This window comes from Aeromonas sp. SrichE-2G (assembly GCF_017939565.1).
GTDB lineage: Bacteria > Pseudomonadota > Gammaproteobacteria > Enterobacterales > Aeromonadaceae > Aeromonas > Aeromonas taiwanensis.
The window spans coordinates 564,466-621,218 of sequence record NZ_JAGKRG010000004.1; the positions used below are offsets into that span (position 1 = coordinate 564,466).

51 protein-coding genes and 2 tRNA genes (2 of these 53 only partly in view) are annotated in these 56,753 nt (G+C 63.1%); 24 read left to right on the forward strand and 29 right to left on the reverse strand.

What is annotated here, in order from left to right; genetic code table 11:
* The 3 genes in view from J9885_RS04650 to nagB are tightly spaced (at most 9 nt apart) and all read right to left on the reverse strand, a layout consistent with a single transcriptional unit that may run on beyond the window.
* Positions 1–900 carry the 5' portion of an ROK family protein gene (locus J9885_RS04650; RefSeq protein ID WP_043761844.1) on the reverse strand. Its footprint begins 315 nt before the window's first position, so only the first 900 of its 1,215 coding nucleotides appear in the window; it begins with the start codon at positions 898–900; its stop codon lies beyond the left edge, outside the window.
* Positions 901–904: 4 nt separating this feature from the next.
* Positions 905–2,050 carry an N-acetylglucosamine-6-phosphate deacetylase gene (nagA, locus tag J9885_RS04655; protein ID WP_210548240.1) on the reverse strand — a complete coding sequence of 382 codons (1,146 nt, stop codon included), beginning with the start codon at positions 2,048–2,050 and terminating at the stop codon, positions 905–907.
* Positions 2,051–2,059: 9 nt separating this feature from the next.
* A complete protein-coding gene (nagB, locus tag J9885_RS04660) occupies positions 2,060–2,860 on the reverse strand; it encodes a glucosamine-6-phosphate deaminase (RefSeq protein WP_042077325.1) in 801 nt (266 codons plus the stop codon).
* A gap of 271 nt (positions 2,861–3,131) precedes the next feature.
* Between nagB and nagE the strand changes: the two genes are divergently transcribed.
* From nagE to glnS, 3 genes are all read left to right on the forward strand, one after another.
* The gene (gene nagE, locus J9885_RS04665; protein ID WP_043761842.1) at positions 3,132–4,586 is read left to right on the forward strand and encodes an N-acetylglucosamine-specific PTS transporter subunit IIBC; all 1,455 of its coding nucleotides are present in this window, start codon (positions 3,132–3,134) and stop codon (positions 4,584–4,586) included.
* Positions 4,587–4,707: 121 nt separating this feature from the next.
* Positions 4,708–7,371: a beta-N-acetylhexosaminidase gene (locus J9885_RS04670; RefSeq protein ID WP_210548241.1), complete on the forward strand. Its 2,664-nt coding sequence runs from the start codon at positions 4,708–4,710 to the stop codon at positions 7,369–7,371.
* 340 nt (positions 7,372–7,711) lie between these two features.
* Entirely contained in the window at positions 7,712–9,373 is a 1,662-nt protein-coding gene (gene glnS / locus J9885_RS04675) for a glutamine--tRNA ligase (protein WP_043761839.1), read from the forward strand.
* 102 nt (positions 9,374–9,475) lie between these two features.
* Here glnS and fur read toward each other — a convergent pair whose 3' ends face one another.
* On the reverse strand, positions 9,476–9,904 hold the full coding sequence (gene fur, locus J9885_RS04680; RefSeq protein WP_042077333.1) for a ferric iron uptake transcriptional regulator: 429 nt from the start codon (positions 9,902–9,904) through the stop codon (positions 9,476–9,478).
* Between the two features lie 232 nt (positions 9,905–10,136).
* Here fur and J9885_RS04685 point away from each other — a divergent pair, with 232 nt between their 5' ends.
* Positions 10,137–10,616 carry a DUF4442 domain-containing protein gene (locus J9885_RS04685; protein WP_167576649.1) on the forward strand — a complete coding sequence of 160 codons (480 nt, stop codon included), beginning with the start codon at positions 10,137–10,139 and terminating at the stop codon, positions 10,614–10,616.
* 67 nt (positions 10,617–10,683) lie between these two features.
* On the opposite strand, the gene fldA is transcribed toward J9885_RS04685, so the two are convergent.
* The 4 genes from fldA to J9885_RS04705 are packed head-to-tail and all read right to left on the reverse strand — an operon-like array spanning position 10,684 to position 12,607.
* Entirely contained in the window at positions 10,684–11,208 is a 525-nt protein-coding gene (fldA, locus tag J9885_RS04690; protein WP_134695517.1) for a flavodoxin FldA, read from the reverse strand.
* A gap of 40 nt (positions 11,209–11,248) precedes the next feature.
* Positions 11,249–11,545 (reverse strand): LexA regulated protein, encoded by a 297-nt coding sequence (gene ybfE, locus J9885_RS04695; protein ID WP_005325670.1) that lies wholly within the window; start codon positions 11,543–11,545, stop codon positions 11,249–11,251.
* A gap of 20 nt (positions 11,546–11,565) precedes the next feature.
* On the reverse strand, positions 11,566–11,787 hold the full coding sequence (locus J9885_RS04700; protein ID WP_043761836.1) for a DUF2788 domain-containing protein: 222 nt from the start codon (positions 11,785–11,787) through the stop codon (positions 11,566–11,568).
* Between the two features lie 55 nt (positions 11,788–11,842).
* Positions 11,843–12,607: an alpha/beta fold hydrolase gene (locus J9885_RS04705; RefSeq protein ID WP_210548901.1), complete on the reverse strand. Its 765-nt coding sequence runs from the start codon at positions 12,605–12,607 to the stop codon at positions 11,843–11,845.
* Positions 12,608–12,897: 290 nt separating this feature from the next.
* Between J9885_RS04705 and seqA the strand changes: the two genes are divergently transcribed.
* Both seqA and pgm read left to right on the forward strand, forming a co-directional pair.
* A complete protein-coding gene (seqA, locus tag J9885_RS04710; RefSeq protein ID WP_043761834.1) occupies positions 12,898–13,407 on the forward strand; it encodes a replication initiation negative regulator SeqA in 510 nt (169 codons plus the stop codon).
* Positions 13,408–13,460: 53 nt separating this feature from the next.
* Positions 13,461–15,110, forward strand: a complete 1,650-nt coding sequence (pgm, locus tag J9885_RS04715; RefSeq protein WP_210548242.1) for a phosphoglucomutase (alpha-D-glucose-1,6-bisphosphate-dependent) — start codon at positions 13,461–13,463, stop codon at positions 15,108–15,110.
* A 73-nt stretch (positions 15,111–15,183) separates the two neighbouring features.
* Here pgm and J9885_RS04720 read toward each other — a convergent pair whose 3' ends face one another.
* Positions 15,184–16,065 (reverse strand): EamA family transporter, encoded by an 882-nt coding sequence (locus J9885_RS04720; RefSeq protein ID WP_210548243.1) that lies wholly within the window; start codon positions 16,063–16,065, stop codon positions 15,184–15,186.
* A 94-nt stretch (positions 16,066–16,159) separates the two neighbouring features.
* Here J9885_RS04720 and J9885_RS04725 point away from each other — a divergent pair, with 94 nt between their 5' ends.
* Positions 16,160–16,642, forward strand: coding sequence for a MarR family transcriptional regulator (locus J9885_RS04725; protein WP_043761831.1), 483 nt, complete (start codon positions 16,160–16,162; stop codon positions 16,640–16,642).
* A 46-nt stretch (positions 16,643–16,688) separates the two neighbouring features.
* Here J9885_RS04725 and mltB read toward each other — a convergent pair whose 3' ends face one another.
* From mltB to J9885_RS04775, 10 genes are all read right to left on the reverse strand, one after another.
* Positions 16,689–17,786, reverse strand: a complete 1,098-nt coding sequence (gene mltB / locus J9885_RS04730) for a lytic murein transglycosylase B (RefSeq protein WP_043761830.1) — start codon at positions 17,784–17,786, stop codon at positions 16,689–16,691.
* 108 nt (positions 17,787–17,894) lie between these two features.
* On the reverse strand, positions 17,895–18,497 hold the full coding sequence (locus J9885_RS04735) for a CDP-alcohol phosphatidyltransferase family protein (protein WP_210548244.1): 603 nt from the start codon (positions 18,495–18,497) through the stop codon (positions 17,895–17,897).
* Between the two features lie 2 nt (positions 18,498–18,499).
* Positions 18,500–19,153, reverse strand: coding sequence for an ATP-binding cassette domain-containing protein (locus J9885_RS04740; protein WP_210548245.1), 654 nt, complete (start codon positions 19,151–19,153; stop codon positions 18,500–18,502).
* Between the two features lie 16 nt (positions 19,154–19,169).
* Entirely contained in the window at positions 19,170–20,843 is a 1,674-nt protein-coding gene (locus J9885_RS04745; RefSeq protein WP_210548246.1) for an ABC transporter permease, read from the reverse strand.
* Entirely contained in the window at positions 20,843–22,027 is a 1,185-nt protein-coding gene (locus J9885_RS04750) for an ABC transporter substrate-binding protein (protein WP_210548247.1), read from the reverse strand. The genes J9885_RS04745 and J9885_RS04750 overlap by 1 nt, the downstream gene beginning before the upstream one ends.
* Positions 22,028–22,044: 17 nt before the next feature.
* Positions 22,045–24,195 carry a bifunctional TVP38/TMEM64 family protein/FAD-dependent oxidoreductase gene (locus J9885_RS04755; protein ID WP_210548248.1) on the reverse strand — a complete coding sequence of 717 codons (2,151 nt, stop codon included), beginning with the start codon at positions 24,193–24,195 and terminating at the stop codon, positions 22,045–22,047.
* Complete coding sequence (locus J9885_RS04760; protein WP_210548249.1) at positions 24,192–24,779, reverse strand: carboxymuconolactone decarboxylase family protein; 588 nt, start codon at positions 24,777–24,779, stop codon at positions 24,192–24,194. Before J9885_RS04760 ends, J9885_RS04755 begins: the two co-directional genes overlap by 4 nt.
* Complete coding sequence (locus J9885_RS04765) at positions 24,769–25,479, reverse strand: DUF1499 domain-containing protein (RefSeq protein WP_210548250.1); 711 nt, start codon at positions 25,477–25,479, stop codon at positions 24,769–24,771. Before J9885_RS04765 ends, J9885_RS04760 begins: the two co-directional genes overlap by 11 nt.
* A 172-nt stretch (positions 25,480–25,651) precedes the next feature.
* Positions 25,652–25,930, reverse strand: coding sequence for a peptidylprolyl isomerase (locus tag J9885_RS04770; RefSeq protein WP_043761819.1), 279 nt, complete (start codon positions 25,928–25,930; stop codon positions 25,652–25,654).
* 78 nt (positions 25,931–26,008) lie between these two features.
* Positions 26,009–26,383, reverse strand: coding sequence for a hypothetical protein (locus J9885_RS04775; RefSeq protein ID WP_043761818.1), 375 nt, complete (start codon positions 26,381–26,383; stop codon positions 26,009–26,011).
* A gap of 611 nt (positions 26,384–26,994) precedes the next feature.
* Here J9885_RS04775 and J9885_RS04780 point away from each other — a divergent pair.
* Together J9885_RS04780 and J9885_RS04785 are read left to right on the forward strand one after the other, a co-directional pair.
* Positions 26,995–28,695, forward strand: a complete 1,701-nt coding sequence (locus J9885_RS04780; protein WP_282598279.1) for an autotransporter assembly complex family protein — start codon at positions 26,995–26,997, stop codon at positions 28,693–28,695.
* Between the two features lie 76 nt (positions 28,696–28,771).
* A complete protein-coding gene (locus J9885_RS04785; protein ID WP_210548251.1) occupies positions 28,772–32,635 on the forward strand; it encodes a translocation/assembly module TamB domain-containing protein in 3,864 nt (1,287 codons plus the stop codon).
* A 132-nt stretch (positions 32,636–32,767) separates the two neighbouring features.
* Here the strand turns inward: J9885_RS04785 and J9885_RS04790 are convergent.
* Positions 32,768–32,852, reverse strand: a tRNA-Tyr gene (locus J9885_RS04790).
* A gap of 31 nt (positions 32,853–32,883) precedes the next feature.
* Positions 32,884–32,968 (reverse strand) — tRNA-Tyr (locus J9885_RS04795).
* Positions 32,969–33,094: 126 nt separating this feature from the next.
* Here J9885_RS04795 and J9885_RS04800 point away from each other — a divergent pair.
* A complete protein-coding gene (locus J9885_RS04800) occupies positions 33,095–33,619 on the forward strand; it encodes a VC2046/SO_2500 family protein (RefSeq protein ID WP_210548252.1) in 525 nt (174 codons plus the stop codon).
* Positions 33,620–33,695: 76 nt separating this feature from the next.
* Here J9885_RS04800 and raiA read toward each other — a convergent pair whose 3' ends face one another.
* The gene (gene raiA / locus J9885_RS04805) at positions 33,696–34,034 is read right to left on the reverse strand and encodes a ribosome-associated translation inhibitor RaiA (RefSeq protein WP_043761814.1); all 339 of its coding nucleotides are present in this window, start codon (positions 34,032–34,034) and stop codon (positions 33,696–33,698) included.
* A gap of 388 nt (positions 34,035–34,422) precedes the next feature.
* Here raiA and J9885_RS04810 point away from each other — a divergent pair, with 388 nt between their 5' ends.
* The 5 genes from J9885_RS04810 to yciA all read left to right on the forward strand — a co-directional run bounded on the left by J9885_RS04810 (position 34,423) and on the right by yciA (position 41,712).
* The gene (locus J9885_RS04810; protein ID WP_210548253.1) at positions 34,423–36,933 is read left to right on the forward strand and encodes a GGDEF and EAL domain-containing protein; all 2,511 of its coding nucleotides are present in this window, start codon (positions 34,423–34,425) and stop codon (positions 36,931–36,933) included.
* Between the two features lie 84 nt (positions 36,934–37,017).
* The gene (locus J9885_RS04815) at positions 37,018–38,934 is read left to right on the forward strand and encodes a transglycosylase SLT domain-containing protein (RefSeq protein ID WP_210548904.1); all 1,917 of its coding nucleotides are present in this window, start codon (positions 37,018–37,020) and stop codon (positions 38,932–38,934) included.
* Positions 38,935–39,112: 178 nt separating this feature from the next.
* A complete protein-coding gene (locus J9885_RS04820) occupies positions 39,113–40,111 on the forward strand; it encodes a LacI family DNA-binding transcriptional regulator (protein ID WP_134695501.1) in 999 nt (332 codons plus the stop codon).
* A 246-nt stretch (positions 40,112–40,357) separates the two neighbouring features.
* Positions 40,358–41,170, forward strand: a complete 813-nt coding sequence (locus J9885_RS04825) for an NAD-dependent epimerase/dehydratase family protein (protein ID WP_210548254.1) — start codon at positions 40,358–40,360, stop codon at positions 41,168–41,170.
* A 143-nt stretch (positions 41,171–41,313) separates the two neighbouring features.
* Complete coding sequence (gene yciA / locus J9885_RS04830) at positions 41,314–41,712, forward strand: acyl-CoA thioester hydrolase YciA (RefSeq protein WP_029314261.1); 399 nt, start codon at positions 41,314–41,316, stop codon at positions 41,710–41,712.
* 6 nt (positions 41,713–41,718) lie between these two features.
* On the opposite strand, the gene J9885_RS04835 is transcribed toward yciA, so the two are convergent.
* Positions 41,719–41,943: a hypothetical protein gene (locus J9885_RS04835; protein WP_210548255.1), complete on the reverse strand. Its 225-nt coding sequence runs from the start codon at positions 41,941–41,943 to the stop codon at positions 41,719–41,721.
* 111 nt (positions 41,944–42,054) lie between these two features.
* Here J9885_RS04835 and J9885_RS04840 point away from each other — a divergent pair, with 111 nt between their 5' ends.
* The gene (locus J9885_RS04840) at positions 42,055–42,900 is read left to right on the forward strand and encodes an endonuclease/exonuclease/phosphatase family protein (RefSeq protein ID WP_210548256.1); all 846 of its coding nucleotides are present in this window, start codon (positions 42,055–42,057) and stop codon (positions 42,898–42,900) included.
* A 69-nt stretch (positions 42,901–42,969) separates the two neighbouring features.
* Here J9885_RS04840 and J9885_RS04845 read toward each other — a convergent pair whose 3' ends face one another.
* On the reverse strand, positions 42,970–44,226 hold the full coding sequence (locus J9885_RS04845; RefSeq protein WP_245155476.1) for a LysM peptidoglycan-binding domain-containing protein: 1,257 nt from the start codon (positions 44,224–44,226) through the stop codon (positions 42,970–42,972).
* On the opposite strand from J9885_RS04845, the gene J9885_RS19930 reads away from it, so the two are divergent.
* Positions 44,227–44,499: a hypothetical protein gene (locus J9885_RS19930; RefSeq protein ID WP_231557823.1), complete on the forward strand. Its 273-nt coding sequence runs from the start codon at positions 44,227–44,229 to the stop codon at positions 44,497–44,499.
* An 87-nt stretch (positions 44,500–44,586) separates the two neighbouring features.
* Here J9885_RS19930 and gloB read toward each other — a convergent pair whose 3' ends face one another.
* Entirely contained in the window at positions 44,587–45,351 is a 765-nt protein-coding gene (gloB, locus tag J9885_RS04850; RefSeq protein ID WP_210548257.1) for a hydroxyacylglutathione hydrolase, read from the reverse strand.
* Between the two features lie 81 nt (positions 45,352–45,432).
* On the opposite strand from gloB, the gene J9885_RS04855 reads away from it, so the two are divergent.
* Entirely contained in the window at positions 45,433–46,155 is a 723-nt protein-coding gene (locus J9885_RS04855; RefSeq protein ID WP_043761805.1) for a methyltransferase domain-containing protein, read from the forward strand.
* A 6-nt stretch (positions 46,156–46,161) separates the two neighbouring features.
* Here the strand turns inward: J9885_RS04855 and rnhA are convergent, their stop codons facing one another.
* Entirely contained in the window at positions 46,162–46,626 is a 465-nt protein-coding gene (rnhA, locus tag J9885_RS04860) for a ribonuclease HI (RefSeq protein ID WP_134695923.1), read from the reverse strand.
* A gap of 75 nt (positions 46,627–46,701) precedes the next feature.
* Between rnhA and dnaQ the strand changes: the two genes are divergently transcribed.
* Positions 46,702–47,436: a DNA polymerase III subunit epsilon gene (gene dnaQ, locus J9885_RS04865; RefSeq protein ID WP_210548258.1), complete on the forward strand. Its 735-nt coding sequence runs from the start codon at positions 46,702–46,704 to the stop codon at positions 47,434–47,436.
* A complete protein-coding gene (locus J9885_RS04870) occupies positions 47,433–48,689 on the forward strand; it encodes a TIGR03503 family protein (RefSeq protein WP_210548906.1) in 1,257 nt (418 codons plus the stop codon). The genes dnaQ and J9885_RS04870 overlap by 4 nt, the downstream gene beginning before the upstream one ends.
* A gap of 67 nt (positions 48,690–48,756) precedes the next feature.
* On the opposite strand, the gene J9885_RS04875 is transcribed toward J9885_RS04870, so the two are convergent.
* The gene (locus tag J9885_RS04875) at positions 48,757–50,274 is read right to left on the reverse strand and encodes an HD domain-containing phosphohydrolase (protein ID WP_210548259.1); all 1,518 of its coding nucleotides are present in this window, start codon (positions 50,272–50,274) and stop codon (positions 48,757–48,759) included.
* 172 nt (positions 50,275–50,446) lie between these two features.
* Positions 50,447–52,903: an acyl-CoA dehydrogenase FadE gene (fadE, locus tag J9885_RS04880; protein WP_210548260.1), complete on the reverse strand. Its 2,457-nt coding sequence runs from the start codon at positions 52,901–52,903 to the stop codon at positions 50,447–50,449.
* Between the two features lie 254 nt (positions 52,904–53,157).
* Between fadE and lpcA the strand changes: the two genes are divergently transcribed.
* The 3 genes from lpcA (at position 53,158) to J9885_RS04895 (ending at position 55,282) form a co-directional block, all read left to right on the forward strand.
* Positions 53,158–53,736, forward strand: a complete 579-nt coding sequence (lpcA, locus tag J9885_RS04885) for a D-sedoheptulose 7-phosphate isomerase (protein ID WP_043761851.1) — start codon at positions 53,158–53,160, stop codon at positions 53,734–53,736.
* Positions 53,737–53,856: 120 nt separating this feature from the next.
* Positions 53,857–54,654, forward strand: a complete 798-nt coding sequence (locus J9885_RS04890) for a class II glutamine amidotransferase (protein WP_043761796.1) — start codon at positions 53,857–53,859, stop codon at positions 54,652–54,654.
* A 292-nt stretch (positions 54,655–54,946) separates the two neighbouring features.
* The gene (locus tag J9885_RS04895) at positions 54,947–55,282 is read left to right on the forward strand and encodes an Hpt domain-containing protein (RefSeq protein ID WP_043761795.1); all 336 of its coding nucleotides are present in this window, start codon (positions 54,947–54,949) and stop codon (positions 55,280–55,282) included.
* A 12-nt stretch (positions 55,283–55,294) separates the two neighbouring features.
* Here the strand turns inward: J9885_RS04895 and yvcK are convergent, their stop codons facing one another.
* On the reverse strand, positions 55,295–56,218 hold the full coding sequence (gene yvcK / locus J9885_RS04900) for a uridine diphosphate-N-acetylglucosamine-binding protein YvcK (protein ID WP_210548261.1): 924 nt from the start codon (positions 56,216–56,218) through the stop codon (positions 55,295–55,297).
* A 116-nt stretch (positions 56,219–56,334) separates the two neighbouring features.
* On the opposite strand from yvcK, the gene J9885_RS04905 reads away from it, so the two are divergent.
* Positions 56,335–56,753, forward strand: the 5' portion of a protein-coding gene (locus J9885_RS04905; RefSeq protein WP_167576731.1) for an FIST N-terminal domain-containing protein. The gene runs 760 nt beyond the window's last position; 419 of the gene's 1,179 nt are visible here — the first part of the coding sequence; the start codon lies at positions 56,335–56,337; its stop codon lies off the right edge, out of view.

A 56,753-nucleotide genomic window follows, 5' to 3' on the forward strand; every position in this document is an offset into this window, starting at 1 on the left:
CGCCTTGCACACCTCCTGGATGGTGATGTGCTTCTCCTGCAGCGAGCTCAGGTGGCCGCGGCTGATGAGCTCCTTCACCTTGTCGACGATGGCCTCGTTGGAGGCGATGGTCTCGAGGCAGCCGAAGTTGCCGCAGTGGCAACGCTTGCCGAGGGGCTCGACCTGGATGTGCCCGATCTCGCCGACGTTGCGGTTCTGGCCGAGGAACACCTTGCCCTTGGTGATGATCCCAGATCCCGTCCCCTGGTGGACGCTCACCAGGATGGAGTCCATGCAGTCGCGGGACTCGCCGAAGAAGTGTTCGGCCAGTGCCAGCGAGCGGGTGTCGTTGCCCACGTAGCAGGGGAGGTTGAAGTGGTGCTCCAGGAGCTTGGCGAGCCCCAGGTTTCGGATCTGGTAGGTGGGGGTGTAGATGACCATGCCGGATTCCGGGTTGACCAGGCCCGGCATGGTGAGCGCAATGCTGATGAGGTTGCGGCTGCGATCCTGATTGGCGTCGATGAAGGCGCCAATCTCCCGCAGCAGCATGTCGACCACGGGTTGCTGTTCGATCTCGGTCACCTGGGTGACATGCTGATCGAGCTCCTTGCCGTCGAGATCGTACAGGGAGAGCTGCAGATAGCCGCGGCCAAGCTTGGCGGAGACAAACTGAAAGCGATGCTTGATGGTGGTCAGGGAGATGGCTCGGCGCCCGCCGGTGGAGGCTTGCGGCGATGTTTCCCTGATCAGCCCATGCTCGATCAGTTGCCGGGTTATCTTGGTCACGCTGGCCGGGGCCAGCTGACTCAACTCGGCAATTTTGACCCGCGAGATGGGGCCCTGCAGGTCGATGAGCCGATAGACGACTGCACTGTTCACCTGCTTGATGAGATCTACGTTTGCTATTTGTCCGCCAGTCATAGTGTCACTGTGTTGTGTAGTGTCCGTTAACCACGGTCCCGCAGACCGTGAAGGCCTGATCAAAGACGGTGAGGTTGGCAATTTTTCCGACCTGGATACTACCGAGACGTGAGTCCCATCCAATGGCGCGCGCGGGGTAAAGAGTGGCCATTCTCAGTGCTTCGTCGAGCGGCAAACCGACCTGTTTGACCAGATTCTCCACCCCTTCGATCATGGTGAGGGCGGAGCCGCCGAGTGTACCATTCTCGTCGACGCACTGACCATCGCGGAAATAGACGGTTGCGCCGCAAAAATCAAATTTCTCAAAGCCTTCCGGTGCCCCGGCCGCCGCGGTGGCGTCGGTGACCAGCACCAGTTTCTCCCCCAGCATCCGGTGCGCCAGGCGCACGTTGGCCCAGTGCACGTGGTGGCCGTCGACGATGATGCCCGCATAGACATCCTTGCGATCGTAGATGGCGCCGACCACGCCGGGCTCGCGCCCGTTCAGGGTCGGGGTCATGGCGTTGTAGAGGTGGGTCGCAAAGCGCATGCCGTTGTCAAAGCCCGCCATGGCCTGGTCGTAGTTGGCGGCGGTGTGGCCGGCACTCACCAGAATACCGGCCTCCACCAGGCGGCGGATGTGCTCGGGCTTGTTGCGCTCCGGTGCCAGGGTGATCTTGGCGATGGCATCCGCATTGGCGCAGAAGAAGTCGATCATCTCGTCGGCGGGCTGACGGATCTGCTCGGCCGGGTGGATCCCCTTGCGCTTGAGGTTGGTGTAGGGGCCTTCCAGATGCACGCCCAGGACTTCGTTGGGGTGCGCCGCCATGTAGTCGCGGGTGACCGACACCGCCTGCTTCATGTCCGCATCCGGGCTGGTGATCAGGGTCGGCAGGAAGCTGGTGGTGCCGGATTTCAGGTTGGCCGCCTGCATGGTGGCCAGGGTCTGGGTGGTGATGTGGCCGTTGAACATGACGCCGCCGCAGCCGTTGAGCTGGACGTCGATGAAGCCGGCGCTGAGGTTGGCGCCCTTAAGGTCAATCCGCTCGAGGCTCGCAGGCAGCTCCGCCTCGCGGGAGATGGCGACAATCTTGTCGCCATCGATGACCACACCATAACCGGTCAGCACGCAGCTGCCGGTGTAGAGAGTGCAATGGGTCAGTGCGTACATGGGGGCTCCTCAGAGGTGCTTGATGTTGTCGGCTTCCAGCTGCTGGAAGTAACGCACCGTCTTGACCTTCAGCTCCATGGTGGAGGGCTCGTCGCACACGACGATGCCTTTCGGGTGCAGCTGCAGGGTGGAGATGGTCCACATGTGGTTGACGCTGCCTTCCACCGTGGCCTGCAGGGCCTGGGCCTTGGCATGACCGATCACCAGGATCAGGATCTCTTCGGCGTCCATCAGGGTACCCACGCCCACGGTCAGCGCCAGCTTGGGCACCTGCTCCATGTCGCCACCGAAGAAGCGGGAGTTCGCGATGCGGGTGTCCTCGGTCAGGGTCTTGACCCGGGTGCGGGAAGCCAGGGAAGAGGCCGGCTCGTTGAAGGCGATGTGGCCGTCGTTGCCGACCCCGCCCATGAACAGGTTGATCTTGCCGTAGGACTTGATCTTGTCCTCGTAGCGCTGGCACTCGGCCACCAGATCCGGCGCGTTGCCGTTGAGGATGTTGATGTTTTCCGGGCGGATGTCCACGTGGTTGAAGAAGTTGTTGTACATGAAGCTGTGGTAGCTCTCCGGGTGCTCCTTCGGCAGTCCCACGTACTCGTCCATGTTGAAGGTGACCACGTTCTGGAAGCTCACCTCGCCGGCTTTATGCAGTTCAATCAGGCGCTTGTAGGTATTGAGCGGCGTGCCGCCGGTGGGCAGGCCCAGTACGAAGGGGCGCTCGGCTGTCGGCTTGAACGCATTGATGCGGTCAACGATGTAACGGGCGGACCAGAGACCCACCTGGCTGGCAGACTTCAACGGGATCAGGCGCATTATCTATACCTCTACACGGGTTGCAGCTGTCTATTGACGGCAAGGCTAAAAGACACATCTAAGTTGTTTTATAGCGTAAATAAAGATTGCGAACTAAGCCACATCAATCCACTACCTTTATGTCTGATGAGTGATAATGATCACGAATGCGGGTTTATTAATTTGCGCAGCGAAATAAAAGCCCTAGACTGCCAGTCAAGCCTTGATGGCTTATGCGTCGAACGTGATAAGCACTTAATTTCTAGAAAATCATCAACTAAGGAGAGGAACCGTGAACATTCTCGGTTATTTGCAAAAGATCGGCCGCGCCCTGATGGTGCCGGTAGCGGTATTGCCTGCCGCCGCGATCCTGATGGGGATTGGCTACTGGATTGACCCGAACGGCTGGGGTGGCGGAAGCCCTCTGGCTGCGTTTCTGATCAAGGCGGGCGCCGCCATCATCGACAGCATGCCCATTCTGTTCGCCGTGGGCGTGGCGTATGGCATGTCCAAGGATAAAGACGGCTCCGCCGCGCTGGCCGGTCTGGTCGGCTTCCTGGTTGTCACCACCCTGCTGAGCCCGGGCGCCGTTGCCCAGATCAAGGGCATCCCGGCCGACCAGGTACCGGCAGCCTTTGCCAAGATCAGCAACCAGTTCGTCGGCATCCTGTGCGGTGTCATCGCCGCCGAGCTGTACAACCGCTTCAGCAGCGTGGAGCTGCACAAGGCACTGGCCTTCTTCTCCGGCCGTCGTCTGGTGCCGATCGTGACCTCCGTGGTGATGATCGTGGTCTCCTTCATCCTGATGGCCGTCTGGCCGGTCATCTACGGTGGCCTGGTGAGCTTCGGTGAATCCATCGTCAGCATGGGCTCCACCGGTGCCGGCATCTACGCCTTCTTCAACCGTCTGCTGATCCCGGTCGGTCTGCACCACGCCCTGAACTCCGTGTTCTGGTTCGACGTGGCCGGCATCAACGACATCCCGAACTTCCTGGGTGGCCAAACCTCCATCGACGCCGGTAAAGCGGTCGTGGGCGTGACCGGCATGTACCAGGCCGGCTTCTTCCCCATCATGATGTTCGGTCTGCCGGGTGCCGCGCTGGCCATCTACCACGCCGCGAAGAAAGAGAACAAAGAGAAGGTTGCGTCCATCATGATCGCCGCCGCCTTTGCCGCCTTCTTCACCGGGGTGACCGAGCCGCTTGAGTTCTCCTTCATGTTCGTGGCGCCGGTGCTGTACGTCATCCACGCCCTGCTGACCGGTCTGTCCGTGTTCATCGCCTCCAGCATGCACTGGATCGCCGGCTTCGGCTTCAGCGCAGGTCTGGTGGATATGGTGCTCTCCAGCCGCAACCCGCTGGCCACCCAGTGGTACATGCTGCTGGTACAGGGCCTGGTGTTCTTCGGCCTCTACTACGTGGTCTTCCGCGCCGTGATCGCCAAGTTCAACCTGAAAACCCCGGGTCGTGAAGACGACGAAGCGGTGCCGGTACAGGCTCAGACCACCGACCGTACCGAGCTGGCCAAGCAATACCTGGAAGTGCTGGGCGGCCAGGAAAACCTGGTGACCATCGACGCCTGCATCACCCGTCTGCGTCTGACCCTGAAAGATCGCAGCATCGTTGACGAGCGCAAGCTCAAAGCCCTGGGCGCGGCCGGTGTGGTCAAGCTCGGTGAGCAGAACCTGCAGGTGATTCTGGGCCCCTTGGCCGAGATCATCGCCGGTGAGATGAAAGCCCTGCGTTAATCGAGCGTGAGCTCACCTCAAGTCTAAGTCCATTGTTGACATAACTAAGGGCCCCGCCTCGGGGCCCCATATAAAAAAAGCCAAGAAAATCCAACCTTTACTTCAAACGAGAGCAGCAGTTATGAACTTCAAACATTCTCTGTTAGCCATTGCCATGTCTACCGTTTGTGCCGCCCAGGTACAGGCAGCCGATGCCGCCAAGCAAGCCGTGGTCGATTCCCTCGCCAGCAACCTCGTCGTCAAGTACGAAGTCGTCACCAATGACGGTGCCGGCGCCGGTCTCGACTGCCAGGCGCTGGGCTCCGAGTGGGCGAGCTGCGGTGTGGCCAAGCTGCACCTGACCAATACCGGTGCCGACGTCACCTCCAAGGACTGGAGCATCTATGTTTCCTCCATCCGCCGCATCCAGCGGGTGGACAACGACCAGTTCACCATCACGCACCTGACCGGCGACCTCTATCGTTTGACGCCGACCGAGAAGTTCCAGGGCTTTGCCAAGGACGCCACGGTCGAGGTGCCCCTGGTGGTGGAATACTGGGTACTCTTTGAATCTGACATCATGCCGAACTGGTATGTCGCCAGCGAAGGGGCCGAGCCGAAAGTGCTGGCCAGCATGAGCAACATCGACGACGCCACCACCTACGAGAAGCCGATGCCGGCCGACGGCTGGAAGCGCACCAAGGATGACAACAACATCCTGATGAACAGCGAGACCCGCTTCGCCGCGAACCAGACCAGCACCCTGCTGCCGGCTGGCAAGATTGACGACCAGATCCTGCCGAGCCCGATGAAGCAGGTGGTGAAAGCCGGCCCCCAGGTCGACTTCTCCACCATCAAGCTCAATGCCCTGGATCTGCCGAGCGATCGCGCCGAGGCCCTGAAGGCGCAACTGACCAAGCTGGGTGTTACCCTCTCCGACACCGGCTACCCGGTCACCATCAAGCTCGGCAGCAAGCTCAAGCAGGCCGAAGGCTACGACATGACCATAGGTCAGAAGGGGACCGTCATTCAGGGTCACGACGTTGACGGCGCCTTCTGGGGGGCCCAGTCCCTGATCTCCCTCCTGGGGGTTGACGACAAGCTGGTGAGCCAGATGAGTGTCGAGGATGCCCCGCGCTTCGAATACCGCGGCATGCAGACCGACGTGGCCCGTCACTTCAGAAGCCCGGAAACCATGAAGAAGCTGGTGGACCAGATGTCCGCCATGAAGCTCAACGTGCTGCACCTGGGATTGACCAACGATGAAGGCTGGCGCATCGAGATCCCGGGCCTGCCGGAGCTGACCGACGTCGGCAGCAAACGCTGCCATGATCTGTCCGAGACCCAGTGCCTGCTGCCGCAGCTCGGCTCAGGCCCCACCAGCGACAACATGGGCACCGGCTTCTACAGCAAGGCGGACTACATCGACCTGGTGCGCTATGCCAAGGCCCGCGGCGTGACCGTGATCCCCGAGATCAACATGCCGGCCCACGCCCGTGCCGCCGTGGTCTCCATGGAAGCGCGTTACAAGCGCCTGATGGCTGAAGGTAAAGAGACCGAAGCCAACCAGTTCCGCCTGACCGACCCGGCCGATACCTCCAACGTCACCTCGGTGCAGTTCTACGACAAGATGTCCTTCATCAACCCCTGCCAGCCGGGCGCCGCCACCTTCGTGGCCAAGGTGATGGACGAGGTGGCCCAGATGCACCAGGCCGCCGGCCAGCCACTGACCGCCTGGCACTACGGTGGTGACGAGGCGAAGAACATCATGCAGGGCGGTGGCTATCAGGATCCGGCCGTCACCAAGAAAGCCGATCTGGTGGCCTGGAAGGGCAACGTCGACTCCAGCAAGCAGGACAAGCCGTTTGGCAAGTCCCCCATGTGCCAGAAGATGATCGATGAGGGCAAGATCAAGGACGTGGCCGAGCTGCCTGTCCACTTCGCCAAGGAAGTGAGCGAGATGGTCAAGGGCCACGGCTTCTCCACCCTGCAGGCGTGGGAAGACGGCCTGAAGTACGCCACGGATGCCAGCGTGTTCGCCACCGACAAGACCCGGGTCAACTTCTGGGAAACCCTCTACTGGGGTGGTTTCAACGAGGCGATGAAGTGGGCGCACAAGGGCTATGACGTGGTGCTCTCCAACCCGGATTACCTCTACTTCGACTTCCCGAACGAGGTACACCCGGCCGAGCGCGGCTACTACTGGGCCACCCGCTTCAACGACACCCGCAAGGTGTTCGCCTTCGCCCCGGAAAACCTGCCGCAGAACGCCGAGACCTCGGTGGACCGCGACGGCAACGCCTTCGTGGCCAAGGGTGACCAGGATCCGGTCAAGTTCAAGGGGATCTCCGGTCAGCAGTGGAGCGAAACCGTGCGCACTGACGCCCAGTACGAGTACATGGTCTACCCGCGCATCTTCTCCGTGGCCGAGCGCGCCTGGCACAAGGGGGGCTTCGAGCTCGACTACGTGAAGGGACGCGAGTTCTCCGGTGAGACCAAGCACGTCAACAAGGCCACCCTCAACAAGGAGTGGAACCAGTTTGCCAACGTGCTGGGCCAGCGCGTGCTGCCGAAACTCGACCAGGCCGGTGTCGAGTACCGCCTCTCCGTACCGGGTGCCAAGGTGGTGAACGGCGTGCTTGAAGCGAACGTGGATCTGCCGGGCCTGCCCATCCAGTACAGCCTGGATGGCAAGAGCTGGAGCGCCTACGACGCCGCGGCCAAGCCGAGCGTCAACGGCAAGGTCTACCTGCGCACTGTCAGCTTCGATGGCAAGCGCACCAGCCGCGTCACCGAGCTGAACTGATGATCTCGGGTCATTGACACAGGGCGGGTCGCAAGACCCGCCTTTCCCAAGGGCGATAAGCATCGGGCTTGGGAAAGGTTGACTGTGCATGTGAGCCTTTGTTGTGTGTGTGTTTTGTCTGTTTTTCATCACTTATTGCCCCGCCTCGTGCGGGGCTTTTTTTGACCCGGATCCCTGCCCGTTTGCCCGCTTCGCCGTTTTTGGTGCGCCAATGCCCCGGATCGGCCAAATTCAGGTTGAGGCAGGGCGCGTAATGAGGGATCATACCCGGCTTGACGGCGGGGGGTTGAGGGTGCCAGCCGGCACAACTTCCGCCAGTGACGCTTTTTTGAGGTGAGCCATGAGTCAGGCGAACAGCCCAACTAACTTTATTCGTCAGATCATTGATGAAGATCTGGCCAGCGGTAAGCACACCCGCGTGCATACCCGTTTTCCGCCGGAGCCGAACGGTTATCTCCATATCGGCCACGCCAAATCCATCTGCCTGAACTTCGGCATCGCCCGTGACTATCAGGGCCAGTGCAACCTGCGCTTCGACGACACCAACCCGGCGAAGGAGGACATCGAGTTCGTGGAGTCCATCAAGCAGGACGTCCAGTGGCTCGGCTTCCAGTGGAGCGGCGAGATCTGCTACTCCTCCGACTATTTCCACAAGCTGCACGGTTACGCCATCGAGCTCATCGAGAAGGGGCTGGCCTATGTGGACGAGCTGACCCCGGAGCAGATGCGCGAATACCGCGGCACCCTGACCGCCCCGGGCAAGAACAGCCCGTTCCGCGATCGCAGCGTGGAAGAGAACCTGGCCCTGTTCGCCAAGATGAAGAGCGGCGAGATGGCCGAGGGCAGCGCCTGCCTGCGCGCCAAGATCGACATGGCCTCTCCCTTCATGGTGATGCGCGACCCCGTCATCTATCGCATCAAGTTTGCTCACCACCACCAGACCGGTGACGAGTGGTGCATCTACCCGATGTACGACTTTACCCACTGCATCTCGGACGCCCTGGAGGGGATCACCCACTCCCTGTGCACCCTGGAATTCCAGGACAACCGCCGTCTCTATGACTGGGTTCTGGACAATATCTCCATCGAGTGCCACCCCCGTCAGTACGAGTTCTCCCGTCTGAACCTCGAATACACCGTCATGTCCAAGCGCAAGCTGAACCTGCTGGTGACCGAGGGGCACGTCAGCGGTTGGGACGATCCGCGCATGCTGACCGTCTCCGGGCTGCGCCGCCGCGGCTATACCCCGGCCTCCATCCGCGAGTTCTGCAAGCGCATCGGCGTGACCAAGCAGGACAACATCGTCGAGATGAGCATGCTGGAAGCCTGTATCCGCGACGATCTCAACGAGAACGCGCCGCGCGCCATGGCCGTGCTGCACCCGGTGAAGGTGGTGATCGAGAACCTGGCGGCCGACGAAGTGCTGACCGCGCCGGCGCATCCGAACAAGCCGGAGATGGGCAGCCGCGAGCTTCCCTTCACCCGCGAGATCTTCATCGACGAGGCGGACTTCAAAGAGGAAGCCAACAAGCAGTTCAAGCGTCTGGTACTGGGCAAGGAAGTGCGCCTGCGCAACGCCTATGTCATCAAGGCCGAACGGATCGAGAAGGATGCCGATGGCAAGGTCACCTGCATCTACTGCTCTTATGACGCCGATACCCTGGGCAAGGATCCGGCGGACGGTCGCAAGGTGAAAGGGGTGATCCACTGGGTCAGCGCCACTCACTCCCTGCCGGCCGAAGTGCGCCTCTACGATCGCCTGTTCAAGGTGCCGAACCCGGGCGCCGAAGAGGACTTCGAGGCATCCCTCAACCCCGAGTCCCTGGTGATCATCGCCGGTGCCCGCGTGGAAGCCTCCCTCAAGGACGCCAAGCCGGAGTCTGCCTACCAGTTCGAGCGTGAAGGCTACTTCTGCGCCGACAACAAGCTCTCCAGCCCGGAACACCTGGTGTTCAACCGCACCGTCGCCCTGCGCGACGTCTGGGGCAAGGCCGAAGCCTGATAGACGAGAGGGCAGGGGAAACCCTGCCACTTCTGATCCGGATTGCGGACACAAAAAAGCCAGCGTGATGCTGGCTTTTTTATATTGTGCTGACCGGTGCGATCACTCGTCGTGCTTGCAGTCGCCGTTGGCGCAGTGGCCGTACAGGTAGAGGCTGTGGTTGGTCAGGCGGATGTTGTGTGCCTTGGCGATGTCGCGCTGGCGCTGCTCGATCACCTCGTCGGAGAACTCGATCACCTTGCCGCAGTCGAGGCAGACCAGGTGGTCGTGGTGCTCCTGGGTGGCCAGCTCGAACACCGACTTGCCCCCTTCGAAGTGGTGGCGGGTGACGATACCGGCATCATCAAACTGGTTGAGAACGCGATAGACGGTAGCGAGACCAATCTCCTCACCCTGATCGATCAGCCGTTTGTACAGATCTTCCGCACTGGTGTGCTGGCAGTCCGGCTGTTGCAGGATTTCCAGGATCTTGACGCGGGGCAGGGTGATCTTGAGCCCGGCCTTTTTTAACGCTTGGTTGTTGTCTGCCATATTCTATGTATTCGCATTCTCGAAGGTGTGGTTATTCTGATTGACTGCCGAGGGAATGGCAACCACGAACTCGTATGGCCTGTCATTATAGGTCGTAGCCAAGTTAAAAATAAACCCAGCAATTCAATGGGTTTAGCACATTTCCCCCGTCGGGAGATTAATCTGGCCCGCTTGCTCCGCCAGAGAATGTTGATACTATGTGATCTCTTTATAATCTGGTCGGATGAGATCCATGGATTGGCTTTTTGGCAACGCAGCCTGGGTGCGCTGCGCCCTCAACGCCTGGCCCCCCTTCTGGGGCGCCGGCATCAAGATAGAGACCCTGAGCCCCGATTTTCGCTTCTGCCGGGTGACGCTCAAGTCCCGCTGGTGGAACAAGAATGCCAACCGGACCCAGTTCGGCGGCAGCATGTTTGCCATGACGGATCCCATCTATCCGCTGATGCTGATGGGCCATTTCAAGAACCGCTATTACGTCTGGGACAAGGCGGGCAGCATCAACTTCATCAAGCCCGGCAAGGGCAAGCTGGTGGCGGAGTTCACCCTGACCGACGGCAAGCTGGCTGCTATCGTTGCCGCGACCGAGGGGGGCGACAAGCACTTCCCCGAGTTTGAGGTGACGGTGCAGGACAGCCAGGGCGAGCTGGTTGCCCAGGTCAAGCGGACGCTCTACGTGCGGGCCCGGCCGGAGCACAGGCAAGGCGCAGAGTGACGCCGATGCAGAGAGAGAAACAACAAGGGCCCCGACGGGGCCCTTGTTGCATGGAAGGGGAGGGAGATCACTCCAGCTCGCTCAGGCACATCTCTTCGTGCAGCTGCTTGCACCAGCCCTTGACGCGCTCGGCGGTCAGCTCCGGCTGGCGATCCTCGTCGATACCCAGACCCACGAAGTGCTTGTCATCCACCAGGGCCTTGGAGGCTTCGAACTCGTAACCGGCGGTCGGCCAGTTACCGATGATGATGGCGCCCTTGGCTTCGACGATGTCACGCAGGGTACCCATGGCGTCGAGGAAGTACTCGGCATAGTCTTCCTGATCGCCGCACCCGAAGATGGCGACCAGCTTGTTGGTGAAGTCGATCTCTTCGAGCTCGGGGAAGAAGTCGTCCCAATCGGCCTGGGCCTCGCCGTAGTACCAAGTCGGGATACCGAACATCAGCAGATCGAAGCTGTCGATGTCGGCCTTGCTGCTCTTGGCAATGTCACGGACTTCAATCAGTTGCTTGCCCAGTTCTTTCTGGATCATCTTGGCGACAGCTTCGGTATTACCGGTATCGCTGCCGAAAAACAGACCTACACTAGCCATAGTGTTTAGTTACCCGTATCTGGTGTTGATTCTTAACGGTTCAGATTGCGATGCCTGCTGCGTGAGCAGACTCAATCTGTTGCTTCAGGATAGATTGGATCAGCTCGGCTCGGCTGACGTTCTGTTGCAGCGCAAGTTGGTTCAGGCGCTCCAGCAACTCGGCTTCCACCTTCAACTCGACCCGCTTCAGCCCGTTCTCCCGATCGCGCTTGAGCTGGTTGCGCTTGTTGATCTTGAGCTGGGTCTCACGGGGGAGTGGGTTGGTCTTTGGCCTGCCGGGGCGCTTCTCAGTTGCGAACAGATCCAGTGTTGTTCGATCAGTTTGCTGTTTGGCCATACATCACAGATGAAAAGTAGTTAGCCGATCCCTGAGCCTTCCCAGCCCATTTCGATCAGCCCCTTGGCGACAAAACCCGCGCAACCCAGAAACAGCACCAGCCAGACGACGAAGCGGCCAAACCGGGGCACGTTGCCGCGTTTGAGCACATCGTGAATGGCCAGACCAATCAGCAGGAAGATGGCCACGAAGAACAGTTTCAGGCCCAGACTCTCGATGAGATCGATGTGTTCACTCAGCATGGATTGCGCGCACTCCTAATGACGGGCGCACTATATCACAAAGGATTTGAAACTGTTAACCGCCTGTCGACAGGAAATCCACAACCAGTTTGTTGAACAAAACCGGCTTTTCCGCGTGTAGCCAGTGACCGGTGCCGGCGATGATGCGGGCCTTGGCGGCCGGGAACTGGGCCATCGCGGTCCCGGTGTATTCGGGCAGCATATAGTCGGACTCTCCCCCCTTGATGAAGAGCGTCGGGCCTTCGAAGCGGCGTTCATCGTCGGGCCAGCCCATGATGTTGGCGTAGTTGCGCTCAAGGGCCGGCACGTTGAAGCGCCAACCCCAGCCTGACTCCCCTTTGGCGAAGGACTTGAGCAGGAACTGGCGTACCCCGGGGATCCCGATGTGCTCGGCCAGGATGGCTTCCGCCTCGCTGCGGCTTTGAGGAGCATGCTCGAGCGTGGCGTTGAGACCGGCGAAGACATCCTTGTGGCGGGCGTGGGGATAGGCCACGGGGGCGATGTCGGCCACCACCAGCTTGGCGACGCGCGTCGTCGCCTGCTTGGCGAGCTGCATGGCGACCTTGCCGCCCATGGAGTGGCCCACCAGGGCAACCTCTTCGAGCCCGAGGAAGTCCAGCAGGGCGAGGACGTCTGCCGCCTGGGCTGGGTAGCTCATCTCGTCGCTGTGGAAGGAGGCGCCATGGTTGCGCAGATCGACGCTGATGACCCTGTATTGCTCGCCGAGCGGGCGCGCCAGCAGGCCCAGGTTGTCCAGGCTGCCGAACAGGCCGTGGATCAGGACGACGGCAGGACCCTCTCCCTGATCCTTGAAGTTCAATCGTGAATATTGTTGCAAAATGACACCTTGTCGGTCGTGGGCGATGTCGCCATATTTTTTAACACACTGAAAAAAAAGGATTTCACTCCAGCACGGGGATATTTTTTGTGGTTTTTTTTCAAAAAAATCCTCCGAGATCGGTTATCAGTGCGGGGGATCACACACTTGGCACGTCATTATGCCGTATTCTCGGGGAGATTCATGCACATCTGCCAGCCCCTCCCTTGGGCTGCCGGGTCTGCCTATGTATAATCGCCGCATCCGAATTTCGACGAGTCCAGCGCATCCTTATGAAAACCATCGAGCTTGATGACGATCTCTACTTCTTTATCGCGAGCCAGACCCGGCACATCGGCGAGAGTGCGTCCGATATCCTGCGTCGCCTGCTGGAGCAACCGGCCCAGACCCGGACGGCGACCGTGACGGCGGCCCCCGCGGTCCAGCCGCAGCCCGTGGCCGATGCCATGGGACTGGAGGCCCTGCTGGATTCCGGAGCGTTGCAGAAAGAAGAGAAGTCCATCAACCGCTTCATGCTGGTATTGAGCACCCTCTACCGGGACAACCCGGAGGGCTTTACCCAGGCGACCGAGATAAAGGGGCGCAAGCGCGTCTATTTCTCCCGTGACCCCGAGGCGCTGCGGGCCAGTGGCAGCACCACCAAGCCCAAGCAGGTGCCACAAACTCCGTTCTGGGTGATCACCAACACCAATACCAGTCGCAAGCAGAACATGGTGGCCCAGCTGATGAGCAGCATGGGGTATGACGAGGAACTGACGGCTCGGGTGTGCGGCGCCGTTTAACGCATCAACGACTCAAGGCCTTGCCGGGCAAGGCTCAGTACAAGGAAAACGCCATGGCACAGCATTCTCACGCCGGTCAGCCGGCTCGTCTTTGCGATCTGACCAACATCCCCCGTCTGGTCAGCGCCTACTACCTCAACAAGCCGGACATGAGCCGCCCCGAGCAGCGGGTCGCCTTCGGCACCTCCGGCCACCGCGGCAGCGCCCTGCACAGTGCCTTTACCGAATCCCATATCCTGGCGGTGACCCAGGCGCTGGTGGAGTACCGCCAGCAGGCCGGTATCACGGGGCCGCTGTTTGTGGGCATGGATACCCATGCTCTGTCCGAGTCCGCTTTTGCCAGCGCGGTGGAAGTGCTGGCGGCCAACGGTGTCGAGACCCGCATCCAGGCCGGCCTCGGCTTCACACCGACTCCGGTCATCTCTCACGCCATCCTGCGCCACAATGCAGGCAAACCCGCGGCCCTGGCGGACGGCGTGGTGATCACCCCGTCCCACAACCCGCCGGAAGACGGTGGCTTCAAGTACAACCCGCCCCACGGCGGCCCCGCGGAAGGGGAGATCACCAAGTGGGTGGAAGACCGCGCCAACGCGATTCTGGAAGCGAACCTGGCTGGCGTGAAGCGCATGCCGTTCGCCGAGGCCCTGGCGAGCGCGTTCGTGGTCGAACACGACTATGTCACCCCCTATGTGGATGATCTGGAGAACGTGCTGGACCTGGCCGCCATCAAGAAAGCAGGCATCAAGATCGGGGTGGACCCGCTCGGTGGCTCCGGCGTCGCCTACTGGGACGTCATCGCCAAGCGTTACGATCTCGACATCGAGGTGGTGAACTACAAGGTGGATCCGACCTTCTCCTTCATGACTCTGGACAAGGATGGCAAGATCCGGATGGACTGTTCCAGTCCGTTCGCCATGGCGAGCTTGATAGCCCTGAAAGACAAGTTCGACATCGCCCTTGGCAATGACCCTGACTACGATCGTCACGGTATCGTCACCAAAGCGGGCCTGATGAACCCGAACCACTACCTGGCGGTGGCGATCCAGTATCTGTTCACCCACCGCACCGGCTGGTCTGCCGATGCAGCCGTCGGCAAGACGCTGGTCTCCTCCTCCATGATCGACCGGGTCGCCGGCGAGATTGGCCGCACCCTGAAAGAGGTGCCGGTCGGCTTCAAGTGGTTCGTGGATGGTCTCTACAGCGGCGAGTTCGGCTTTGGCGGCGAGGAGAGCGCGGGCGCTTCCTTCCTGCGCAAGGACGGCACCGTCTGGACCACCGACAAGGATGGTTTCATCCTGGCGCTGCTGGCCGCCGAGATCCTGGCCGTCACCGGCAAGGATCCCCAGGCCCATTACGACGCCCTGGAGGCCAAGTTTGGCCGTTCCAGCTACCGCCGCATCGACGCCCCGGCCAACAGTGCCCAGAAGGCGGTGCTCTCGAAGCTGGATCCGGCGCTGGTGGAGGCTTCCATGCTGGCGGGTGACCCCATCACCGCCAAGCTGACCAAGGCCCCCGGCAACGACGCCGCCATCGGCGGTCTCAAGGTCGTGACCGAGCATGGCTGGTTCGCGGCGCGCCCCTCCGGCACCGAGTCCATCTACAAGATCTACATGGAAAGCTTCAAGGGGGAGGCACACCTGGACCTCATCCAGCAGGAAGCCCAGCAGATCGTCTCCGCCGCCCTGGCCAAGGCCGGCGTCTGACCCTTCCGGCATCAACTCATGTGAAAGAGGAGCCCTGGTGGCTCCTCTTTTTTTATGTCGGGTTGACCGCGGATCAGCCGTTGTCGACGCCGCCGGTGGCGGCCTTGCGGTTTTGCCAGCGCTTGAGGAAGGGGCGGGCCGGCAGCTTCATCAGGAAGAGGGAGAGCAGGATCACCGCGATGCCGAGCCACTGCCGGCCGTCCAGGGTTTCGCCCACCAGCAGCACGCCGCCTGAGACCGCCACCATGGGGTTGGTGAGGGCCAGCATGCTCATCACCTCGGGGCCGTGGCGCTTGAGCCCCCAGAGCCAGGCCCAGTAGGCGAGCGCCGTGTTGAGCAGCACCAGCCAGAGCAGCCCCGGGGTGCTGGCGGCATGGGGCAGGGGCATGGGGCCCGCCAGCCACCAGGCGAGCGGGATCAGCATCAGGCCGCCCAGCAGCAGTTGCCAGGCGGTCAGCGCCAGCAGATCGCTCACCGGCCAGCGTTGCATCCAGCGGCTGGACTGACCGATGAGAACGGTGGCGAGCAGGGCGCAGGCCACGCCGACGGGATCCAGATTGGCGGAGGGGTTGAGCAGCAGGAGCACACCGGCAAGCCCCATCAGGCCCAGCAGCAGCCACTTGAGGGTCGGCCGCTTGCCATCCTGCAGCCAGGCCAGCGCCATCAGGATGAGGGGCAGGGTGGCACCCAGGGTGCCCGCCACGGCGCCGGGCAGGCGGAAGGCGGCCACGAACAGCAGGGCGAAGAAGGCGGTGATGTTGCAAAACGCCAGCAGGAACTGGCGGTTCCAGCTGAGGGGCGGCCAGCGCGGATGCAGCATCAGCAGCAGCACACCGGCGGGCAGGGCTCGCCACACGGCCACCCAGTAGGGCGAGTAGTCGGTCAGGTAGAGACTGACGACGGCATAGGTGCTGCCCCACAGCAGGGGGGCGAGCAGGGCGATCAGCAGCGGCATAGTTGTCTCACAAAAAAGTATCTTTAAGGAAAGATAAGCTAGCCGCGAGTTGGTTTATTATCAAGTATCTTTATGAAAAGATAATGGAGCCATGATGGAGACAGATCACGTGGACCAGCTGTTGGGGCAGTGGGCCCGGCAGCGGCCGGATCTCGACTGCAGCCCCATGGGGGTGTTTGGGCGGGTGGCGCGCATGGCGGCCATCGCCGGGCGCGAGATCAATGACGAGCTGAAGGAGTGCGGCCTGCTGGGGTCGGACTTCGACATTCTGGCGACCCTGCGCCGGGCCGATGAGCCACTCACTCCCACGGCGCTCTACCAGTCCGCCATGCTCACCTCGGGGGCCATGACGGCCCGGCTCGACAAGCTGGCCGAGCGGGGCCTCATCGAGCGTCAGGCCGCTCCGAGCGACAGGCGAAGCCTCTTGGTCTGCCTGACGGCAGAGGGGCGGGAGCTCATCGATGTGGCGGTGGCGCGGCATGTCGCCAACGAGCGCCGCCTGCTGGCTCCCCTGAGCGAGGGCGAACAGGTGCAACTGGCGGCCCTGCTCAAACGCTGGCTGCTGGAGAACGAATAGCAAAACGGGCCCATGGGGCCCGTGTTCACATCGGCAGGGAACGGCCTCAATAGCCGCCCCTGGCCTCCTTGGCCGCGAGTCCCAGCTGCCAGACCGCCATGGCGTAGTGGGTGCTGTGGTTGTAGCGGGTGATGGCGTAGAAGTTCGGCAGACCGTACCAGTACTGGTAGCCGGTGCCCACGTCCAGACGCAGCAGGCTCGCTTCCTTGTGGTTGCCCAGATTGCCGGTCGGCGCCAGGCCGGCGCCACGCAGGGTGGCCACGGGGTAGCGGGTCTGGAAGCCGTGTTCATAGCCGGGCAGCTGGCCCTGACCGCGCACCGCCACCGGTTGCCCCTTCTCCCAGCCATGGGCCTTGAAGTAGTTGGCCACGCTGCCGATGGCATCCACCGGATCCCAGAGGTTGGTGTGGCCGTTGCCGTCAAAGTCCACCGCATAGCGCTGGAAGCTGGAGGGCATGAACTGGCCGTAGCCCATGGCACCGGCGTAGGAGCCCTGGGGCTCGGTGGGATCTATCCCCTCGTCCCGGGCCATCACCAGGAAGGCCTCCAGCTCGCTCGTGAAGAAGTCGGCGCGGCGCGGATAGTCAAACGCCAGGGTCGCCAGGGCATCCAGGATGCGGGTCTTGCCCATCACCCGACCCCAGCGGGTCTCCACCCCGATGATGCCGACGATGATCTCCGGCGGCACGCCGTAGATCTGCTGGGCGCGGTTGAGTTCGCTCTCGTATTCGCGCCAGAAGTTGACGCCGTTTTGCACGTTGTCCGGGGTGATGAACTTGGCGCGGTAGCGATTCCAGGCGCCGGTCGGGCCGGTAGGCGGCGTGGTGGTAGGCGCCTGGGCGTCCATCAGCTTGATGATCCAGTCATAGCGCTGTGCCTGCGCCAGCAACTGGTGCAGCTCGGCGCCGTTGAAGCCGTGCTTGGAGACCATGCGCTGCACGAAGTTGTCCACATTGCTGCGGTTGGCGAAGTCCCCCCTGCTGACGCCCGGCTGGCTCACCTGGCCGTAGAAGGGTTTGCTCGGCGGTGTCTGGTTGATGAAGGCGCTGTTGGGCTGGGGTTTGACCACGGGCTTGGGCGCCGGGGTGCTGCTGCAGCCATAGAGCAGGGGAAACAGGGAGAGGAGACAGACAAGGCGACGCATAAGGTTCTCGTGAGCCTGAAAAAGAGTGCCGTCATGGTAAAACATTGGCGTCCATGCGCAAGTGCTCCGTGCAGTGGCCCCCCCTCTTTCCCACTGTCTCCCGCCTCCTCAACGCAGGGTGTGATAGCCGCTCCAGAGCCGGGTCAGGGTGGTGATGAGGCAGAGCAGGGCAAAGCCGTAGGCGAGGGACGCAAAACCGGTGGGCCACAGACACATCAAGACGAACAGGGCGATGGTCTCGCTCCCCTCGGTCAACCCTCCGAGGTAATAGAGCGACTTGTGGTGATAGACGGGGTTATCGATCCCCCGCTTGCCCGCCATGATGGCGAAGGCGAGAAAACTCGAGCCCGTGCCCATGAAGGCAAACAGCAGGGTGGCAGCGGGCAGGGCGTTGGCGGGGTCGGCGAGGGCGAACCCCAGCACCACGGCGGCGTAAAAGATGAAGTCGAGGGTGATGTCGAGAAAGCCGCCGCAGTCGGTGATCCCCGTCTCCCGTGCCACGGCGCCATCCAGCCCGTCCAGCATGCGATTGAGCAGGATGGCGAGCAGTGCCCAGAGATAAAGGTCAAAGGCCAGCAGCGGCAGCACCAGCATGCCGATGGCAAAGCCGGTGAGACTCACCTGGTTGGCGCTGATCCCCATGCGCCGCAAGGGTCTGGCCAGCCGGGTGAGGGGGCTGCGAATGACGGGGATGAGGTAGCGATCGAACAAGGTCAGGATCCTCGGCAAACAGGGATGGAAAGGGTGAGGTCGAGGATGGTGCCGGGAGCATCCTCTTCATCATGAGTGACCAGGATGGCGGGGATCGCCAGCATCCTTATCTGCTCGAACACCAGGGCGCGAAATGCCGCCCGCAGCGGCTTGTCGAGGCGGGAGAAGGGCTCGTCCAGCAGCAGGGCTTGCGGTTCGGCCAGCAGGGCCCGCAGCAGGCTGACGCGTGCCTTCTGGCCGCCGGAGAGCGCCCCCGGCAGCTTGTCTGCCTGATCCGCCAGCGCCACCTGTGCCAGGGCCTCCAGCGCTTTCGCCCGCCGGGCGCCGCTTCCCTTGAGGGAGGCGGGCATGCCGAACATCAGGTTCTCGGCCACCGTCAGGTGGGCAAACAGCAGGTCATCCTGAAACAGCATGCCGATGCGCCTCGCCTGCGGGGGCAGCAGGGTGAGCCGTCGCTCGCCGAGCCGGACGTCCCCCTCCAGCCGAAGGGGCCCCATGGGGGGCAGGATGCCCGCCAGCGCCGCCAGCAACGAGCTCTTGCCGCAGCCACTGGGTCCCATCAGGGTCAGCACCTCGCCGGGGGCGATGGCGAGCGCGGGTAACGACAGCAAGGGCGCTTGCCCAAGGTAGAGGTGAAGGGGCGTGGTGCTTAGCATCGAGACGTTCCCGTGTTTATCGGGCGCCCTTGAGCGCCGGGTTGAGGCGACCTGGCAGCCAGAGCGCCAGCAGATAGATTGCCAGTGGCAGGAGCAGTTGCAACAGGCCGTAGAGCCCGGCCAGCCGCCGGTTGAGGCCGCTGCCGATGGCCACCGCCTCCGTGGTGATGGTGACCACCCGACCTGCGCCAAACAGCAGGGTCGGCAGATATTGGGCGAGGCTCACCGCCGCTCCCACCGCGAACGAGAAAAGCAGCGGGCGGGCCAGCAAGGGCCCCTTCACCCGCCACCAGGTGCGCCAGGGGCTGGCGCCGAGCAGGAGCGCCGTCTGGGTGAGACGGGGATCGAACTGGCGATAGGGGCCGTGCAAACAGAGATAGACGTAGGGAAACACGAACAGCAGCTGGCTCCAGAGCACCCAGCCCCAACCAATCCCGCCACCCAGCCAGTCGAGTCCGAGCCGGATGCCAAACAGCAGGCTGGCCTGGGGCAGCAGCAACGGCAGGCAGATGAGCCAGAGCGGCCAGGGGCGACGCCCCTGCTGCGCCTCCAGACTCAATACCACCAGCAGCAGGGCCAGCGCCGCGCCCGCCAGGGCCAGCAAGGCGCTGTCGATGAGCAGGGGCATCAGGTCCGGCAGCAGCTCCAGCCAGTGCTGGCTGCTCCATTGACTTGGCCACAGATCCGGGAAGGACCAGCGCCGCGCCAGCGACCAGAGCAGCAGGGCCGCCAGCACCGCCAGGTTGATGGCAAACAGGGCGGCGACACAGAGGCCGGCCAGCCTGGCCGCCAGGGGGCGCGATCCGCGGCGCTGTCCGTCGAGCCAGAGCTGCTTGCCATACCGCTGATGAGCCCACTCCAGCAGGCGCAGCGCCGCCAGCAGCAACAGGCTGATGGCCAGCAGCAGCAGGGCGCCGCTGGCGGTGACGCCGCGCCAGCCAAGATCCGGATCCTGATACCAGAGCCACAGCCCGACTGCCAGCGGAGCGGGGGCATCCGGGCCCAGCAGCTGGGCGAGATCCACCACCGCCACCCCGTAGGCGGCGACCGCATAGAGGGGCAGGCGCAGGGCGGGCCAGAGGGCGGGCAGCAGCAGACGCCACCAGATCTGCGGTGCGCTGAAGCCAAGGCTCGCCCCGAGCCACTGCTGGCGCGCCAGTTTGGCGGGCTCCAGGGCCGCCAGCGCCATCAACAGCAGAAACGGCGTCTCCTTCATGATGAGCGCCAGGATCAGGCCAAGTCCCCAGGGATCCCGGATGGTCTGCCAATCGGGGGGAAACTCGAACCCGGTCAGGGAGGGAGAGACGAGGCGCAGCAGCCAGCCGGAGGGGGCGAGCAGAAAGGCAAAGCCGATGGCGAAGGCGACGTGGGGCAGGGCCAGCAGGGGGGATAGCAGGCGGCGCAGCCAGCGAAAACAGGGGCGCTCGTCACCCTGCTGGCTGCTTTGCGCCAGCAGCAGGGCGGTCAGCAGCAGGCTGCCGAGGGTCGAGGCCGCGCCAATCCACAGGCTCAGGGCCGCCGAGTGCCAGAGTCCGGGCTGGGCCAGCAGGCGATGAAGGTTTAGCTGGCTTAGCCCGCTGCCCAGCAGTTGCCACAGCCCCGCCAGCACGGGCGCCGCCAGCAGGAGGGCGCAAGCGCAGGTGAAGAGAGGACGCCAGCCTGGCAGCCGGTTGTCGGTGGTTGATGGCATCAGTGGCCGTAACGTTCGGCCCAGGCTGCTTCAAGCCTGAGTTGCCAGCTGGGGTGGGGCTCTGCCACCGCCTTGAAGCGCAGGGCCGGCGTCTGGCTGGCCGAGGCGGGCAGGGCATCGGTCCGCAGCACGCTGGGATCGCCCCAGAAGGCGGGATCGGCCTTGCGTGCCTGGGCTGCCGGGCTTAGCAGAAAATTGACCGCCACCTTGGCCCCGGCACGGGCGCTGGGGTTGAACGGAATGGCGAGAAAGTGGCTGTTGGTGAGCGCCCCCTTTGCCATGGCCACCGCGACCACGCCAGGTGGCAGGGCACCGTTTTGCACCGCGCTCCGGGCTTCTCCCGGGTTGAAGCTGATGGCCATGGCCAGCTCGCCATCATCCAGCAGCTGACGGGTCTCGGCGGCGCTGGCAGGGAACAGCTTGCCCTTGCGCCAGAGTACCGGGTGCAGCGCATCGAGCCAGGTCCAGAGGGGCGCCGTCAGACGCTCAAACTCGGCATCGGTCGCCTCCCGATAGAGGGGGGCGGGATCCGGGGTGAGCTCCAGCAGGATTTGCTTGAGAAAGCTCGAGCCGTGGAACTGGGGTGGCTTGGGATAGGTGAAGCGGCCGGGGTTGGCCCTGGCCCAGGCGAGCAGGGCGGCGGCCGAGGTGGGGGGCGTGGCGACCTCCTCCCCGTTGACCATCAGGTTGAGCTGGCCTATGCCCCAGGGGGCCTCGAGCCCCGCTACCGGTACGGTGAAGTCCTCACTCACCGGCAGACTCGGGTCCACCAGGGCCATGTTGGGCAGCTCCCCGGTGAAAGGAGCCCCCAGCAGTTCCCGTTCTTTCATCGCCTTGAAGTTCTCGCCATTGACCCAGAGCAGATCGATGGGGCCGCCTGCGAGTTTGCCCGCCTGTTTGTTGGCAAGCAGCTGGCTGACGCTCTGGGCGATATCATCCACCTTGACCTGCACCAGCCTGACCCCGTACTGGCGCTCGAGCTCCTGCCCGGCCCACACCAGATAGCCGTTGATCTCCGGGCTGCCGCCCCAGGCGTTGAAGTAAACAGTCTGGCCCTTGGCCTCGTCCAGCGTCTGCTGCCAGCGGGCATCGGGGGCCGGGTTCTCGCCGGCAATCAGGGAGCCGCTTGCCAGCAGGGGCAGGGCGCAGACCAGGGTTTTGAGCAGGGGCAGGGTCTTGAACATGAGTGTCACCTAAGGGATCAGGCGCCGCGGCGCCAGCTGTGATAACGGGCCAGCAGGGCCAGGATGCGGGTGGGCTGGTGGGCCCGTTTCCACTCGCCGGCCACGTATTTGTTCGCCTCCATCAGGGTGGGGTAGGCGTGGATGGTGGCGAGGATCTTGCCAAGCCCCAGTTTGTGGCGCATGGCGAGGACGAACTCGGCTATCCGCTCGCCGGCGTGAGTGCCCACTATGGTGGCACCCAGGATCTTGTCCTTGCCCGGCACGGTCAGCACCTCGACAAAGCCCTCGCGCTCACCGTCGGCGATGGCGCGATCCAGCTCGGCCAGCGCGAAGCGGGTCACCTCGAATGCAATGCCCTGCGCCTCGGCCTCCTTGCGATTGAGGCCCACCCGGGCAATTTCAGGCGTGGTGTAGGTAGCCGCCGGGATCACCCGGTAGTCGGCGCGAAAGCGCTTGAACTGGCCAAACAGGGCGTTGACGGCGGCATACCAGGCCTGATGGGCGGCAAAGTGGGTGAACTGGTAGGGGCCCGCCACGTCCCCCACCGCCAGAATGCTGGGGTAGTTGGTGGCCAGAAAACCGTCGACCGCGACAGTGCCGCGCGGCGCCAGCGTGACCCCCAGCTCCTCCAGCCCGAAGCCGCTCACGCTGGCAACCCGGCCCAGCGCAAGCAGCAGCTGATCTCCTTCGATCACTTGGGTCTCGTCACCCCGGCGAAGGTGCAGCCGGATGGGCAGCCCATCCTCTATGGCTTGGTATTGCGCCCGCTCGGCGCGCCAGCCGGTGAGAAGGGTGACGCCGTCCCGTTCCATCTGGTGGTGCAACGCCTCGGCCACTTCCCGCTCCTCTCGTGGCAGCAGCTGATCGGCCAGCTCCACCAGGGTGACGGGGATGCCGAGCAGGGCAAAGCTCTGGGCCAGCTCGCAGCCGATGGGGCCGCCGCCGAGCACCAGCAGGCGGCGCGGCGGGGTGCGCAGCTGCCACAGGGTGTCCGAGGTGAGGTAGGGCACCTCATCAAGTCCCGGTAAATCGGGCACCAGCGGTCTGGCGCCGGTGGCGATGACCACGTGGCGGGTGGTGAGGCGCCGGCCGTTGACGTCGACCTCCCAGGGGGAGACCAGCCGCGCCGCCCCCTCGATGCACTCCACCCCCAGCCCCTGGTAACGCTCGACGGAGTCGTGGGGCTCGACCTCCCTGATCACCTGGGCGACCCGCGCCATCACGGCGGCAAAATCAGCCTCGCTCTGGCTCGGGCTAAAGCCGAGCTCGCCCGCCTTGCGCTGCTCGGCAGCAAAGCGGGCAGCGCGGATCAGCGCCTTGGAGGGGACACAGCCGGTGTTGAGGCAATCTCCCCCCATTTTGTGTTTTTCAATCAGGGTCACTTTGGCCTTCACCGCCGCGGCGATATAGCTGGTGACCAGGCCGCCGGCGCCGGCACCGATCACCACCAGGTTGTAGTCGTAGCGGATCGGCTTTTGAAAAGGGGCGTGCAGGCGGCGCAGGGCGAGCCTGCGTTGCAGCCCCCGCATCAGCCAGGGCATGAGGCCGAGCAGGGTCAGGGCCGCCACCAGGCCGGGGGAGAGGATGTTGCCCGTGCTGGTGAGGGTGGCCAGCTCGCTGCCCGCCAGCACATAGACGAAGGTGCCCGGCAGCATGCCGAGCTGGCTCACCCAGTAGTAGGTACTGACTCTGATGGGGGTCAGCCCCATCACCAGGTTGACCAAGAAGAAGGGGAAGAGGGGGATGAGGCGCAGGCTCAGCAGATAGAAGGGGCCATCCTTTGCCATCCCCGCCTGGAAGGTGGCCAGCTTGTCGCCAAAGCGGGCGCTCACCCAGTCGCGCAGCAGGAAGCGGGCGCTGAGAAACGCCAGGGTGGCGCCGAGCGAGCTGGCAAAGGAGACCAGCAGCAGCCCCCAACCGATACCGAAGACCGCGCTGCCTGCCAGGGTGAGCAGGCTGGCCCCCGGCAGGGAGAGGGCGGTGCTGAGCACATAGATCACCAGAAACAGCAGGCTGGCCGCGACAAAATGGCGGTCGACCCAGAGCGCCAGGCTCGCCTGGCGAGCCTGTAACTCGGAGAGGCTAAGATAGTGGCCGAGATCGAACGCGAAAAAGGCGCCGATGAGGCACCCCATCACCAGCAGAAGCAGCAAACGGGCTCGCGTCATTTGGCGTCCTTGTCGGCGTTGGCATCGGTCGGGCGCACGGGCTGAACCGGCAGCTGGCAGAAGCCCTGGGGAGCGATGTCGAGGGCGGCGTTGAACTTGGCCGACATGTTCTGGAAGGCGATGAGGCCGGTGAGCTCCACCATGGCGTCGTCATCGAACCAGGGCTTGAGACGGGCAGCCTGCTCGTCGCTCACACCATCCAGCCCTGTCATCGCCTCTGTGAAGTCGAGCACGGCCCGCTCCCGCTCGTCGAACAAGGGGCTTTCGCGCCACTCGGCCAGGGCTTCCACCTTCTCGCTGGAGCCGGCCCGCTTGATGAGGGTCATGGCATTGATGTCGACGCAGAAACGGCACCAGTTGAGCTGGGAGACCCGCACCGTCACCAGGGAGCGCAGCACGGGATCGATGGGAGAGCGCTTGCGGTTGATGACGCCATAGAGGGTCGCCACGGCGGCGAACAGGCGGGGGGATCGGCCCCAGCACTTGCCGGGGATCAGCACCTGGCCGTAGTTGCGCTTCTGCAGCCAGAAGAAGGGGCGGATGAACCAGGCATAGGCACTGTCCGGCTTGACTTCAATGCGCATTTTGTTCCTCTTGAAGTTTTTGCATCTTGGGCTTGTAGGCGCCCCCCAGCCGTTCGTTGAGCCGGTTCAGGAAGTCCAGGATCCGTGCCCGGTTGGCCCCCAGATCGCTGCGCCCCTGACGGGAGGCGGATCGCATGTCGATGCGGGTCTCTTTCGGCCCGGCGAAGACCCGCAGCGCCACGTCATCCTGAAAACCGAACCAGCTCGTGGTGACGACGGCATCCAGGCCGTCCGGGCTCGGGTGCACCTGCCAGCCGAGCTCCGTCATCAGCTCATCCGCCTCGGCGAGCACCTCGGCGGGAGAGGCGCGGGTATAGAGAGGACCGGGATTGCCGGGAAAAACTTGCAGGGGAGGGATGCTGACGGGGAGATCCTGCGCCGTTCTCAGCTGCCCGGCCCACTGGAGGCGGGGAGGGTGGTAGGGATCCGTGCTGACGTCGTTGGTGAGCGGCGAGCGCAAGGCCTGAACAATGAACAGTAGGGGCAACAGCAGGGGGGCGATGCCCCAGGCATCGGGCCACAGGTTGGCGGTACGGCGATAGCGCCAGGGCAGGCGCAGCAGCAGCCACAGGCTGATCAGGGCGCTCGCGAGGCAGAGGGTGAAACCGAGCCACCAGGGCCAGAGGTGGGCACGGCTGCCGAGGGCGCCCCCGAGGGGCAGCAACCAGGCCAGCAGGGGCCACCACAAAGAGCTGTGCATAAGAAGGATCCACTGGTCAGGATGGAACTATGCCCAGAGGATAAACTTAATTGACTGATAACGTTAGTAAATTATCATATTGCTTCGGTATGGTGTAGCCCCGGGACGGGGCACGTCTGGGGGCGGGGCGCCAGCAAACCGGCGTGGGCTGGAACGGCGCTCGGGCGCGGTCTCAGCTGCGGTAGAGCACCTTGATCAGGTGGAAGCCGAACTTGGTGCGCACCGGCCCCAGGACCTTGAGCAGCTCCCCCTTGAAGACGGCGTCGTCGAAGGATTTGACCATGTCCCCCTTGGAGAACTCCCCCAGATCCCCGAAGCGCTTGCCGGAGGGGCAGGTGGAGAATCGCTTGGCCATCTGGCCGAAGTCGGCACCCTTCTCGATCTTCTCCTTGATCTCCAGACACTGTTTCTCGGTCTTGACCAGGATGTGCTGGGCACAGGCTTTTTTCATCGGGAGGCTCCTCGGTGGCGGTAAAGGGGCGCAAGATTACTCCAAATGCGCGCCCGCGTCAGCCCTCGGTGTTCGGGCTCAGCCCCGGGCCCCGGCGGCCAGGCGTGCCCTGGGTCGGGACTGCCAGATAATCTCCAGCCCCAGCAGGGCATAGAGGCTCCAGATGGCCAGGGGATTGAGCCACTCGCCACCCATCTGCAGGGTGAGCAGGGCACCGCCGACCAGCAGCAGCGACACCCCGGGCAGGCGCCAGTGGGCGGGCAGCGGCGCCAGCAGGGCCATGCCCAGCAGCAGGGCGAGGCCGAAGGGCAGGTTGAGGGCGGTGAAGGCCAGCGCCTGTTGGCCGTTCATGCCGGTCAGCAGGGCCAGCAGGGCGCTGCAGCAGGCCAGGAAGGTGATGAATTCGAGTCGGTCGGCGATGTAGTCAGCCAGTTGTTCGCTGCGTAAGGTCATGGTGTCTCTCCTGCGATGAATGGGAGCAGTGTGAGACAGGCGGGAGAGCAGTGGCAGCGGGATAAATCGATTGGATTGAACGAAGCTTTAGTGCCACCCATCAAGTTATTGATTTACACTTATTTTCCGGTTCAATAGCAGGCATGATGGCACTGGTGTCAGACGATGATGTCAAGTCGGCGAGGCGGCGTCCCCTCGCAAAGTCCGGGGCGCTTCGACAGGAATTGTCGCGCGCCGGAGGGCGGCGGAGGTGGGATAGCGGTGCATGAACGCGGGCGGTGTGCACCGGATGCGCGTGTTTTTTATACGCCCCTTGCCGCAAGCGTGTGCAATCGGCTCGGCCCGGCCGGGGAAGCGCCCCGCGCGCCGCCGTTTAGGCCGCGATCCCGGGGGGAGGGCCGTCACCCCGATTGGGGCCCGGTCGGGGGATTTCGCGACCCCGGTTGTGCTAGGATGGGCGAGTTTGGTCGGGGTGAGTCCCGCTATCGTTCTGAAGGTTACACTCTTTTAATCATGTTATTCGGGGAAATAGACGTTTGACAGGATGCTATCCTACTTCTCCTGCCGGAAGCACCGCATTCCGGCCATCCCGCCGTTACGGGGCCGGCGCCTTGCTGCTCGCCCTCTGCCTCTGGCTGCTGGCAACCCCCGTCCTGGCGGCCAAGCTGACCTATCAGGTCAAGGGGGTAAAGGGGGAGCAGAAGGACAACGTCGAGGCTTACCTCAACGCCCTGCCCGTCTATCAGGAGCGCCAATTCAGACCCGCCCGGGTCAAGATCACCGAGAGCGTGCAGAAAGCCCTCCAGGTCTATGGCTACTACCAGCCCAAGATCACCCTCAACCGCGACAAGAAATCCCCGGCCAGGGTGGTGATCGAGATCGAGCGGGGAGAGCCGGTGATCGTCTCGCGCCTCGACATTCTGCTGGAGGGGCAGGCGGGCAGCGACGAGGTCTACAGCGAGCTGCTGGACAAGCTGCCATTAAAAGAGGGGGATCCCCTCAACCACGGCAAGTACGAATCCATCAAGGCGGATCTGGGCAGCCTGGGGCTGGCACGGGGCTACTTTGACGCCAAGATCAGCAAGAGCCAGGTCAAGGTCTTCCCGGAGCAGGGCAAGGCGGAGATTTACATCCTGTTCCGCTCCGGCCCGCGCTATCACTTTGGCGAGATCCACTACGACGCGACGCCGGAGGCCCTGCGCCTGATCCGGCCGCTCGTCAACATCAAGAGTGGTGACCCCTACCTGGCGATCCGGCTGGCGGAGATGTCCCAGGATGTCTCCTCCACCAAGCTGTTCAAGCAGGTGGACATCAAGCCCCTCATCAGCCAGGCCGAGAACAACCTGGTGCCGGTGCAGGTGACCCTCAGCAACCGGGTCGACCACGAGATTGAGACGGGTATCGGCTACGCCACCGACGTGGGGCCGCGCCTGAGCGCCACCTGGGAGAAACCCTGGGTCAACCGTTATGGCCACAGCCTCTCCAGCACCGCCAAGATCTCGGCCCCGGAGGCGGAGCTGAGCTTCGACTACCAGATCCCGGTGGGCAACCCGCTGCGGGACTACTACTCCCTGCAGGCTGGCTACCAATACACCGACAACAACGATACCCGCTCCGATCTGGCCACCTTCGGCGTGCACCGCTGGAAGCGGCGGCCCGACAGCTGGGACAGGGACGTGTTCGTGCGGCTGGAGAACGAGCGCTATGTGCAGGGCACCGACGAGGGGAACAGTCTGCTGCTGATCCCCGGTGTCTCCTGGTCGCGGCTGCGGGTGCGCGGCGGCCTGGTGCCGGACTGGGGGGATCGCCAGCAGCTGACGGTGGAGTTCTCCAGCCCCTACTGGGGGTCCGACATCAACTTCATGCGGGTGTGGGGGCGCAGCAAGTGGCTGCGTACCCTGGGGGAGGATCACCGCTTCCTGATGCGGGTCGAGCAGGGGGCCATCGTCGGGGATGACTTCTCCCTGGTGCCCCCTTCATTGCGTTTCTTCACCGGTGGCGACCAGACCATCCGCGGCTACGGCTACGAGACCGTCTCGCCGCGGGACGAGGAGGGCAAGCTCACCGGGGGCCGCTACACCAGCGTCGGCAGCCTGGAATACAACTACCGCTTCAGTGACAAGTGGCTCGGCGCCCTGTTCGTGGATGGGGGTACCGCCACCGTCGACTACAGCGAGGCCTGGAAGATAGGCACCGGGGTCGGGGTGCGCTGGGTGACCCCCATCGGCCAGGTCAGGCTGGACTTGGCGGTGGGCATCTCCGAAGAAGACAAGCCGCTGCGGCTGCACTTCGCACTGGGGCCAGAACTATGATCCGGTGTGAACGCGCTTCTTCTCTTCATTCTCTTTTCTGGCCGCTGCGGCTGAGCTTCTTGCAGGGGTCTGCATCGTGATCTGGGTAAAACGCATCGTCTTGTGGCTCATGGGCCTCATCTTCCTGCTGCTCATCGGCGTCAGCCTGCTGGGCTTCACCCACCAGGGCAACAAGTGGCTATGGCAGCAGGCCAGATCCGCACTGCCCTCCCTCAAGGGGGAGCTGGTGGCGGGCCAGCTTGGCTATGGCTGGACCCTGGAAGGGGTCGGCTGGCAGGACGAACTGGTGGACGTCACGGTCGAGCGTGCCGTGCTCGACTGGGATCTGGGCAAGCTCTTGCAGGGCAAGCTCTGGATCAAGTCCCTGGCGGTCACCCACCCCGTGGTCAAGGTCGCCGACTCGGAACCTGCGCCGGAAGAGCCGTCAGAGCCCTTCGTCTGGCGCCCGTTGCCGCTCAAGATCCAGATAGACAGCCTCCAGGTGGCCGACCTCGATCTGGCCGTGCCCGGCGTGGCGGTGACCCTCAAGGATCTGGAGATAGGCGCCACCCTGGATCGCAAGGGACTGATCGTGCGCGGGCCCGTGCTCGATGGCCTGAACGTGGTCCTGGCAGAGAGCGCGGTTGCCGAGAACAAGGCGGCAGAGAGCAAGCCAGCCGATAGCAAGCCAGCCGATAGCAAGGCGCCACAGCAAGCCACACCGGCCGTCTCGGGCGCCGCGAGCACCGCGCCTTCCAAGGACGAGACCAGGGTGACCAGGAGCTCGCCCGCAGAAGGCAAGCCGAGCGAGGCTGACAGTAAGGGCAAGGCTGTTCCTGCCAAGCCCGAACCCATAGCCCTGCCCGCCATCCGCCTGCCTTTCCCCGTCCAGCTGGAAGGGGTGACGCTGACCCGGGTGCGCTACCAGCAAGGAGAGCTGGTGGAGGGGCTCGACAAGCTGCTGCTGTCGGCCAGTGCCCTGGAGGAGCGCATCGACATCCGGGAGCTCTCCCTGCGCCATGCCATGGCGGATCTGGCCCTGAGCGGTCATGTACGCCTGGTCGATGACTATCCCCTTGCCCTGACCCTGGATGCCAAGGGCCGCAAGGGACTCAAGCCTTGGGAGCTCGATACCGAGCAGGCCACCCTCCTGCTGGATGGCTCAGTGGGCAAGCTGGCGCTGGCCCTGCAAGCCAAGGGGCCGGTGAGTGCGAATATCAAGGGCACGCTGGCAGCGCTGGATCCCGAGCTGCCCTTCGATCTGGCCCTCGACTGGAAGCGCCTATCCTGGCCGCTGCACAAGCCGGCCAAGGATGAACCCAGCTACCGGTTGGACAAGGGGACCCTGAGCGCCAAGGGCAAGCTCTCCGGCTACCGGTTTGCCCTCGAGACTTCGGGCAAGGGCACCGATGTGCCGCCCTTCAAGATCGCGCTGGAAGGGAAGGGGGATCTGGAGCGACTCAGCAAGATCGCCTTGCGGCTCAACGCCCTCAAGGGGGAGCTCAAGCTGGACGGCAAGCTGGCCTGGAGCAAGGGAGTCCAGTGGCAGGGCAACGCCGAATTCAAGGGGATCAACCCGGCCGAGCTGGTGCCCGAGATCGAAGGGGCGCTGGCGGGCAAGATAGCGAGCCGCTTCGAGCTTGACGAGACGGGTCACTGGCAGCTGGCACTGCCCGAGCTCAAGGTCGATGGCAAGCTCAACCAGTATCCGCTGGCCCTGCAGGGTCAACTCAGCGGCAACGACAAGATGGAGTGGACCATCCCGGCCCTGGCGCTGCAAAGCGGCCCCAACCGGCTGCAGGCCAGGGGGTCGCTCACGGCCCAGGCCTGGAAGCTGGATGCGGATCTGGATGCGCCCAAGCTCGGGGGCATCTACCCCGGTCTTGGCGGGGACATCAAGGGCCAGGTGCGGGTCACCGGCAGCCAGCAGGCGCCGCGGGTGAATGTGGATCTGGCGTCGAGCCGCCTCTCCTATGCGGGGACAGTGCTCAAGGAGACGGCCATCAAGGGCAATGCCCTGGTGGGGGACAAGCCTGCGGGCGAGCTGGCGGTGACAGTGGCGAGCCTGGTGCAGGGCAGCACCGCCCTCTCCCAGATGGCCCTGAACCTGAACGGCGATCTCGACCGTCACGGGCTCACCTTGACCATGAAGGGGGATCCGGTGGCCGCCGATCTGCGCCTGAGCGGCAGCCTGCGCGGGGAGCGCTGGCGTGGCTCCCTCTCCGAGCTCAAGCTGAAGACCCCGCTCAAGCGCTGGTCGCTGACGGCGCCCTGGGCCCTGGACCTGGATCTGCCGAAGCAGCAGCTGACCATGGGGGATCTCTGCCTCGGCTCCCAGGGGGCCAGCCTGTGCGTCAAGGGCAGCCGGGTAGCCCCGGCCCAGGGCAGCCTGGAGTTTGCCCTGAGCGCGTTCGATCTCAAGCGGCTGCGTCCCTGGTTGCCTGACAACTTCCGCTGGCAGGCGGTGCTCTCCGCCGATGGGCGTGCCAGCTGGCGCGGCAGCCAGCCAACCCTGCACGCCACCGTGCGCACCACGCCGGGTACCTTCGTGGCTGACGATCTCAAGACCGATTACCAGCGCCTGGAGCTGGGGGTGGACTTCGAACGCCAGCAGGCCGCCATCCGGGTCGATTTCGCGTCCCAGCAGATCGGCAACATCGACACCGATCTGCTCATCCGGGATCCCGCCGGGCGCGGCAACCTCTCGGGACAGCTCAGGTTCGATGACCTCAAGCTGACTACCTTCGCCCCTCTCATTCCCGAGGTGCGCTCCCTGCAGGGGATCATCTCGGCGGATGCCCGCTTCGACGGCACCCTGGCCACCCCGCTGCTGTTCGGGGAGCTGAACCTGCGGGAGGGGGAGGTACAGACCCACTCCGACATGGTGACCCTCTCAAAGCTGGTGACCCGTCTCAAGATAAACGGCAACCGGGCTGAGCTCGACGGCTCCATGATGGTCGGCAAGGGGCCGCTGGCGCTGGGGGGCTGGCTGAGCTGGGCCAAGCAGCCTGTCACCGGCAGCCTCACCATCCAGGGCAAGGATCTGGAGGCCCAGTATCCGGGCATGGGCCGCGTCAGGGTGACCCCCGACATCGCCATCACCCTGGGGGAGGAGACCCGGATCAGCGGTCAGGTGGACATTCCCTGGTCGCGCATCCTGGTCAAGACTCTGCCCGAGAGTGCGGTGGCGGTCTCCGATGACGTGACCGTGATCTACGAGGACATGCCGCCGCTGCCCAAGGCGGAGCCGCTGCCCATGGAGATCAAGCTGGCCATTCGCCTCGGCGACGATGTCCGGCTGGAGGCCATGGGGCTCAAGACCAAGGTGACGGGGGCGCTCAATATTCGCCAGGATCCGTCCAAACCACTCTCCGGCAACGGTCAGCTGGAGCTCAAGGACGGGCGCTTCAAGGCCTATGGCCAGAACCTCATCATCAAGGAGGGCAGGATCACCTTCTCCGGCCCCATCGATCAGCCCTATCTCAACATCGAGACCTACCGGGATCCTGACACCATAGAGGACAACGTCACCGTGGGGGTGCGGGTGACCGGACCGGCCGCCAAGCCGAAGATCACCGTCTATTCCGAGCCGCAGATGGCGCAGTCCGAGCAGCTCTCCTACCTGTTGCGGGGCAAGGGGTTGCAGACCAGCGGTGAGGATGGCGGCTTCAACGGTCTGCTGGTGGCGGGGGCCGTGAGCCAGGCGAGCGGGGTTGTCTCCAGTATCGGGGAGTCCCTCGGCATGAGCGACGTGTCGCTCGACACCGCCGGGAGCGGGGATGACACCCAGGTGACATTGTCGGCCTACCTGCTGCCCGGCCTGCAGTTCCAGTACGGGGTCGGGGTGTTCAGCCCCATCGCCGAGTTCAAGCTGCGCTACGAGCTGATGCCCAGGCTCTACCTGCAGGCCATGAGCGGGGTGGCCCAGGCGGTGGACATCTTCTATCGCTTCACCCTGTGAGCGAGTCATGACGAGACGGGAGGCCTGGCCTCCCGTTTTTTTATGTCCCGGGCGCTAAGGCCGGTACATGGGGAACAAGCCAGGGAAGCGGAAAAGCGAAAACCCGGCACGAGGCCGGGTTTTCTTGAATGATGGTGGAGGGAGAAGGATTCGAACCTTCGAAGGCAGAGCCGTCAGATTTACAGTCTGATCCCTTTGGCCGCTCGGGAACCCCTCCACGGGGTATTGCCTGATTGTGCGCACTTGAATGGTGGAGGGAGAAGGATTCGAACCTTCGAAGGCAGAGCCGTCAGATTTACAGTCTGATCCCTTTGGCCGCTCGGGAACCCCTCCCCAAGTGCGAGGCGCATACTAACAGATCTGTCGCGCTTGTGAACCCCCGGGCAAGGATTTTTAATGCTTAAAGGATCGGGTTGATGGCCGATAAGCAATGAAACCCTTATTTCCAAGATTTATCTTATGCTGCCCAGTGCAATCCGTGACCGATGGCTCGTCGATGAAACCCAGTTGGGGCAACGGCTCAACCAGGATCTCCGCCTGGGGGACAGGGCCGACTTCAGGCTGCATCTGGCGCTGCTGACCGATGCGGTGGAGGAGCAACCCTGGTTTGACGACACGCCCAGGGCGCAGGCCGCAGAGACGTCGTGGCGTGCCCGCTTCGGTCTGATGCCGCAAGCGGCCCTGGAAGGGGTAGGGGACGAGAGCGGAGCCGGCGCCATCAACGAGCGATTGCAGCAGGGGGGGAGCATGGTGGATGTCAGGCTGTGGCTGGCGCTGCGAACGCCTCCGCTGGTGAGCAAGACGCCGGCGCTGGCCCCCGCCGTCTATGACAACCTCTCGGCGCTGGGGCGTGCACGCTGGCAGGGAAGGCAGGCGGCAAGCCCGATGCATGCCGATCCCAGGGGGGAGGCGCCCCTGCTCATGCTGCCACTGCTCGATGAGCTCTCGCGCGGGGTAGATGCCCGGCTGCGCTGGTTGGGATGAGAGGCGCCTGGATGGCGGAATGCAAAAAGGCGGGATAACCCGCCTTTTGCTCGATGAATGCTGTGATGGAGAGGGATCAGGCGTCCGCTTCATCCGGTTCGGTCTGAGGGACTTCCTTGCCGGCGGCACGGCGGGCGAGGGGTTTCTCCGTGTGACGGTTGAGCTGGCGTTCCAGCTTCTGGCCCAGATCCGTGATGGCGGCATAGAGATCCTCATGCTCTGCCTGGGCAAACAGTTTGCCGTTGGGAATGCCGGCGGTGGCTTCGACGATATACATCAAACGCTCTTTGGAGATGATCACATGGGGTGTGATAAGAGGCACCTGAAGACGCTCGAGCTTTTCAAAACGGGATTCAATGCGCTCGCGGATGGCTGGGGTGATGTCAATGATTTTGCTGGTCATTTCAATTTTCATATTGGCCCCCTTCGGGTCGTCTTGCTTGTGTCTTCACCCTCAGATTACCCATGTGGCCAAATCAAAGTGTGATCTGCATCACGAAATATCCCCCTGGGGATCCCGCACCACCCAAATTGTGAGCTTTTCCCGTTTCATGCCAAAAACCGCTTGAGCTCAATGAAACAGGCAGGCAGTATCAGTGAATAGGATCGTTTCTGTCCCCCTTGGCAGCGCCTTGTGTCGACCCGATATCTGGTTTTAGCCGCACCGTCTCGCATTTTCTCGACCCACATCGCATTATCCCATCGCAGAAAATTGCCATGCGCCCGTGGAGATATGCCCGTGAACGGATATGCTTTCCTGCACGTGTCGGGGGGATGACGTGGTTGTAGTGTCGGAGTCGTCAATGAAGCAACAAGCCACCCAGATGATGTGGTTTTATGATCGGCAGCATGAGCAGTGGAGCCTGTCGGATCATCTCTCTTGTGAGCCCTGGACTGGGGAGGGGTCTCATCCCTGGGCCGGGCAGCTGCTGCGGGAAGATGATGCGGGTTTTACCGATTTTCTCGCCAGACTCCACGACTCCGGCCAACCCGGTCAGTTTATCGGCCACCTCTGTGACGACGCCGGCAATGTGCACCATGTGCTCTGGTATGGTCAGTATGTGCCGACCCAGCGGCTCTGCTGTGGCTGGCTGGCCCCGCTCGAGATGCTTCATCGCGAGATGAACCGTGCCGAGCCTGCCGCCGGGATGGCCCCGCCGATGCCCCAGCTGCAGGCCCCCCTGCTGGCCAAGCTGGCACAGGCGCTCTCCGCCAAGACCGGGCTCGACTTCTGCCAGACCCTGGTCAATGAACTCGCTCATATCCTGGGGGCCGATGCGGTCTGGCTGACGGAGCGGGTCGGCCTCGACAGGCTGCGGGTGCTGGCGAGCCACGGCATGGACGTCAAGGAGTACGCCTTGGCCGACATGCCCTGCCAGCAGCTTTATCGTCAGGGGGCCGCCAGTGCTTCCCCCCTTAGCGAGCCCATGGGCGATGGCTATTGCCTGCCGCCCGGCCAGCACTATTACGCCCAGCCTCTGCTGGATCGCGGTGGCCAGATCCTGGGGCACCTTGCCCTGCTGTTTCCGAGCCAGACCCGGACCGCCGATCTGGGCTCCGTGCTGACCATCTTCTCGGTGCGCATGGTGGCGGAGCTGGAGCGGCTGCAGAGCGATGCCCTGATGCGGTTGTCGGCTGTGGCGTTCGAGACCCATGAAGGCATCATCATCACGGACCCCGACTTCAAGATCCTGCGGGTCAATTACGCCTTCAGCCAGATCACCGGCTTCGACAGCCAGGGGGTGATCGGCCTGCACCTGGGCAATGACCTCTGGTCCGGGTTGGGCTACGAGCTCAATGCCCTCGACCGCTGGCAGGGGGAGACCCTGCGTCTGCACGCCGATGGCCGCAGCTATCCCCAGTGGGAGATAGTCACCCCGGTTCAGGACGACAAGGGGGGCATCAGCCACTACGTCATCTTCTTCGAAGACATCTCCGAGCGTAAGGCGGCGGAGCGTCGCATCCAGGATCTCGCCTACTACGACGAACTGACCGGCCTGCCCAACCGGCGCCAGCTGCACGAAACCCTGGCGCAGGCGTTTGCGGAGGCGAGCCGGGATCACCTCATCGGCGCCCTGCTGTTCATCGATCTCGACCACTTCAAGACCATCAACGACTCCCTCGGCCACGCCACTGGCGACTGGCTGCTCAAGGAGGTGGCCAGCCGGCTCAAGCGGCTGGTGCGCCAGGGGGATTGCCTCGCCAGGCTGGGGGGGGACGAGTTCGTGCTGCTGTTGCCGGCGCTCTCCATCAGCCCGCCCCAGGCAGAGATGCAGGCCGACCTCATCGCGGAGCGGCTCATCGGGGAGATTGCCGCTCCCTACAGCTATGGGGGGCAGGTGCTGCACATCGGGGCCAGCGTGGGCATCACGCTCTTCCCAGGCCGGGAGCAGGAGGCGGGGGATCTGCTCAAGCAGGCCGATACCGCCATGTACCAGGCCAAGTCGGCGGGGCGCAAGACCCGGCGCTTCTTCGATGCCTCCATGCAGCTGCAGGCGGACCGGCGCCTGCTCATTCACAACGAGCTGCGCAGCGCGCTGGACAACCATGAACTGACCCTTCACTACCAGCCCCAGCACATGGTGGAAGGGGGGGATATCATCGGTGTCGAGGCCCTGATCCGCTGGCAGCCGCCGGGCCGGGCCCTGGTCTCCCCCGCGGAGTTCATCCCCATCGCCGAGGAGACGGATCTCATCGTCGACATCGGCAACTGGGTGTTGCACGAGGCCTGCACCCAGTATGTCTCCTGGGAGGAGAACGGGATCCACGTCCCCCAGCTGTCGGTCAACGTCAGCGCCAAGCAGTTCCATGCCCCGGATTTCGTCGATCGCATCCACGATGTACTGGCCTCCACCGGCATGGATCCGGCGAGCCTGAACCTGGAGATCACCGAATCCGTGGTGCTCGGCCACGCGGAGGACACCATCAGCAAGATGGCCGAGCTCAAGACCCTGGGCATCAGTTTCGCCATCGACGACTTCGGCGCGGGCTACTCTTCCCTGAGCTATCTCAAGCGACTGCCGGCCGATGAGCTCAAGATCGACCGATCCTTCATCCAGGACATCCCCAAGGATGGCGACAATATGGCCATCGTGGAGGCGGTGATCGCCATGGCCCGTCACATGGGCTTCAACGTGACGGCGGAGGGGGTGGAGTCGCGCCAGCAGCTGGAGTTCCTGCAGGCGCAGGGCTGCCATTTCTACCAGGGATACCTTGCCTCCAAGCCGCTGCCCGTCCCCTATCTGGAGCGCTATGTCAGCCGGCTGACCCGCAGCGAACGCCTCGCGGTTGTCGACAAAAATAGTGTGGCGTAGCCCCGGGGCTTAGCGGGTAGAATAAAGGTATGTCACCACCGCCAGCGGGCGGTGGTCGTGCCTTTGTAAGGGAGAATGCCATTCGTGAAAGCCGTGCAGGGAATCATCTTATCGGCACTGTGCGTGCCAGGGCTCGTGGCACCCGTCTTTGCGCAAACCATGGAGCAGTCCCTCTATCGCCAGGCCTATGACGCGGTGCGTGCCAACGATCAGGCCGCCTTCAACCAGATCCGCGCCCGCCTGACCCACTATCCGCTGCTGCCCTATCTGGATTACTACCAGCTCGCCTTCCGGCCGGGAGCGGCAGACTACAACGACGTGACCCGTTTCATCCGCCAGCACGCAGACACGCCCCAGTCCAACCGGCTGGAGCGCAGCTATCTCACCTACCTGGCCCAGAGCCAGCAGTGGTCCCAGTTCCTCCGCTTCTACCCGGCCAAGCCGAGCTCCACCGATCTGCTCTGCCAGCATTATCAGGCCCGCTACTACACGGGACACAAGAGTGAAGCGCTGCAGGAGGCCGGCAAGCTCTGGCTGAGCGGCCAGTCCAGGCCCGATGCCTGCGATCCCCTGTTCCAGCTCTGGCAGCAGTCGGGGTTGAAGACCCAGGAGAAGATCTGGCAGCGCATGAACCTGGCTTTTGAGGCACAGAATGCGAATTTGATCCGCCACCTGGGGGCCCAGCTCGGCAGCGGCATGAAGGCGTACGGTGATCAGATGATCGCCCTGTTCGACCAACCCGCGAGGGCGATGAACCCGGCCAACTTCAGCGCGACGGCGCCATCGCGGCAACTGCTCTCCCTGGGGCTGGCGCGCTATGCGAACCAGGAGCCCGAGGTGGTCCTGCGCCAGCTGGGGGAGATGACCCGCCGCTTCGGCCTGAACCACGCAGAGGTGACCCGGGTGGAGAAGGCCGCCGCTCGCCGCCTGCTGCTCGATCGCGCCATTGTCCAGCGCAACTGGCTGGATGGGGCCCTGGTGCGCTTCAACGATGCCGAGCTGATGGAGCTGCGTGCGCGCCTGGCTGTCTGGGAGCAGGACTGGCGCGGGCTCGAGGGCTGGGTCAAACGGCTGCCCATGGGGCTGCAGAAGGAAGATCGCTGGCGCTACTGGATGGCGCGCTCGCTGGAGAAACAGGGGCGGCAGAAACCGGCACGGGATCTCTATCTCGAGACCGCCAATCTGCGTGGCTTCTATGGCTTCATGGCGGCCCAGCGCACCGGCGTGCCCTATCGCATCAAGAACCAGAGCGTGGCGCACAAGGTGCCGGACTGGCGTACTGCCAGCCAGCGCTGGCCCTTCCTGCTGCGGGTGCGCGAGCTGCTGGCGATGAACGAGATCACGGCGGCCCGCTCCGAGTGGATCCACAACATGGATCGCAACAGCGTGGCCCAGCGCCTCGAATTCGGCCACATCGCCCTCAACCAGGGGTGGCATGAGCTGGCGATCCTCTCCAGCATCCGGGCGGAAGCCTGGGATGCGCTGGACCTGCGTTTCCCGCTGCCCTTGAAGCGTACCTTCTCCCAGATGGCCCAGGAGCGGACCATGAATACCAGCCTGCTCTACGCCATCTCCCGCCAGGAGAGTGCGCTCTACCCGCTGGCGCAGTCGCCGGTCGGGGCGCGTGGCCTGATGCAGCTGATGCCGGCCACCGCCAGGGAGACCGCGAGCAAGCTGGGGGTCCCCTATCGCAACGAGCAGCAACTGTTCGATCCGGCCATGAACATTCGCCTCGGCAGCGCCTACCTCAAGCGCCTGCTGGACGTGTATGACGGCAACCGGATCCTGGCGGCGGCGGCCTACAACGCCGGCCCCGGTCGGGTGAAGCGCTGGCGCGAGCAGAGCGACAACAAGCCGATGGATGTCTGGGTGGAGAGCATTCCCTATCGGGAGACGCGCAACTATGTCCAGAACGTGCTCTCCTTCGACCTTATCTATCAGCACAAGCTGCAGCAGCCACTGCGTTTCATGTCGGAACGCGAGCTGAATCACGCCTATTGAGTTCGGAGGCAGCCGTTGTCGCGGCTGCCTCCCATTCTGGCTTCAGAATGGTTATTATCCCCTAAGATTTTGTTACAAAAGGAAACCTGCCGGGTGATCGGGCACCGCGTCTTGGGCTGGCAGGTTCGATACAATGCCCGATTAACACAGACAGGCTTGTCCAACAAAGGAATCGAGAGTGGCAACGATCAAAGATGTGTCTCAGCTGGCGAATGTCTCCATTTCGACAGTGTCTCGAGTGATCAACAACACGGCACAGGTAGCGCCAGAGAAGCGCGAGGCCGTACTCGCGGCCATGAAGGAGCTCAGCTTTCGTCCGAACAGCTTCGCTCAGGCCCTGGTGAGCAAACGTTCCAACTGCATCGGCGTGCTGGTCGGGGATCTGTGTGGTGGCCCCTTCTTCGCCCAGATGATGCGCGGTATCGAGAGCATGGTCGACAAGGCGAACAAGTTCACCATCGTCGTCTCCGGCAACCACGATGCCGCGAGGGAACGTCATGCCATCCAGGCGCTGCTGCAGCGCCAGTGCGACGCCCTGATCCTGCACAGCAAGGCGCTGCCTGACGAAGAGCTCAGCGAGCTGGCATCGGGCACGACCCCCATCGTCTTCATCAACCGCCAGGTACCGGGCTGCGAGGATCGCTGTGTCTGGCTGGACAACCAGGCGGGCATCACCACGGCTTGCCAGCATCTGCTGGATGCGGGCCATCGCAAGATCGCCTTCGTCACGTCCGATGACGAGGAGTTCGTCGATGGTCAGCAGCGGATGGCCGGTTATCGCTTCGCCCTGAAACGGGCAGGTATCGAACTGGATCAAGCCCTCATCGGTCGCGCCTACGCCGACGAGAAGGGCGGCTATGTGGCCATGAGCGAACTGCTGTCGCGCGGCGTCGAGTTCACCGCCGTTCTGGGCTTCAACGACGCCATGGTGGCGGGTGCCATCTCCTGTCTGCTGGAGCGGGGTTACAAGATCCCCCAGCAAGTGTCGGTGGTGGGGTTCGATGACATCCCCTATGCCCGCTACATCTATCCCAAGCTCACCACGGTGCGCTACCCCATCGAAGAGATGGGGGAGCGGGCGGCCGAGCTGGCCCTGCGCCTGCTGGATCACAAGCCGGTAGAGGGGTTGGCACTCAAGTTCGAGGCAGAACTGGTTCGGCGGGAATCGGTGGCCTGAGCCATCAAGTTGGCCCCGGGCGGGTCGACTTTTTTGCAAAAGAGTGAAAGCGCTTTCAGAAATCCTTTTCAACTGTGATCCGCTTCAAAGCTTTTTACCAGCGCTGCCACTAGGATAGGCCCACGAATTAGGAGCGTGCGCTCCCGATTTTCCCGCTGTGGGAGGTAACCGGTTTATCCGGCTATTTCCTTCGTTACTTTCGACGGTCATCATAGGATGGCCGTTTTTTTTTGTCAGGATTTTGCAATGATGAACGAACATGAGTTCCAGACGGGGATCCTGGGAGCCGGCTGGCTGGGGCTGCCGCTGGCAAGGGCGCTTCAGGCGTCGGGCCAGCGGGTCGTGGTGACGGTCAGCTCCGCCGAAAAGGCCGGGCTGCTGCGAGGGGAGGGTATCGCGGCCTGGCCGCTGCTGCTTGCCCCCGAGATGGGGGCGCTGCCTTTTCGCTGCCATGATCTGGTGATCTGCGTGCCGCCCAGCAAGACCCTGGATTATCCGGCCTCGGTGGCCCGTCTGTGTCAGCAGGCGAGGGTGGCGGGCGTTCGGCGGGTGCTGTTCATCAGCGCCACCTCGGTGTGGTCGCCCGGCCAGACCGAAGAGGAGACCCCCGAGCCTTCGCATGAACGGGGGGCACGGATGCGTGCGGCCGAGCTCGCGGTGCTGGGCGGGGGCTTTGCCTGCGCCATGATACTGCGCCCGGCCGGTCTTTATGGCCCGGAGCGCCATCCGGGGCGGTTTCTCGCCGGCAAGACGCTGGCGGGAGGCGGTCAGGCGGTCAATCTGGTGCACCTGGACGATGTGGTGGCCGCCTGCCAGCTGATGCTGGCAAAGGGGCAGGATGGGGAGGCCTATAACCTGAGCGCCCCTGTCCACCCGCGCCGGGAGCAGCTTTATCCCTTCGCGAGCCGTCTGCTTGGGCTGGCGCCACCGCTGTTCATCGAGCCGGCGGGGGACTTTCTCCCCATCGAGGGGCAGCGCATCTGCCAGCGGCGCGGTTTCGTCTACCGCTGGCCGGATCCGGCCCACTGGTTTGCCGAACAGGGGACCCGGCAGGGTTGAACAGAGCAGGCTCCAATGTGATCCCATTTTTCCGGTGCAGGAGGACGCGAGCCAGACGGGGTGCGGGCTTCGGGGGGAATTGAGGTTTGCCAAGGGCGGGATCGCCCCCTATCATGCCGCCATCCATGATAAAGAGAGCGGTAATGATGGAAGAGACCAAGCGTCACCCCGATGGGGAACTGTTGCTGAGAACCCTGGCGATGCCAGCCGATACCAACCCCAATGGCGATATCTTCGGCGGGTGGATCATGTCCCAGATGGATATAGGTGGGGGCATCATGGCCAAGGAGCTGGCAAAAGGACGCATCTGTACCGTCTCGGTGGAGGGGATGACCTTCCACAGTCCGGTCAAGGTGGGGGACGTGGTGTGCTGCTACGGACGCTGCCTCAAGATTGGTCGCAGCTCCATGCGCCTCAAGCTGGAGGTCTGGGTCAAGCCGGTACTGCGGGAGAACGAAGCCCAGCGATACTGCGTGACCGAGGGGGTATTTACCTACGTGGCCATCGACGATCAGGGTAAATCCCGTCCTGTCCCGGTCTGAGGCGGCTTAGATCAGCCGGGCATTGATGATGGATATTTCCTGCTCAAGCCCGGTTTTTTGCCGTATCATGCGCTCCAGCATCTCTTCCGAGCCGACACACTGCTTGGTGTCAAACAGGCAGAGATCGCACTGGGGATCCCGCCTGATCTGATAGACGGTGGAGAGCTCCACTTGATGACAAGTTCCTTGTTGATCGTAAAATGTCACGCGGTACTGATGCTGTCTCGCCATGGCGGGATCCCTCGTGGATGAGTCGGGCCGGACACGAATAATGAGACTAGTTGGCGATCATGATCTCTGTGCGGATCATGGCGTCTTGCAGAGGCAGGTGGTTGTTAGCCAATGAAAAATAGTTATCGGATTCTGGGGACCTCCCTGCTGACATTGGGACTGGTCGGTTGTTTCGAGGTGCCGGATCAGGACCATCTGGTCACGGCCGCGGGCATAGTGCCCGGCGCTCACTGCGACCGTCCTCCGCTGGTGGCGCTCGCCACCACCGCCTTGCCCCGGGAGTTCGGCATCACCGTCTGGAATCTTTACAAGGGACAGCGCAAGAACTGGCAGGAGGGGCTGGACGAGTACGCCAAATCCCGGGATCTGGTGCTGTTGCAGGAGTCGGCGACCCGACCCGAGATGCTGGACTGGCTGAGGCGAGGCGACTTCCAGTGGCAGCAGCTGCAGGCCTTCACCCAGGGGGGCGTCTCCTACGGCGTCATGACGGTCGCCAAGACGCCCCAGGCCTTTGTCTGTGGCGTGCGCTCCCCCGAGCCGCTGCTGCGCATCCCCAAATCCGGTCTGGTCAGCCTCTACCCCCTGCAGGGTGACCCCGATGGCGTGCTGGTGGTGAACCTCCACGCGGTCAACTTCGAGCTGGGGATGGCCACCTTCCGGGAGCAGCTCAACGATCTGACCGCCCTGGTCCATCGCCATCAGGGGCCCGTCATCCTGGCCGGGGATTTCAACACCTGGAGCGACAAGCGCGAATTCTGGCTGAACAAGCTGGTGGGGGAGCTCGGCCTGCAGGAGGCCATCCCGGTGCCCGACTTGCGCCGTACCGCCTTCGGCCGTCCGCTGGATCACCTCTATTACCGCAATCTGGATCTGGTGGAGGTGAGCTCGCCGGCCACCGACGCCTCGGATCACAACCCCATACTGGCGCGCTTCGCGGCCCAGGCCATCACCCCCTGACGGGGCCGGATGGCAGGTAAAAAAATACCCCGCACCAGGCGGGGTATTTTTTTGGATTGTGATGAGCGATCAGCTGTTGTTCTTCACGAACAGGGTCAGTTCCTGACCGGGCTTGAGGTAGTCGCTCTTGCCGAGCTGGTTCCAGCGCATCACGTCGTTCACGCCGACCTGGAATCGGGCGGCGATGGAGGAGAGGGAGTCTCCGCGGCGCACCTGATAGACCATGGACTTGTTGCTGCCCTTGCCCTGCTTGGGCCAGACCACCAGCTTCATGCCAGGTTTCAGGGCCGACTTGGCGCTCAGCCCGTTCCACTTGGCCAGGTCGGCGTGGCTGACGCCGTGTGCCTGGCTGATGCTCCACAGGTTGTCGCCGGAGCGCACCTGATACTGGATCTTGTTGCCGCTGTTGCTGGCGAGCTGTTGCGGCTTGCTCTTGGCGGCCTGGCTCACCATGGCGTTGCCACCATTGGGGATGATCAGGCTCTGGCCACGACGCAGGTTGTTGCCGCGCAGATTGTTCGCCAGCTTGAGCTGCTGCACGCTCACCCCGTGATTCTGGGCGATACGGGACAGGGTGTCGCCGCGGGTGACCTGATAGGAGCGCACGCCACGGGTCCGCTCACGCTGGGGCAGATCGGCCAGGGCCAGCTCCAGGGTATCGGCATACTCGACGGGCACCAGCAGGTTGTAGGGACCCCGCGGTGAGGTCACGCCACGCTTGAGCGCCGGATTGAGCGCCTTGAGCTGGGAGGCGGAAATCCCCGCCAGCTGCGCCGCCACGTTCAGATCGATCTGGCCACCGGTATTGATGGTCCGCAGCTGCGGCTTGTTGGCCAGCACCGGCAGGGTGACATTGTACTGGTCCGCATTGCGGATCATGTCGGCCATGGCCAGGATCTTGGGCACATACATCCGGGTTTCACGGGGCAGATCCAGCGACCAGTAGTCGGTCGGCCGGCCGGCCCGCTCGTTGCGGACGATGGCGTTGCGCACCCGGCCCTCACCCGCGTTGTAGGCGGCCAGGGTCTGGAGCCAGTCACCGTCGAAGAAACGGTTCAGGTATTCCAGGTAGTCCAGTGCGGCATTGGTGGATGCCAGGACGTCGCGTCGGCCGTCATACCAGTTGTCGTGGCGCAGGCCGAAATTCTTGCCGGTCGCAGGAACGAACTGCCAAAGGCCGACCGCATTGCTGCGGGAGCGGGCGTTGGGATCGAACATGCTCTCGATCATGGGGATGGTAATAAGCTCCATTGGCAGCTCACGCCGTTCGATTTCCTCTACCATCAGATACAGGTAGGGCTCAGCCCGGCTGGCAATGGTCGCCATATGCTTATCATTACGCAACAACCAATCACGCTGCTGCCGGACACGGGCATTATCATGCGAGTCCAGCTGCATATCATCGCTGATACGCACCCACAGGTTATCAGTGTCATCCATCTCTTCTATCTGTTCGTCACCGAACAGCAATCGGGAAGAGTGTTTCTTGTACGTTTTCTTGCTGACTTGGGGGGATTTGATCGGCTCGATTGCCGTTATCGCCCGGTCATCCTGATGGCTCAGGTTTTGGCAGCCGCTGAGAAACAGCGCTGCCAATAAGGCCGTTCGTAGCTTCATCTCGCTCAGGTCATCTATGGAAAAACAGCTCGCATCATAAGGGGCAATCCCCCCCTGATCAAGGTTTGTTCAAAAAACGTCCTTCCAAGCCCGCAAGACAGTGAAGGTATCCTCTGGATTTTCCAAGCATTTAAGGGCGTATTTCTCAGCAGAAAATTTCACTGAGTCCTGCTCGCAGCGCAGAAAAACATTGAAATGCCGCTCATCCCCCAGCCGGGAGGGGATACTCGGCAGGCCCTGCTGGCGCAGCTTGCTGATCACCCCGATCTGCTGCTGGATCGCCGGGTTGTCCGGCTCGACCGCATGGGCGAAACGCAGGTTGGAGAGGGTGTACTCATGGGCACAATAAAGGAGGGTGTCGTCGGGCAGGGCCGCGAGCCGTTGCAGGGAGCCGTACATCTGGGCCGGGGTGCCTTCGAACAGGCGGCCGCAGCCAGCACTGAAGAGGGTGTCGCCGCAAAACAGCATGCCCTGGCCGTAATAGGCGATGTGACCCAGGGTATGGCCGGGAAGATGGAGGACGTCCAGGCTCAGGCCGTGCCAGTCGATCCTGTCCCCGTCATCAAGCCACTGGCCATGATGATCGGGCATGGGGTCATGCTTGGGGCCATAGAGGCGGGCGTGGGGGAAATGGTGCAGCAGCTCGGATACACCCCCGACGTGGTCGCGATGGTGATGGGTCAGCAGGATGGCGTCGAGCTCCAGCCCCAGGATCTCGAGCCGTTCCAGCACGGGAGCGGCTTCGCCCGGATCGACGACAAGGCAGTGATTCTCGTGTCGGATCAACCAGATGTAGTTGTCGTTAAAGGCGGGAACTGTGATGACGGTATACATGGGTCGGCTTCTCTTTAGTGTTCTTTAGGGATGGGATCTTATATAACTGGATGGCATTCGCACCCCCGAGTTGGTTCCATTATGCAGCTGGCACGTACCGAACAACAGATCGCGATCCCGACCAGCTGGTCGGCACTGCCCATGGGGGACTGGGTGGCCGCCGAGCTGCAGGAGCGGCTCGACAGCTGGTGCCCTCATCTGTTTGGTTATCATCTGCTGAAAATCGGCGCCCTGAGCGCCGAACTCTCCTGCGGCTGCTCCACCATCCGCCATCAAATCGGGGTCGCTCCCGGTGGGCGACTGCTGGACCTGGTGGGGGATCCCCTGGCCTTGCCGGTCCGTTCCGGCAGCGTGGATGCCTGCCTGCTCGCCCATTGTCTCGATTTCTCGCCGGATCCCCATCAGGTGCTGCGCGAGGCGGAGCGGGTGCTGACCGACGATGGCTGGCTCATCGTCAGCGGCTACAATCCTGTCAGCCTGGTCGGTCTGGGCCACTATCTGCCTTTCATGCGACGACATCTGCCCTGGTCCGCCCGCATGTTCACGCCCGCCCGGGTGACGGACTGGCTGCAGCTGCTCGGGTGCGAGGTGATGTTCGACGAGCGATTCGGCTTCTCCTTCATGGGCAGGCAGAGCCGGATCGGCTGGTGGCGGGAGAGTCTGGGACGGGACTATTGCCGCTCCCTGGCGTCCGTCTATGTGATTGCCGCCCGCAAGCGGCGTTTTCCTGTCACCCCGGTGCGCCGCCGCTGGCGGCTGCCGGAGTCGATGGCCGCGCCTGGGATGGCGCGCCAGGGCGGCTAGCGGCCCTCAGGGCTGGTAGCCTTCGTCTTCGGCAAGCTGCTTGCCGCTGGCGGCTTCCCGGGCCAGCTCGTCGCAGCGTTCGTTCTCCGGGTGACCGGAGTGACCCTTGACCCAGAGCCACTCGATCTGGTGGCGTGCCACCTCCGCATCCAGGGCCTGCCAGAGATCGACGTTCTTGACCGGCTGGCGGTTGGCTGTCATCCATCCCTTTTTCTTCCAGCCGATGATCCACTGGGTGATGCCCTGGCGCACATACTGGCTGTCGGTGGTGAGCCGTACCTGGCAGGATTCGTTCAGGGTGCGCAGTCCCATGATGGCCGCCATCAGCTCCATCCGGTTGTTGGTGGTCAGTCTGAAACCGGCCGAGATCTCCTTGCGATGCTTGCCATAGACCATGACGGCACCATAACCGCCGGGGCCCGGGTTGCCGAGGCAGGAGCCATCCGTAAATAAATCAATCTGTTTTAACATGAGCAATCAATCTGTTTTAGCCGAAGGCTTGGGGTAAACTAGCGAGTAAAACCGAAGTTTGACATGGATTTGATCATGAGCACACCCCAACTGAACCGCCAGATCATTCTGGATACCGAAACCACCGGCATGAATACTGCGGGCGGTCCCGTCTACCTCGGGCACCGCATCATCGAGATCGGCTGTGTGGAGGTGATCAACCGCAAACTGACCGGCAACCATTTCCACGTCTATATCAAGCCGGACCGGCTGGTGGACCCTGAAGCCATCGCGGTGCATGGCATCACGGATGCCTTCCTGGCGGACAAGCCCTCCTTCAACCAGATAGCGGACGACTTCATCGAGTTTATCCGTGGCGCCGAGCTCATCGCCCACAACGCGCCCTTTGACGTGAGCTTCATGGACTACGAGTTCAGCAAGCTCGGCCTCGACTTCAAGACCGCCGACATCTGCGGCATCACGGATACCCTGGCGATGGCGCGGGATCTCTTCCCGGGCAAGCGCAACAATCTGGATGTGCTGTGCGATCGCTACGGCATCGACAACTCCCACCGTACCCTGCACGGGGCCTTGCTCGATGCGGAGATCCTGGCAGACGTCTACCTGCTGATGACGGGTGGCCAGACCAAGCTCAACCTGGCCAGCGAGAGCAACGAGAGTGACAGCAACCAGGACACCGGCATTCGCCGCCTGGAGAGCAACCGGGCCCCCCTCAGGGTGGTGCGCGCCAGCGAGGAGGTGGTGGCTGCCCATGAGGCCAGGCTGGATCTGGTGCAGAAGAAAGGAGGTGCCTGCCTGTGGCGGCAATGAGTTCGCTCTGGGGCGGCCTGTTGCTGCTGGCCTCGCTCTCTGCCTCGGCCAACGAGGTGTTCGGTCCTTCCGATATTCCCCTGCTCGACAACCGCTTTCGCATCGATTACGGCGTGAAGGAGATCACCTTCATCATCAAGCGCAAGCCGGGGACCCCCTCGGTGATCCTGGTGCGACCCGACGGCAGCAAGCTCTATGTCGGCAAGGTCAAGCCGCCGGAGGTGGGCTGGCAGGCACTGCAGGATCAGGATCTCATCACGGTGCGCGATCCCATGCCGGGCCCCTGGCAGGCCATCGGCGAGGTCGATCCCGACAACCGGGTGCGCCTGCTCTCCGATATCCGGGTCGTGAGCGAACCGCTGCCGGCTCGTCTCTACCAGGGGGAGCGGGTCAAGTTGCAATCCCGCCTGCTGATCGACGGGGCGGCGCCGGGAGCGGGGTACTACCTCACCGATCTGGGCATGACGGTGAGGCTGCAGCAGTTCAATGATGAGGCCCAGAGCGGAGAGCCCATCTTCGAGGAGACGCTCGGCCATTATCTGGACGATGGCAAGGGGCTGGACGAGGTGCCAGGGGATGGGGTGCTGACCGCCGAGGCGGTGCTGGACGTGCCGGCAGGCAAGTATCGCGCCCTCTACAGTACCGGCAACGAGGTGTTCTCTCGCGCCGAGTCGCAGCAGGTACTGCTCTACCCCTGGCCGGTGAGCTACACCCTTGTCGCGCCCTCGGGAGAGGCGGGGGCCAAGCTCTCCCTGGTCATCGATGGGGAGGAGCTGGATCCGGCTTCCGTGGTGATCCAGGGCAAGGCCAGCGACGGCACCGGTCACAGCCTGGACTTCAGCGAGGTGGCGAAGGAGCTTCGCTTCGGCGTCGATCTCTCCGCCCTCGAGGCGGCGGGCCAGTACCAGGTGGAGGCCACCCTGTTCGGCACGACCCGGCTCGGCCGGGAAGTGCGGCTGCAACTGCCTGCCAAGTCGTTTACCATAGCGCCGCCACCGGCGCCGGTTCCCTCCGCAGCGCCAGCCACCTCGGCGGCCAAGCCGGCCAAGGCCAAGTTTGAGGAGCGTGAGAGCCCGGTCTGGCTGCCCTGGGCACTGGGCGGGGGAGGCGTGGTGCTGCTCCTGCTGGGTGCCGTGGGTTTCATCCTGCTGCAGAAGCGCCGCACGTTGCACAAGGCGATGGCGGCACAGAAGGCGCAGCAGAGCGAGCCCGCCCCGGCCCTCAAGCTGGATCTCAATCTGCCGGAGCAATAGCCCGCCTTCATTCGCATATGAAGAAGCCGCCCATGAGGCGGCTTCTTGCTGTGGCTCGCAGGATGGCTCAGTGGGCGCCGATGTAGATGTCCTTGTACTGTTCGCGGATGTCGAGAAACTTCTCCAGATTGGCCAGCATCAGATCCACCAGCTGGGGATCGAAGTGCTGCGCCCGCTCTTCCCTGATCAGCGACAGTACCTCTTCAAGGGGCCAGGCCCGCTTGTAGCAGCGATCCGAGCCCAGGGCATCGAACACGTCCGCTAGGGCGACGATGCGCCCCTCCAGAGGGATGGCATCCCCCTTGAGTCCGCGAGGGTAGCCGGTGCCGTTCCACTTCTCGTGATGATTGCCGGCGATGGTGGCGCCTATCTGGAATAGCGCCAGATCGCTGCCGGAGAGCATGTCGTGTCCGAGTTGGGCGTGGGTCTTCATGATCTCCCACTCCTCGGGGGTGAGCTTGCCCGGCTTGTGCAAGATGGCGTCCGGGATCCCCACCTTGCCGATGTCATGCAGGGGGGAGGCGCGCTTGATGAGCTCGCACCTGTCTTCGTTCATGCCGAGCAACTGGCAGAACAGCTCGGTGTAGAGTGCCACCCGCTTGACGTGCAGGCCGGACTCCTTGGTGCGGCTTTCTACCAGCTCGCCGATGCGGTAGATGATCTCCCGCTGGTTGTCGCCGATCACCTCGTTGAGCCGGATGTTCTCCAGCGCCACTATGATGTTTTCGGTAAACAGGCTCAGCAGGCCGGTATCCATCTGGCTGAGGGGGCGAGTGGTCTCGATGTGGAACAGCAGGTGATGGCGGGCATTCTTGCAGTAGAGCACCATCTGGTTGCCATCGTAGACGTTGCCTCCCCTGGCCATGGCGCTGCGCAGGATGGCCGGGGCCTCGGTGAGCCGCAGTGCAGGGCCGTCGCTGAGCAGGGGCTCCAGCACCTGGTCCCGGACCTCGTAGGCCAGATGCTTCACATCGTAGATCTGGGACCCCTCCAGGTTCAGCAGGGCGCTGAGCTGGGTCTGGGCCCCCTCGACAAACTGGCGCAGGGCGCGCTGCTCGAAGATCCCTCTGGAGGCTTCGATGACTTTCTCCAGCCCCTGGCGATTGCTCTCCAGGGTGCGGATGTCGCGATAGGAGCGCAGGCTGGCGCGCAGCAGGGTGCGCAGCTTCTGGGAGGTGAGTTCGGTCTTGTCCTTGTAGTCGTTGATGTCGTAGTTGGTGACGACGTCATCTTCCGGGGCCTGGCCGGGCTGACCGGTACGCAACACGATGCGCACCATCTTGTTTTGCAGCTCGTCGCGCACGAATTTGACTACCTCGAGGCCGGCGTGATCGGCCTCCATGACGACGTCGAGAAGCAGCAGTGCGACATCCGGGGTGATGGCGAGCAGCGCTTTGGCTTCGGCGGCGGAATAGGCGTGCAGGAAATCTATGGGTTTGCCGTCGAACTCGAACTTGCTCAGGGTGATCTTGGTGATGCGGTGCACTTCGGGCTCATCGTCCACTATCATCACCTTCCAGCCTGCGGTCTGCAGCGCTGACGGGGGAAGATCTTCATCGTCGATAATCAGGATTTGATCATCCATTACGCAATCCTGTGAGTGATACTGTGTTTACCTTAACCGCTTCATTCAATATAGGAAATGGATTGGTATTCAAAATATGATCCAGTCGTTTTCTCCCGCACCCCGAAAGGTCACAGGTCGATCTCTTCATGAAAAACGCCTCCACGAGGGAGGCGTTTTGACAGGCTTTGGATCAGGCTGCACGGTGGTAGGCTGAGGCTTCAAACAGTGCCTTGTTTGCCACCAGATCGACAGGGTCGAAGTCATCGACGTTGATGGTGCGCAGGCGACTCGCTTCGGCGCGGCGCAACAGCTCGGCCTCGGTCTGGTTGATGACGCCGAGAGTCAGACCGGCCTCCGCCACCTTGTCGAGCTGGGTGAAGGGACGTCTGGTGCCTTCGGCCTTGCACACCTTGTCAAACAGCGGCTCGGCGGTCAGCACGTCGTCGAGGGCCTGCTCCAGCAGCCCGAAGGGGTTGCCCTCCTCGCGGGTGAGGTACTGGCCTTCGGCCAGACGGCTGCGGGTCGCACTCGGCGTCTGCAGCAGGCGGGCCACCTGGCTGTCGAGCCTGTCGGAGGGACGTTTCAGGTCGCGACCCAGCGGCAGCACGATGGCGCGCAGCGCCAGCCCAATCCAGCGGTTCGGGAAGTTGCGCAGCAGCTCGTCGATGGCTTCCTGTGCCTTGAACAGGGCGTCTTGCAGTGCCCAGTGCAAGAGCGGCAGATCTGCCTGCTGGCGGCCCTCGTCCTGATAGCGCTTGAGGGCGCTGGAGGCCAGATAGAGCTGGCTCAGCACGTCACCCAGGCGAGCGGAAACCCGCTCCTTGCGCTTGAGCTCGCCGCCCAGGGTACCCATCGCCATGTCCGACAGGAACGCCAGGTTGGCGGAGAGGCGGGAGAGCTGCTGGTAGTAGCCCTTGGTCTGATCCTTGAACGGCGCTGCGGCGAAGCGGGCGCCGGTGAGGCCCAGCCAGAAGCTGCGCACCAGGTTGCTGATGGCAAAGCCCACGTGGCTGAACACCGCCTTGTCGAAGTCCTTGAGGGCCTGCTCCTTGTCCGGGTGGCTGGCGGCCAGCATCTCGGGCAGCACGTAGGGGTGGCAGCGGATGGCCCCCTGACCGTAGATGATCATGCTGCGGGTCAGGATGTTGGCTCCCTCGACGGTGACCGCGATGGGGGCGCCCTGATAGCCGCGGGCCAGGTAGTTGTTCGGGCCCATACAGATGGCCTTGCCGCCGTGGATGTCCATGGCGTCGATGATGCACTTCTGGGCACGGTCGGTGAGGTGGTACTTGACGATGGCGGAGATGACAGAGGGTTTCTCGCCGAGATCGATGCCGGTCACCGTCAGCTTGGCGGCGGCGCCCATGATGTAGGCGTTGCCGCCGAGGCGGGCCAGCGGCTCTTCAATCCCTTCCATCTTGCCGATGGGCAGTTTGAACTGGCGACGGATGCGGCTGTAGGCGCCGGTGGCCAGGGCCAGCATCTTGACGCCGCCGGTGCTGTTGGAGGGCAGGGTGATGCCGCGACCGACGGAGAGACACTCCACCAGCATACGCCAGCCCTGGCCAGCCATGGCCGGGCCGCCGATGATGAAGTCGAGCGGCACGAACACCTCGTTGCCACGGGTCGGACCGTTCTGGAACGGCACGTTGAGGGGGAAATGACGACGACCGATCTCGACCCCGTCGATGTCGGTGGGGATGAGGGCGCAGGTGATGCCGAGCTCCTCTTCGTCACCCAGCAGGTGATCTGGGTCGCGCAACTTGAAGGCCAGCCCCAGGACAGTGGCGATGGGGGCAAGCGTGATATAGCGCTTGTTCCAGGTGAGGCGCATGCCGAGCACCTCTTCCCCTTCCCACTCTCCCTTGCAAACGATGCCGAAGTCGGGGATGGAGCCCGCATCCGATCCCGCTTCCGGGCTGGTCAGGGCGAAACAGGGGATCTCCTTGCCGACGGCGAGGCGAGGCAGATAGTGGTCTTTCTGCTCCTCGGTGCCGTAGTGTTGCAGTAGCTCACCCGGGCCGAGGGAGTTGGGCACGCCGACGGTGGAGGCGAGCACGGCGCTGGCGCCACACAGCTTTTGCAGCACGCAGGACTGGGCGTAGGCGGAGAACTCCAGGCCGCCGTACTTCTTCTTGATGATCATGGCGAAGAACTTGTTGTCCTTCAGGTATTGCCACACCTCGGGGGAGAGATCGGCGCGCTCGTGGGTCACTTCCCAGTCGTTGACCATGCGGCACACCTCTTCTACCGGCCCGTCCATGAAGGCCTGCTCCTCGGCGCTGAGGGTGCTGACCGGAATGGCGTGCAGCTTCTTCCAGTCCGGGTTGCCGGCAAAGAGGTCGGCCTCCCACCAGGTGGTGCCCGCTTCGATGGCTTCCTTCTCGGTGCGGGACATCTCCGGCATGATGGACTTGTAGATCTTGAACAGCGGCCTGGTCAGCTGGTTGCGGCGAAACTCCACCAGGTTGAGGGGGATGGCGAGCACCGCGAACAGTACCCACACCAGCAGGGGCACGTGGCCATAGAGGGTGCCGGCGACCAGGGCGGCGGCCGTGGCAAGCGTGGCGGTGAACAGGGACGCCCGGCGGTATGCCATGGCGCCGATCACCAGGATCACCCCGAGCAGAGTGAGGGTCGTCGTCATTTTTCGCTCCTTGCAATGAGTAGCCGAAGTTGGAGAATCGTGGACTAACTGATCCAGAGGTCTGACCTGTTGGTCGTGGTCCCTGTTGTAATTCATACGCACAAACTTATCAAGCTGTTTACAAGCTCGTTACCTTGGCTCTGTGATCGGCATAACGCACGGTCCGCCGCATCTTGGCGGGCGGGGGGCGACGACTGGGCCGGCTTGTGCGACAATGCGGCCACCCTATGTTGGACCACGAGATCTCAAAGACCATGTACCAAGAACTGATCCGCAACGAATTGACTGAAGCTGCCGGCGTGCTCCAGGCGTTTCTGGCCGACGAGCAGAATCTGAAGAACATCGAGGCCGCCGCCAAACTGCTGGCCGCCTCCTTCAAAGAGGAAGGCAAGGTACTCTCCTGTGGCAACGGCGGTTCCCACTGCGACGCCATGCACTTCGCCGAGGAGCTGACCGGCCGCTATCGCGAGAACCGTCCCGGCTATGCCGGCATCGCCATCTCCGATCCCAGCCACCTCTCCTGCGTTTCCAACGACTTTGGCTACGACTATGTATTCTCCCGCTATGTGGAAGCGGTCGGCCGTCGTGGCGACGTGCTGCTAGGCATCTCCACCAGTGGCAACTCCGGCAACATCCTCAAGGCCATCGAAGCGGCCCATGCCAAAGGCATGAAGGTGATCGCCCTGACCGGCAAGGATGGCGGCAAGATGGCCGGTCTGGCCGATGTCGAAATCCGGGTGCCGCACTTCGGCTATGCCGACCGCATCCAGGAAGTGCACATCAAGGTGATCCACATCCTGATCCAGCTGGTCGAAAAAGAGATGGCCAAGTAATCGGGCGGGCATCGAAGGTGGAGAGGCGCCCGGCTGGACGACAGATCCGGACGCCTCGCAGCCTGCCGACAAATCTGATGAAAGCAGAGATAATCATGTAATTCAGGGGGTTGACGGGATATGTGCGAACTGCTCGGCATGAGCGCCAATGTGCCGACCGACATCTGCTTCAGCTTCACCGGGCTGATGCTGCGGGGCGGCAAGACGGGCCCTCACAAGGATGGCTGGGGGATCACCTTCTACGAGGGGAAGGGGTTTCGCACCTTCAAGGATCCCGAACCCAGTGCCCAGTCCCCCATCGCCAAGCTGGTGCAGGCGTTGCCCATCAAGAGCCGCGCCGTGGTCAGCCACATCCGGCAGGCGAACCGGGGCTGCGTGTCGCTCGAGAACACCCACCCCTTCACCCGTGAGCTGTGGGGGCGCTACTGGACCTTCGCCCACAACGGCCAGCTGACCGGTTACAAGAAGCTGCCGACCGGGCGGCATCGTCCGGTGGGGGACACCGACAGCGAGCACGCCTTCTGCTGGCTGCTCGACAGGCTGGAGCAGAAATACCCCAAGCGTCCGGCAAATTTTCCCGCCATGTTCCGCTATCTGGCGACCCTGTGTGACGAGTTGCGCGGGCTCGGGGTATTCAACATGCTGCTGTCGGATGGGGAGTTCGTGATGACCTATTGCAGCAACAACCTCTACTGGCTGACACGCAGGGCGCCGTTTGGCGAGGCGAGCCTGCTGGATGAGGACGTGGTCATCGACTTTCAGAGCGAAACCACCCCGAACGACGTGGTGACCCTGATCGCTACCCGGCCGCTCACAGGCAATGAAAGCTGGGTGAAGATGGTACCCGGGGAGTTCTGCCTGTTCCGTCTGGGCGAGCTGGAGTATGGCAACGCAGCCAGATTGCCTGCCCGGCAATAAAAAAATACCAGGGTAGAATCCTACCCTGGTTCTTCGCAGCAGCCATACAGGCAAAAAGGGATGAGAGAGGTGTTGCTGAGCCGCATCATTCTCATGGCTCATATTGTTACTTTAATGTTAATTTTGTGACAACCTTTATCTTTCCCCTCCATGGGCGACGTGTCGATAACTTGAACCCGCTCACACTCCGACGCCGCCTTGGCGACCCGCACGCCGCCGGAGGGTGGATGACAGCCGCTGTACCAATCGGCTATATTGTGGTCTGTTTGAATACCATCATAGGGAAGAGAAGATGGAATGGCTGGATCAGAAAGTGCTGCGGCAACTGGCAGATGACATCGGTCACGAGATGATGCCGGTCGTCATCTCGGTGTTTGTCGAAGAGGTAGGGGAACAGCTGGCCCAGTTAAGGCCACTCTATGATCAGCGGGACTGGTCCGCCCTGGCCCGTCTTGCCCACAGCATGAAATCTTCTTGTGGCAGCTATGGCGCCCAACCCAGCTATCAACAAGTCATGGCCCTGGAAGCAGCCTGTCGACGGGAAGACGCGCAAGAAGCCGGGCGTCTGCTGAGCGAGCTGGAATATTCCCTGCCTCAGGTCTTCACCCACCTGGCCCAATTTCACTGATCCCCGGGCGGCTCAGCCCGCCTTGTCATGCGTCCTATGCCAGTTCAGGATGACGTTATCCAGCGCCTGCCTGAGCTTGAGGCGGTCGTGGCGATGGGGCAGGGCGGCCTCACCCAGGTTGGCTCGGACGAGGCAATGCTGCAGCTCGGGGTCCTCATGACCCTCGGGGGCCAGGATGGCATCGATCCGGCCTATGCCTATCCTCTCTTCCAGCCAGCGATGCTGATCGAGTAGAGTCAACTGACCCGCAGGCCCCTCTTCGGCGACCAGATTGCTGATGAAGACAACGATGGCGCCGCTGCTGCGGATCGCCTCGGCAATGTCGCACAGCAGCAGGGGAGGCATGACGGAGGTGAGAAAGCTGCCGGGACCCAGGATGATCATGTCGGCCTGACTCAAGGCCAGGGCGGCCTCTCGAGTGGCCGGTACGGCCGGTTTCAGGCTCAGGGCACGCGGCGGTGTAGTGAGCTGGTCGATGGAGACCTCTCCCAGGATCTGGTCGCCGCAGACGGTATGGGCGCACAAGTCGGTGGGGTGTTCGGACATGGGCAGCAGCGTCGGCTCGATCTCCAGCATGTCGCTGATGAGCCGGATGGCATCAAGAGGGCGGACACAGAGGTTGTCGAGGGCCAGCAGCATCAGGTTGCCGAGGTTGTGACCCGCCAGCTCGCCGCGGCCGGTGAAGCGGTACTCGAACAGCTGGCTGCCGATGCTGGGGGTGGTCACCAGCTGGTTGAGGCAGTTGCGCAGATCACCCCAGGCGATGCATTCCTGGCTCTTGCGCAGGCGTCCGGTGGAGCCGCCGTCATCCGTGGTGGTCACTATCCCCGTCAGGCGGGAGCCTAAAAACGAGAGGGAAGAGAGCACGCGGCCCATGCCGTGTCCACCGCCGATGGCGACGACCCGCTCGAAGTCATTGATATTTTTCTGCCACATGCAGTGATCCCGTGGGAGGCCAGCGAGCTTCATTCTAGTCTCTGCGGCCAGGTAATTGTTTGATAAAGGTATGATTTTTGCTTAAGAGCAGCATCCCATACCTGTAGGAGACGGTGTTGAACTTCCTGACGGCTCACTCGCTTGCCGAGACGACCCCACTGGCTGCCCAACAGATAGCAGAGCGGTTGCTTGCCCAATCTCCCCACGCCCCATCATTGTTGCTGGTCTATTTTACCCAAGCGCACGACGCTGCGGTACTGCGCCATGCACTCAAGGAGCACTTTCCCGACAGCCGGCTTATCGGCTGCAGCTCCTGCGGCGGTATCCTGACCCAGGCCGGGCACCATGCCCTGGCGGGCCGGGGTCTGGCGGTCGCAGCCCTTTACGATGACAAGGGCGCGTACGGCGTGGCCGGCCAGGTTGGCCAGACACCGGATGTACGGACTCTGCTGCGCCGCGCCATCGCCGATGGCGGCCGCCCTGGCGAGCTGCCCCAGCTGGTCTTGCTGCACGCCAGTCCGGGTCTGGAAGAGGC

Coding starts and splice junctions, on each gene's coding strand:
- nagA (WP_210548240.1), bottom strand. CDS start 2,050: ATGTACGCACTGACCCATTGCACTCTCTACACCGGCAGCTGCGTGCTG.
- nagB (WP_042077325.1), bottom strand. CDS start 2,860: ATGCGCCTGATCCCGTTGAAGTCTGCCAGCCAGGTGGGTCTCTGGTCC.
- J9885_RS04670 (WP_210548241.1), top strand. CDS start 4,708: ATGAACTTCAAACATTCTCTGTTAGCCATTGCCATGTCTACCGTTTGT.
- glnS (WP_043761839.1), top strand. CDS start 7,712: ATGAGTCAGGCGAACAGCCCAACTAACTTTATTCGTCAGATCATTGAT.
- fur (WP_042077333.1), bottom strand. CDS start 9,904: ATGGCAGACAACAACCAAGCGTTAAAAAAGGCCGGGCTCAAGATCACC.
- J9885_RS04685 (WP_167576649.1), top strand. CDS start 10,137: ATGGATTGGCTTTTTGGCAACGCAGCCTGGGTGCGCTGCGCCCTCAAC.
- fldA (WP_134695517.1), bottom strand. CDS start 11,208: ATGGCTAGTGTAGGTCTGTTTTTCGGCAGCGATACCGGTAATACCGAA.
- ybfE (WP_005325670.1), bottom strand. CDS start 11,545: ATGGCCAAACAGCAAACTGATCGAACAACACTGGATCTGTTCGCAACT.
- J9885_RS04700 (WP_043761836.1), bottom strand. CDS start 11,787: ATGCTGAGTGAACACATCGATCTCATCGAGAGTCTGGGCCTGAAACTG.
- seqA (WP_043761834.1), top strand. CDS start 12,898: ATGAAAACCATCGAGCTTGATGACGATCTCTACTTCTTTATCGCGAGC.
- pgm (WP_210548242.1), top strand. CDS start 13,461: ATGGCACAGCATTCTCACGCCGGTCAGCCGGCTCGTCTTTGCGATCTG.
- J9885_RS04720 (WP_210548243.1), bottom strand. CDS start 16,065: ATGCCGCTGCTGATCGCCCTGCTCGCCCCCCTGCTGTGGGGCAGCACC.
- J9885_RS04725 (WP_043761831.1), top strand. CDS start 16,160: ATGGAGACAGATCACGTGGACCAGCTGTTGGGGCAGTGGGCCCGGCAG.
- mltB (WP_043761830.1), bottom strand. CDS start 17,786: ATGCGTCGCCTTGTCTGTCTCCTCTCCCTGTTTCCCCTGCTCTATGGC.
- J9885_RS04740 (WP_210548245.1), bottom strand. CDS start 19,153: ATGCTAAGCACCACGCCCCTTCACCTCTACCTTGGGCAAGCGCCCTTG.
- J9885_RS04745 (WP_210548246.1), bottom strand. CDS start 20,843: ATGCCATCAACCACCGACAACCGGCTGCCAGGCTGGCGTCCTCTCTTC.
- J9885_RS04750 (WP_210548247.1), bottom strand. CDS start 22,027: ATGTTCAAGACCCTGCCCCTGCTCAAAACCCTGGTCTGCGCCCTGCCC.
- J9885_RS04755 (WP_210548248.1), bottom strand. CDS start 24,195: ATGACGCGAGCCCGTTTGCTGCTTCTGCTGGTGATGGGGTGCCTCATC.
- J9885_RS04760 (WP_210548249.1), bottom strand. CDS start 24,779: ATGCGCATTGAAGTCAAGCCGGACAGTGCCTATGCCTGGTTCATCCGC.
- J9885_RS04765 (WP_210548250.1), bottom strand. CDS start 25,479: ATGCACAGCTCTTTGTGGTGGCCCCTGCTGGCCTGGTTGCTGCCCCTC.
- J9885_RS04770 (WP_043761819.1), bottom strand. CDS start 25,930: ATGAAAAAAGCCTGTGCCCAGCACATCCTGGTCAAGACCGAGAAACAG.
- J9885_RS04775 (WP_043761818.1), bottom strand. CDS start 26,383: ATGACCTTACGCAGCGAACAACTGGCTGACTACATCGCCGACCGACTC.
- J9885_RS04800 (WP_210548252.1), top strand. CDS start 33,095: ATGCTGCCCAGTGCAATCCGTGACCGATGGCTCGTCGATGAAACCCAG.
- raiA (WP_043761814.1), bottom strand. CDS start 34,034: ATGAAAATTGAAATGACCAGCAAAATCATTGACATCACCCCAGCCATC.
- J9885_RS04810 (WP_210548253.1), top strand. CDS start 34,423: ATGAAGCAACAAGCCACCCAGATGATGTGGTTTTATGATCGGCAGCAT.
- J9885_RS04825 (WP_210548254.1), top strand. CDS start 40,358: ATGATGAACGAACATGAGTTCCAGACGGGGATCCTGGGAGCCGGCTGG.
- yciA (WP_029314261.1), top strand. CDS start 41,314: ATGATGGAAGAGACCAAGCGTCACCCCGATGGGGAACTGTTGCTGAGA.
- J9885_RS04835 (WP_210548255.1), bottom strand. CDS start 41,943: ATGGCGAGACAGCATCAGTACCGCGTGACATTTTACGATCAACAAGGA.
- J9885_RS04840 (WP_210548256.1), top strand. CDS start 42,055: ATGAAAAATAGTTATCGGATTCTGGGGACCTCCCTGCTGACATTGGGA.
- J9885_RS04845 (WP_245155476.1), bottom strand. CDS start 44,226: ATGGCGACCATTGCCAGCCGGGCTGAGCCCTACCTGTATCTGATGGTA.
- J9885_RS19930 (WP_231557823.1), top strand. CDS start 44,227: ATGCTTATCATTACGCAACAACCAATCACGCTGCTGCCGGACACGGGC.
- gloB (WP_210548257.1), bottom strand. CDS start 45,351: ATGTATACCGTCATCACAGTTCCCGCCTTTAACGACAACTACATCTGG.
- J9885_RS04855 (WP_043761805.1), top strand. CDS start 45,433: ATGCAGCTGGCACGTACCGAACAACAGATCGCGATCCCGACCAGCTGG.
- rnhA (WP_134695923.1), bottom strand. CDS start 46,626: ATGTTAAAACAGATTGATTTATTTACGGATGGCTCCTGCCTCGGCAAC.
- dnaQ (WP_210548258.1), top strand. CDS start 46,702: ATGAGCACACCCCAACTGAACCGCCAGATCATTCTGGATACCGAAACC.
- J9885_RS04870 (WP_210548906.1), top strand. CDS start 47,433: ATGAGTTCGCTCTGGGGCGGCCTGTTGCTGCTGGCCTCGCTCTCTGCC.
- J9885_RS04875 (WP_210548259.1), bottom strand. CDS start 50,274: ATGGATGATCAAATCCTGATTATCGACGATGAAGATCTTCCCCCGTCA.
- fadE (WP_210548260.1), bottom strand. CDS start 52,903: ATGACGACGACCCTCACTCTGCTCGGGGTGATCCTGGTGATCGGCGCC.
- lpcA (WP_043761851.1), top strand. CDS start 53,158: ATGTACCAAGAACTGATCCGCAACGAATTGACTGAAGCTGCCGGCGTG.
- J9885_RS04890 (WP_043761796.1), top strand. CDS start 53,857: ATGTGCGAACTGCTCGGCATGAGCGCCAATGTGCCGACCGACATCTGC.
- J9885_RS04895 (WP_043761795.1), top strand. CDS start 54,947: ATGGAATGGCTGGATCAGAAAGTGCTGCGGCAACTGGCAGATGACATC.
- yvcK (WP_210548261.1), bottom strand. CDS start 56,218: ATGTGGCAGAAAAATATCAATGACTTCGAGCGGGTCGTCGCCATCGGC.